The sequence below is a fragment of the Pseudomonas sp. Pme6b genome (assembly GCF_058129925.1).
The window spans coordinates 1717301-1774971 of record NZ_CM176704.1 but is presented as its reverse complement, the minus strand read 5'-3'; the positions used below and the strand labels follow the sequence as shown (position 1 = coordinate 1774971).

38 protein-coding genes, 7 pseudogenes and 2 other annotated features (2 of these 47 running past the window's edge) are annotated in these 57671 nt (G+C 57.7%); of the genes and pseudogenes, 27 read left to right on the top strand and 18 right to left on the bottom strand.

Going from position 1 to position 57671, the window contains the following annotated elements; genetic code table 11:
- Together AC4ANE_RS08020 and xopAF are read left to right on the top strand one after the other, a co-directional pair.
- Window positions 1–984, top strand: the 3' portion of a protein-coding gene (locus AC4ANE_RS08020; RefSeq protein WP_460408785.1) for an IS256-like element ISPsy17 family transposase. 276 nt of this gene lie to the left of the window's left edge; 984 of the gene's 1260 nt are visible here — the last part of the coding sequence; the start codon falls outside the window, past its left edge; the stop codon is at window positions 982–984.
- A 353-nt stretch (window positions 985–1337) separates the two neighbouring features.
- Window positions 1338–2192, top strand: coding sequence for a XopAF/AvrXv3 family type III secretion system effector (gene xopAF / locus AC4ANE_RS08015; protein WP_002552532.1), 855 nt, complete (start codon window positions 1338–1340; stop codon window positions 2190–2192).
- Here xopAF and AC4ANE_RS08010 read toward each other — a convergent pair.
- Window positions 2193–2585, bottom strand: a pseudogene (locus AC4ANE_RS08010) (transposase); the annotation flags it as partial.
- Window positions 2586–2660: 75 nt separating this feature from the next.
- On the bottom strand, window positions 2661–2804 hold the full coding sequence (locus tag AC4ANE_RS08005; RefSeq protein ID WP_155489992.1) for a DUF7079 family protein: 144 nt from the start codon (window positions 2802–2804) through the stop codon (window positions 2661–2663).
- A gap of 426 nt (window positions 2805–3230) precedes the next feature.
- Between AC4ANE_RS08005 and AC4ANE_RS08000 the strand changes: the two genes are divergently transcribed.
- The 3 genes from AC4ANE_RS08000 to AC4ANE_RS07990 all read left to right on the top strand — a co-directional run bounded on the left by AC4ANE_RS08000 (window position 3231) and on the right by AC4ANE_RS07990 (window position 6228).
- Window positions 3231–4453 (top strand): IS3-like element IS51 family transposase gene (locus AC4ANE_RS08000; RefSeq protein WP_095178853.1). Its coding sequence is split into 2 segments (ribosomal slippage): window positions 3231–3516 and window positions 3516–4453, totalling 1224 coding nucleotides; the frame shifts between segments, so codons are not numbered across the junction.
- Window positions 3509–3625, top strand: a sequence feature (AL1L pseudoknot). (Overlaps the previous gene by 117 nt.)
- 282 nt (window positions 4454–4735) lie before the next feature.
- On the top strand, window positions 4736–4969 hold the full coding sequence (locus AC4ANE_RS07995) for a hypothetical protein (RefSeq protein WP_223227284.1): 234 nt from the start codon (window positions 4736–4738) through the stop codon (window positions 4967–4969).
- Window positions 4970–5247: 278 nt separating this feature from the next.
- Window positions 5248–6228, top strand: a complete 981-nt coding sequence (locus tag AC4ANE_RS07990; RefSeq protein ID WP_044424202.1) for an IS5 family transposase — start codon at window positions 5248–5250, stop codon at window positions 6226–6228.
- Between the two features lie 351 nt (window positions 6229–6579).
- On the opposite strand, the gene AC4ANE_RS07985 is transcribed toward AC4ANE_RS07990, so the two are convergent.
- Window positions 6580–7086 carry a hypothetical protein gene (locus AC4ANE_RS07985; RefSeq protein ID WP_031598808.1) on the bottom strand — a complete coding sequence of 169 codons (507 nt, stop codon included), beginning with the start codon at window positions 7084–7086 and terminating at the stop codon, window positions 6580–6582.
- 249 nt (window positions 7087–7335) lie between these two features.
- Here AC4ANE_RS07985 and relB point away from each other — a divergent pair, with 249 nt between their 5' ends.
- The 3 genes and pseudogenes from relB to AC4ANE_RS07970 all read left to right on the top strand — a co-directional run bounded on the left by relB (window position 7336) and on the right by AC4ANE_RS07970 (window position 9031).
- Window positions 7336–7527: a type II toxin-antitoxin system RelB family antitoxin gene (gene relB / locus AC4ANE_RS07980; protein WP_031598806.1), complete on the top strand. Its 192-nt coding sequence runs from the start codon at window positions 7336–7338 to the stop codon at window positions 7525–7527.
- Between the two features lie 153 nt (window positions 7528–7680).
- A pseudogene (locus AC4ANE_RS07975) lies at window positions 7681–8001 on the top strand (TetR/AcrR family transcriptional regulator); the annotation flags it as partial.
- 592 nt (window positions 8002–8593) lie between these two features.
- A complete protein-coding gene (locus AC4ANE_RS07970) occupies window positions 8594–9031 on the top strand; it encodes a DUF3757 domain-containing protein (RefSeq protein ID WP_002554777.1) in 438 nt (145 codons plus the stop codon).
- Between the two features lie 56 nt (window positions 9032–9087).
- Here AC4ANE_RS07970 and AC4ANE_RS07965 read toward each other — a convergent pair whose 3' ends face one another.
- On the bottom strand, window positions 9088–9663 hold the full coding sequence (locus AC4ANE_RS07965) for a DUF1349 domain-containing protein (RefSeq protein ID WP_002554778.1): 576 nt from the start codon (window positions 9661–9663) through the stop codon (window positions 9088–9090).
- Window positions 9664–10117: 454 nt separating this feature from the next.
- Here AC4ANE_RS07965 and AC4ANE_RS07960 point away from each other — a divergent pair.
- Window positions 10118–10663: pseudogene (locus tag AC4ANE_RS07960) on the top strand (BRO-N domain-containing protein).
- Between the two features lie 75 nt (window positions 10664–10738).
- Window positions 10739–11473: an SDR family NAD(P)-dependent oxidoreductase gene (locus AC4ANE_RS07955; RefSeq protein WP_002554781.1), complete on the top strand. Its 735-nt coding sequence runs from the start codon at window positions 10739–10741 to the stop codon at window positions 11471–11473.
- Between the two features lies 1 nt (window position 11474).
- Here AC4ANE_RS07955 and AC4ANE_RS07950 read toward each other — a convergent pair whose 3' ends face one another.
- The gene (locus AC4ANE_RS07950; RefSeq protein ID WP_002554782.1) at window positions 11475–12353 is read right to left on the bottom strand and encodes a carboxylate/amino acid/amine transporter; all 879 of its coding nucleotides are present in this window, start codon (window positions 12351–12353) and stop codon (window positions 11475–11477) included.
- 265 nt (window positions 12354–12618) lie between these two features.
- Between AC4ANE_RS07950 and AC4ANE_RS07945 the strand changes: the two are divergent.
- A pseudogene (locus AC4ANE_RS07945) lies at window positions 12619–17428 on the top strand (M10 family metallopeptidase C-terminal domain-containing protein).
- Between the two features lie 303 nt (window positions 17429–17731).
- Here the strand turns inward: AC4ANE_RS07945 and AC4ANE_RS07940 are convergent.
- Window positions 17732–18046 carry a hypothetical protein gene (locus tag AC4ANE_RS07940; RefSeq protein WP_002554784.1) on the bottom strand — a complete coding sequence of 105 codons (315 nt, stop codon included), beginning with the start codon at window positions 18044–18046 and terminating at the stop codon, window positions 17732–17734.
- 67 nt (window positions 18047–18113) lie between these two features.
- Between AC4ANE_RS07940 and AC4ANE_RS07935 the strand changes: the two genes are divergently transcribed.
- The 4 genes from AC4ANE_RS07935 (at window position 18114) to AC4ANE_RS07920 (ending at window position 22477) form a co-directional block, all read left to right on the top strand.
- The gene (locus AC4ANE_RS07935; RefSeq protein WP_002554785.1) at window positions 18114–19037 is read left to right on the top strand and encodes a LysR family transcriptional regulator; all 924 of its coding nucleotides are present in this window, start codon (window positions 18114–18116) and stop codon (window positions 19035–19037) included.
- A 13-nt stretch (window positions 19038–19050) separates the two neighbouring features.
- Complete coding sequence (locus AC4ANE_RS07930; RefSeq protein ID WP_002554786.1) at window positions 19051–19839, top strand: alpha/beta fold hydrolase; 789 nt, start codon at window positions 19051–19053, stop codon at window positions 19837–19839.
- A gap of 139 nt (window positions 19840–19978) precedes the next feature.
- Window positions 19979–20542 (top strand): peptidylprolyl isomerase A, encoded by a 564-nt coding sequence (locus tag AC4ANE_RS07925; protein WP_002554787.1) that lies wholly within the window; start codon window positions 19979–19981, stop codon window positions 20540–20542.
- Between the two features lie 102 nt (window positions 20543–20644).
- Entirely contained in the window at window positions 20645–22477 is a 1833-nt protein-coding gene (locus tag AC4ANE_RS07920) for an ABC transporter ATP-binding protein (protein ID WP_005732280.1), read from the top strand.
- A gap of 187 nt (window positions 22478–22664) precedes the next feature.
- On the opposite strand, the gene AC4ANE_RS07915 is transcribed toward AC4ANE_RS07920, so the two are convergent.
- From AC4ANE_RS07915 to fadD2, 8 genes and pseudogenes are all read right to left on the bottom strand, one after another.
- A complete protein-coding gene (locus AC4ANE_RS07915; protein ID WP_002554789.1) occupies window positions 22665–23792 on the bottom strand; it encodes a GNAT family N-acetyltransferase in 1128 nt (375 codons plus the stop codon).
- A gap of 40 nt (window positions 23793–23832) precedes the next feature.
- Window positions 23833–25107, bottom strand: a pseudogene (locus tag AC4ANE_RS07910) (NEL-type E3 ubiquitin ligase domain-containing protein); the annotation flags it as partial.
- Between the two features lie 37 nt (window positions 25108–25144).
- A protein-coding gene (locus AC4ANE_RS07905) for an IS3-like element IS51 family transposase (protein WP_095178853.1) occupies window positions 25145–26367 on the bottom strand; the annotation gives its coding sequence in 2 pieces (ribosomal slippage) (window positions 25145–26082 and window positions 26082–26367; 1224 coding nt in all).
- Window positions 25973–26089: a sequence feature (AL1L pseudoknot), on the bottom strand. It overlaps the preceding gene by 117 nt.
- A 47-nt stretch (window positions 26368–26414) precedes the next feature.
- Window positions 26415–29936, bottom strand: coding sequence for a dermonecrotic toxin domain-containing protein (locus tag AC4ANE_RS07900; RefSeq protein ID WP_460408782.1), 3522 nt, complete (start codon window positions 29934–29936; stop codon window positions 26415–26417).
- 120 nt (window positions 29937–30056) lie between these two features.
- Complete coding sequence (locus AC4ANE_RS07895; RefSeq protein WP_002554792.1) at window positions 30057–31178, bottom strand: beta-ketoacyl-ACP synthase III; 1122 nt, start codon at window positions 31176–31178, stop codon at window positions 30057–30059.
- A 241-nt stretch (window positions 31179–31419) separates the two neighbouring features.
- Window positions 31420–35331 (bottom strand): ATP-dependent RNA helicase HrpA, encoded by a 3912-nt coding sequence (hrpA, locus tag AC4ANE_RS07890; RefSeq protein ID WP_002554793.1) that lies wholly within the window; start codon window positions 35329–35331, stop codon window positions 31420–31422.
- A 253-nt stretch (window positions 35332–35584) separates the two neighbouring features.
- Window positions 35585–37276, bottom strand: a complete 1692-nt coding sequence (fadD1, locus tag AC4ANE_RS07885; RefSeq protein ID WP_002554794.1) for a long-chain-fatty-acid--CoA ligase FadD1 — start codon at window positions 37274–37276, stop codon at window positions 35585–35587.
- 353 nt (window positions 37277–37629) lie between these two features.
- Window positions 37630–39318 (bottom strand): long-chain-fatty-acid--CoA ligase FadD2, encoded by a 1689-nt coding sequence (gene fadD2 / locus AC4ANE_RS07880; protein ID WP_002554795.1) that lies wholly within the window; start codon window positions 39316–39318, stop codon window positions 37630–37632.
- A gap of 368 nt (window positions 39319–39686) precedes the next feature.
- Here fadD2 and AC4ANE_RS07875 point away from each other — a divergent pair, with 368 nt between their 5' ends.
- Together AC4ANE_RS07875 and AC4ANE_RS07870 are read left to right on the top strand one after the other, a co-directional pair.
- Entirely contained in the window at window positions 39687–40157 is a 471-nt protein-coding gene (locus AC4ANE_RS07875; RefSeq protein ID WP_002554796.1) for a MaoC family dehydratase, read from the top strand.
- Between the two features lie 169 nt (window positions 40158–40326).
- On the top strand, window positions 40327–41901 hold the full coding sequence (locus AC4ANE_RS07870; protein ID WP_002554797.1) for a pectate lyase family protein: 1575 nt from the start codon (window positions 40327–40329) through the stop codon (window positions 41899–41901).
- Between the two features lie 218 nt (window positions 41902–42119).
- Here the strand turns inward: AC4ANE_RS07870 and AC4ANE_RS07865 are convergent, their stop codons facing one another.
- Window positions 42120–42275: a hypothetical protein gene (locus AC4ANE_RS07865; RefSeq protein WP_002554798.1), complete on the bottom strand. Its 156-nt coding sequence runs from the start codon at window positions 42273–42275 to the stop codon at window positions 42120–42122.
- A 100-nt stretch (window positions 42276–42375) separates the two neighbouring features.
- Entirely contained in the window at window positions 42376–42717 is a 342-nt protein-coding gene (locus AC4ANE_RS07860) for a hypothetical protein (protein ID WP_002554799.1), read from the bottom strand.
- 233 nt (window positions 42718–42950) lie between these two features.
- Between AC4ANE_RS07860 and rapA the strand changes: the two genes are divergently transcribed.
- On the top strand, window positions 42951–45797 hold the full coding sequence (gene rapA, locus AC4ANE_RS07855; protein WP_004667845.1) for an RNA polymerase-associated protein RapA: 2847 nt from the start codon (window positions 42951–42953) through the stop codon (window positions 45795–45797).
- A gap of 595 nt (window positions 45798–46392) precedes the next feature.
- Here rapA and AC4ANE_RS07850 read toward each other — a convergent pair.
- Window positions 46393–47767, bottom strand: a pseudogene (locus AC4ANE_RS07850) (spinster family MFS transporter).
- Between the two features lie 232 nt (window positions 47768–47999).
- On the opposite strand from AC4ANE_RS07850, the gene AC4ANE_RS07845 reads away from it, so the two are divergent.
- Window positions 48000–50291 (top strand): putative bifunctional diguanylate cyclase/phosphodiesterase, encoded by a 2292-nt coding sequence (locus tag AC4ANE_RS07845; protein WP_031595824.1) that lies wholly within the window; start codon window positions 48000–48002, stop codon window positions 50289–50291.
- Between the two features lie 114 nt (window positions 50292–50405).
- Here the strand turns inward: AC4ANE_RS07845 and AC4ANE_RS07840 are convergent, their stop codons facing one another.
- Window positions 50406–50711, bottom strand: a complete 306-nt coding sequence (locus AC4ANE_RS07840) for a DUF2288 domain-containing protein (RefSeq protein WP_002554802.1) — start codon at window positions 50709–50711, stop codon at window positions 50406–50408.
- Window positions 50712–50740: 29 nt separating this feature from the next.
- Here AC4ANE_RS07840 and AC4ANE_RS07835 point away from each other — a divergent pair.
- The 8 genes and pseudogenes from AC4ANE_RS07835 to AC4ANE_RS07800 all read left to right on the top strand — a co-directional run.
- Window positions 50741–50962, top strand: a pseudogene (locus tag AC4ANE_RS07835) (hypothetical protein); the annotation flags it as partial.
- A gap of 76 nt (window positions 50963–51038) precedes the next feature.
- Complete coding sequence (locus AC4ANE_RS07830) at window positions 51039–52163, top strand: branched-chain amino acid ABC transporter substrate-binding protein (RefSeq protein ID WP_002554803.1); 1125 nt, start codon at window positions 51039–51041, stop codon at window positions 52161–52163.
- Window positions 52164–52390: 227 nt separating this feature from the next.
- Window positions 52391–53314, top strand: coding sequence for a high-affinity branched-chain amino acid ABC transporter permease LivH (gene livH / locus AC4ANE_RS07825; RefSeq protein ID WP_002554804.1), 924 nt, complete (start codon window positions 52391–52393; stop codon window positions 53312–53314).
- Entirely contained in the window at window positions 53311–54576 is a 1266-nt protein-coding gene (locus tag AC4ANE_RS07820) for a high-affinity branched-chain amino acid ABC transporter permease LivM (RefSeq protein WP_002554805.1), read from the top strand. The genes livH and AC4ANE_RS07820 overlap by 4 nt, the downstream gene beginning before the upstream one ends.
- Window positions 54573–55340 carry a high-affinity branched-chain amino acid ABC transporter ATP-binding protein LivG gene (gene livG, locus AC4ANE_RS07815; RefSeq protein WP_002554806.1) on the top strand — a complete coding sequence of 256 codons (768 nt, stop codon included), beginning with the start codon at window positions 54573–54575 and terminating at the stop codon, window positions 55338–55340. The genes AC4ANE_RS07820 and livG overlap by 4 nt, the downstream gene beginning before the upstream one ends.
- Window positions 55341–56042, top strand: coding sequence for an ABC transporter ATP-binding protein (locus AC4ANE_RS07810; protein WP_002554807.1), 702 nt, complete (start codon window positions 55341–55343; stop codon window positions 56040–56042).
- Window positions 56043–56226: 184 nt separating this feature from the next.
- Complete coding sequence (locus tag AC4ANE_RS07805) at window positions 56227–56907, top strand: COG3650 family protein (RefSeq protein WP_002554808.1); 681 nt, start codon at window positions 56227–56229, stop codon at window positions 56905–56907.
- A gap of 96 nt (window positions 56908–57003) precedes the next feature.
- Window positions 57004–57671 carry the 5' portion of an NAD(P)/FAD-dependent oxidoreductase gene (locus AC4ANE_RS07800; protein WP_002554809.1) on the top strand. 946 nt of this gene lie beyond the right edge of the window, so 668 of the gene's 1614 nt are visible here — the first part of the coding sequence; the start codon lies at window positions 57004–57006; the stop codon falls past the right edge of the window.

Genomic DNA, 57671 nt, shown 5'->3' with positions numbered 1-57671 from the left:
CTGGATATCCCCAGAGACCGCGATGGTAGCTTCGCCCCGATCCTGATTCCCAAGCACGAACGACGTTTTACAGGCTTCGACGACAAGATAATTGCCATGTACGCCCGGGACATGACGGTGCGTGAGATCCGCGCTTTTCTATCTGAGCAGTATGGAACTAACGTGTCCCATGACTTCATCAGCTCAGTCACCGATGCGGTCATGGAAGAGGTGGGCACTTGGCAGCAACGACCCTTGGAACCGATGTATCCGGTGATCTTCTTCGATGCGTTACGGGTCAAAATCCGGGACGAGGGGTTAGTGTGCAACAAGGCTATTTATCTGGCGCTGGGGGTATTACCTGATGGCACGCGCGACATTCTGGGTATATGGATCGAGAGCACCGAGGGTGCCAAGTTTTGGATGAAGGTGTTCAACGACCTCAAGACTCGTGGCGTTGAAGATGTTCTGATCGCCGTCACGGATGGCCTCAAAGGAATACCGGAGGCGTTGGGGGCGGTTTTTCCTGCCACGACGCTGCAAACCTGCATCGTGCATCTGATCCGCAACAGCTTGGACTATGCCGCTTGGGATAAACGTCGGGCACTGGCCAAAGCACTCAAGCCGATCTACCAGGCGATCAATGCAGATGTGGCTGAGCAAGAGCTTAACGCCTTTGAAGCGGGCCCCTGGGGCAAGCAGTATCCGACTGTGGTTGCTGCATGGCGTCGCGCCTGGGATCGGGTTATACCGTTTTTTGTTTTCCCGGCGGGCATCCGCAAAGTGGTTTACACGACCAATGCCATCGAGAGCATCAATGCCCAGTTACGCAAGATCATCAAGACTCGAGGGCACTTCCCGACCGATGAGGCCGCGACGAAACTGATATGGCTTGGGTTGCGCAACATCACCGCCAACTGGGGTCATGCGGCACACGACTGGAAAGTGGCAATGAATCAATTTGCGATCCTGTACGGAGACCGATTTACCAGACCGAGCTGGTAAAACAAGGGCCTGCCTGACGGCAGGCCCTAACCAGCCCGAACACAAAAAAACTGATACTCCCGGATATGGAACCGCTGAAGAGTTTTAGCCACTCAGTAGCTTTCTTTTTTGAGCTACACGCATGCGCGTATCCAAATGTTCAGCACATACGATCAAACATACCATTCAAACGTGTGCCGCCCGCTCGACATTGAGCAGTGTCGCAATCGAAATCCAAGCATCACATAACCAACGGAAAGCAAACTAGCGAATTCTATATATTAGCCATGTGGAGCGTGGCAACGACCATATTAATTTTTCGGTCATGTCGCTGCGCGCCTATCGCTTAATCCTACATCGAAGAGAGAACCGTCATGGGACTATGTATTTCAAAACACTCTGGCAGCAGCTACAGCTACAGTGATAGAGACCGCTGGGAGGAGCCCGTAAACCCTTCAAACGTCAGAGCCGTATCCAGTCATCAAACGGCATCTGCGAGCGATAGAGCCTCAGACAAGGTGGACGAACGTCCTGCAACATTTTCTCATTTTCAACTCGCGCGGTGCGGCGAAGATTATACTCTTAGTATGGTTTCTTTAGCAGCTTATCAAGCAGAAAGACGGCATCGCGGTAATTTAATAAAAGATCGTAGTCAATCCGCACTTCCCTGGGTGCAGGTATATCACTCTGAAACAGGCCTGAATTACAGTTTCCAGATTGACAGAACCACGACTGTCAAAGTGGCCGGATTCAACTACAATGTCCCCAATGATGGAAAGACTCGGCATTTATACAGCGCCGGCACGAGCCAGGTAAATATGCCTGTCATCGCAGACAACATGAGTGCGTGCATTGCTGTCGCGTGTGCGGCGGAAAACGTAGATGCCGGCACGGGTGAACGTAGGCCGGGGGCGAAAGTTCGCGTATTCCATCTGCTCCCTTTTCGTCGCGAAGACCTTATGCCAAAACAAGTTTTAGCGTCTGTGCGCGATTATCTGCGGGATATTAAGGAACAGGGGCTAACAATGCGCGCAGCCCTGCATGGAGGAAATAGAGAGGGTGATTTCTCAGTCAGCACTGCGGAGGCATTGAAAAGCCTGTTTGCTGATGAAGGAATCCCGCTTGAATTCGACGAAACTTGTGCAAACCGAACATCTGAAACACTGCTTGGCGCCGTTATTCTTAATGACAACTCGACTCAATTCATAAAGCATTTGGTCGCTTTATGACACGATACTGCAGCTGTCGGCAGCGCTTCGATTTTGCCTGAACAGTTCGTAGACGAACCCGTGTTTTTTTGGGGGTGGGGGTGGAGCCCGACGTCGCAAGCAATGGTCGTAGTAGCAAGAGCGAGGTGTCCTTTTTAAAACGGATTTCTCCCGCTCAAGACGGGCAATCCGGGCTTCCAGTTCTTGGATTTTCTGCTGCTCTGGCGTCAGGGCTTTGCTCTGCGGGATTACGCCATTGCGCTCCTGCTAGAGCTGGCTCACCCAGCCACGCAGCGCAGACTCGACAACTCCCAGCGAACGTGAGGCCTCGATGTGGCTGTAGCCTTGATCAAGCACGAGGCCTGCTGCCTCACGCTTGAATTCAGTGGAAAGGTTACGGCGTTGTTTGGTCATCAGACACCTCTATCTGGCGATATTCTCGCCTAAATGAGTGCCCGGAATCTTTAGACCACTACACTACCGGGTACCTCATTGCACCTGCGCCGGGTTGTAATCGCTCTCCCCAATCGACTTGACCACCTGATCATAGGTCGCCTGATAGACCTCGGTGCCCAAGAAAAATTGTGATAGCGCTTGCCAGACTTTCAATCGGTTTGAGTCGACGGCGTTCATCAAACCTCTTGATCGGTAGCTGTCCAAAAGCCCTCCCCCGCATTACCCTTGATCAACTCGATGGGGCATCAGTGAGTGCGGTGATTATGAAAACCAGTGATGAAGCTAAAGCCCAAGCCAAGGTCTATGGCTTTAACAGTCTATTAGCGTAGAAATTATCTGGACGGGCTGACGGGAAAGACTTTGGTTCGGTTATCCTGGTCGAACCTGAGCGCTGCATACTCAGTCGCAGATGCCACAATCTGAATCGCCCCGGGTTTTGTAGACACCTCCATGCCTTAAACTGAGGCCAATCAGGAGGTGCCATGAGCAACCCACGTTATCCCGAAGAATTCAAAATCCAAGCGGTCAATCAAGTGACCGAAAAGAAGCATCATGAACCGCCCCGGGTTTCTCGGAGACTCCAACCTTTGAGAGGATGGAGCGATGAAAAAACTACCGAAGTATTCCCCAGAGGTCCGTGAGCGGGCCATCAGGATGGTTTTCGAACACCTTCCTGAGTACGAGTCGCAGTGGGCCACCATCAGTGCCATTGCCCCCAAGATCGGCTGCACGCCCGAGACATTACGGCTGTGGGTTCGCCAATCTGAGCGCAACAGCGGCCAGCGTGATGGGCTGAGCACAGTCGAACGTGAGCGAGTCAAGCTCTTGGAGCGTGAGAACCGTCAGTTGCGTCAAGCTAACGAGATCTTGCGTAAGGCCTCAGCCTATTTTGCCCAGGCGGAGCTCGACCGCCCATTCAAACGATGAAGACGTTTATTGATGAAAACCGCCAGTCTTACGGGGTCGAGCCGATTTGCAAGGTGTTGCCAATCGCCCCGTCGACGTACTACCGGTACGCTGCTCAGCAGGCTGACCCCAGCCAGCAGTCAGCGCGTGCGCAGCGTGACCAGGAACTGGGTGAGCACATCCAGCGAGTCTGGGATGAGCACTTTCAGGTATATGGCGTGCGCAAGGTCTGGCGACAATTGCTGCGTGACGGACTGCAAGTCGCCCGCTGTACGGTGCAACGTCTGATGGGAGAGCTGGGCCTGCAAGGCGTGGTACGCGGCAAGCCCGTCAAGACGACGGTCAGCGACCAAGCCAGGCCGTGCCCGCAGGATCATGTCAACCGTCAGTTTGTGGCTGAGTGCCCGAACGCCCTATGGGTATCGGACTTTACCTACGTCAGTACCTGGCAGGGTTTTGTTTACGTGGCCTTCATCATTGATGTCTTTGCCCGATTCATCGTCGGTTGGAAGGTGTCCAGTTCAGCGCGTACCGATTTTGTACTCGATGCACTGGAGCAAGCCCTTTACGCCCGTCGCCCAGTCAAGCAGGGTGGACTCATTCACCACAGTGACCGTGGCGTGCAGTACGTGTCCATTCGCTATACCGAGCGTCTTGTCGAAGCCGGTATTGAGCCATCGGTCGGGAGTGTCGGTGACTCTTACGACAATGCTTTGGCTGAGACCATCAATGGTCTTTACAAGGCTGAAGTGATTCATCGACGCTCTTGGCCCACACGGGGGGCGGTGGAGCTGGAAACCCTGAAATGGGTGGACTGGTTCAATCACCGCCGCCTGCTGGAGCCAATCGGTCATATTCCACCGGTCGAAGCAGAAGCAATCTATTATCAGCAACTCACCGAGTCTGCCCAGGTGGCATGACTCAAACAAAAGGGTCTCCGAGAAACCCGGGGCGGTTCATCAGGCGCTCGTTCGTACAGTGGGCACTCTGCGCCAAAACTTGAGTTTGCCTTTTTGCCACAGCCCGTCGAGCAGCATGCTGTGCACGGGACTACCCAACGCCGTGATGATATTTTCCAAAGCCTTCATAATCTGGGCTTAGCGAAGTTTAAGCAGGGCTATGAAGAATGGGATGACAGGTCGTTCACGGGTTTGAAGTAGGGAGAAACGTCCTGGCGTGTTTTCGACGACGGTCTCATCCTGTTGGAAACTGATGCAAGTGTGCCGGTGGAGGGGCGTACTGCTGGTCTCTATTTCGTTTCTCCGAACAGCCTGTCCAAGCTGATTATGTCCTGCTTCGAAATGGCCGCATTCAACAGTGGCTGGTATCGCATTACGTTGAAGAACTTAGAAATGGCGAAGATAGAAGAGCCACCAGCGACTGCCTCCAACAGCTATACAATGCCGATGCGTCGTGAAAAGTTTGTCAGCGAGTGACGACTTTTCATACCTGCCACACGTCCCATGGTGGAGCAATGGACACAGGAAAGCATCGTAAGAATGGCCAGAAGCTTGGCCTATTGATCTGTGTACCCCAAACACGCGCCTCGGTCACCATGAGCCGAGGGGATCCTGTTCAGCCTTCAATGTGCCATAGGCCCCCAACAGCGTTTCCGCATAACTCCAACTGCCGACAGTCATTAAGGTTACCTAGGGAATCTCCGAACAAGTCCCGGTTATGCGAAAATCGCCTGACCACCTGATCCGAGCCTCCCATGAGCCAGATGAGCTTTTCCGATTTCGAATATGCCAGCAAGCGCAAGCAGACACGCCGCGAACGCTTCCTCGCCGAGATGGATCAGGTCGTCCCCTGGACAGGTCTGCTGGGCCTGATCGAACCGTTCTACCCCAAGGCCGGCGGTGGCAGAAAACCTTATCCGCTGGAAACCATGCTGCGCATTCACCTGCTGCAGAACTGGTTCTCCCTGAGTGATCCGGCCATGGAAGAAGCGCTCTACGAAATCACCCCCATGCGCCAGTTTGCACGCCTGACGTTGAGTGCGCCGATACCGGAAGACACCACGATCATGAACTTCCGGCACCTGCTGGAGAAACATCAACTGGCTCCTGCAATCCTCGCGGTCATCAACGGTTATTTGCAGGAAAAAGGCCTGTCGCTGCGCCAGGGCACCATCGTCGATGCCACCATTATTCATGCCCCAAGCTCGACCAAGAACAAAGACGGCGAGCGTGATCCCGAGATGCATCAGACAAAGAAGGGTAACCAGTATTTCTTCGGTATGAAGGCCCACATCGGCGCTGACGTTGAGTCTGGACTGGTTCATCACGTCCATGGCACTGCGGCCAATGTGGCCGATGTCACTCAAGTCGCCGAACTGCTCCACGGGGAAGAAAACGCGGTCTATGCGGACGCTGGCTACACCGGTGTCGAGAAGCGTGAAGAGCACGAAAATCGTAACGTGATCTGGCAAATCGCGGCGCGGCGCAGCACGTATTCCAAGCTGAACAAACGCAGCCTGTTGTACAAAGCCAAGCGCAAGATCGAGTACTGCAAAGCGCAGACACGCGCCAAGGTCGAGCATCCGTTTCGGGTCATCAAGCGCCAGTTTGGTTACGTGAAAGTACGCTTTCGTGGGCTGATGAAAAACACGGCCCAACTGACCACGCTGTTCGCCCTGTCGAACCTGTGGATGGCTCGAAAGCGACTAATGGGTTTGGGTGAGTTGCGCGCTTAACACGGAAAACCGAGCGAAAAACGCGCTCGACTCACACTGCATCAGACCGTTTTCAGAAAAATAGCGCTATGTGCCTGGCAAATTACGGCTTGCCACCGCTGCGCGGCAAGTTGATCGGAGCATCCCTAGTGGTCCGCATTGACGCCATCTGGCTCTCCACCGAACCGATGGATACGCGTGCAGGTATGTCGAACGCGCTGGCTAGGTTGCCGACGTAGCGGCCAGTGAGATTGGCCAATTGCTATCGCATCGTCAGCGGATGCCTGCCTGAGTCACGTATGACTTTCGTGAGCGCTTAGCGCTAATGTCTTCTGGTCCCATAATCTCGGATCCAGCCTCAAAACGAGAACGCTATCGGCCAAGCACGCTCGCGAACCAGTTGCAGTCCTGAAACTGGGCAGTAAACTCAAGCAATTCCCGGTTGATCTGGTCCACTGTTCCAACTATCCCGCTCTCAGCCAATGAATAAGCATCCTCGAAATAGCCGCACAGGCTAAGAGCGTCAGGAAAGTCGTAATTCGATCGAAACCAGGATTGGTACATTCCCTCTGCTAAGACCTTTCCAAAATCAGGATCTACAAGTAGTTTTTCATGTGCCTTGGCGAGCACATAGGGCAACACCTCTGCGCGGCTCAAGGAGGGAGTCCCGACTCGAAGTAACTGATTTGCGGTGTCGTACCGATTCGAGTCACTCATCAGCGCGAGCTCTATCAGTTCATAGGTAGGATTTTCCCGTGCAGTGATCTGATCGTCCGCCCATTGCACAATGTCCGAAACCTCAAGAAGACGTAGCTCTAACGCTTCTCTTAGGTAAGAGATCTGGTCATCAACACTAGGGCTATGAATGTTGCTTGCCATGCGTTCTTTCCGACTTTCCTATAAATAACTGTATTCTAATTCAGTAGGAAAACATTGTCGTCTGCTCTCGAAAAAACGAAGGTAATGGAAACTCTAGAAATCGTGCCAATTGTAAGTTGCAGGGGGCGTCAGCGCTGCTCGGGGCTGATCCGGCGACAGAGCCGTTTCCTACAGAAAATCAGGCAGATAGGCGCAGATAATGCGCCGCTGAGCACCTAAGATGGATTCACAACCAATAGGAGCTGGATCATGAGCGTTCGAAGTTCTCCAATCGTGTCGGAATTTGAAACTGAGAAACAGGTCACCCGCTATGACAAGTGGTTTCGTACGCAGGTCCAAGCCTCAATCAACGATCCAACGCCCAATATTCCACACGATCAGGTCATGGCCGAGATGCATGTCTTTCTAGAGTCGAAGCAGACCCCGCCAGATGCTGGCTGAGTGGCTGTCGGCAGCGCGAATTAACCTGTAGCAAATCCTTTCCTACATTGCAGACAGAAACGTACGAGTAGCCAGCGAGCCGGGAATGGTAAAAGCAGTAGCCACTTCAGCTCTACTCCCTTACTTATAAAGCTATAAGCGAGTGCCTGGAAGCAGCTCTATCCGTCGATTTTCCGTAAATCCCTGGCGAACAGGAATAGGTTGTGCATCTCGAGCTTCATGGCCGCCGAGTTTGAAGACCTTCCTGATCAAGTGTCCAAGGAAGTGAAGGCGTTCGCAGACGTGAACATAAAGTGGCTTGCGGACGTTCTCGCTGACAGCAAATGGGGTGACACTAAAAGTTGTGAACGACGTGCTCGTGCGATCTAAACAGCCGTAGCAGGCGCTCAGCTCATCGCTAGAACGCGAGAGGATATCCAGCTGTTTGACGATTTGATTTTAAGCTATCAGGAAGCAGGATTGATTCCCGCTTGAGGATGAGGAGTAACGACTGCTCTTTGCTATTAAGCCGCGAGAGTAGTCAACACCTCTACAACCGCCCCAGTTAGGGGGCAAGCTATAACTCGCAAATTAGTGACTTCGCTTCCCGCGCAATATCACTACCCCGCAAACCAAATCCGCTGAGAACATCGCCAGGTAGAAATGTCCGATGATCAAATAATGTCGCAATTCTAAAGCCTACCGCGCTCATCCCTTCGAGCCGTCATCCCGTGCGTCGCTTGCAATACCTATGTGAACAGGGTTTCAGAAATAATAAGCCAGCCCATTATCCCCACACAAACCAACGCCATTTCCTACAAACAATTAAGGCCTGAAGGTGCAGACAATAAACACTCTAGCGCCTAAGATAAATTCATCCACACTGGATACGATCAAATATTTACTAAAATACGCACACCTTTAACAACGAAACAATAAGCAACAAAACCACTGCCACACACCAAACAGAAACATGCAACCAACTGGCGTACCTGACAACAAACACGCGCTGTGCAACTGCGTCAAATATCCGCACTAACGGCCATATAAACACATCAAGAATTAAATTCTCAATTAAAGGAATATCATGAAAAAAGTATTAATCAGCGCCGCAATTGCTACCTGCCTGCTGGGCATGTCCATGACCTCTCAAGCGGCGGAAAACTGCCCTGCCGTCGAGAAGATCGAGCAGGTCTCACCCGGTGTTTACCGGGCGAGCGGTAATGACGGCGAGTGGACCGGCGTGATGCAAGGCGTTGTGAAAAAGAAAATGCCTGCGCAGTCCTTTGACTTGGCCCTTATTATTCAAGAGGGCCCAGACACGCCTCAGATGCTGCAATACTGTACCTACAACATCGGTGGGCGCGAAGCGCTGGACATGCGCTTCATCGCTAATAAAAATAAGACTTTCACCGTAAAAACTGCAAGCGGTGCCTGGAAGAAAGAAAATGGGCCTTTTGGCCTTGTTTATAACGTGTGTGAGAAAACATCACCTGAAAACTGCAAGTTCACTGTCGTTCAGTAACACAAGATAACCCTGTCGTTCTTCAGCGGGCCTGCAATGGCTCGCTGAAGAGCAACTCACGTCAGATCATGCAAATCCTTGCCCAGTGCATGCATCACCTCGAAATGAGAGAACACCACTTCCAGCCCTCCCCGCTCCGGACTGCAGCACATCGGGCCTACTGCATAAACATCACTCGCTGGAAATGGCGCAAGGCGCAGCAGCGGCCAGCGCAGCGCGTCGCTGGAGTGCTGAATACGCATAACGCCATTGGCGACAGTGACTCGCAGCCAGAGGCCGGATGATGACCCATCAAAAGCACCCGTCGCCCAATCCGATTGCCCGCAGGTTAGAACGCTGCCCAGCATCAGGGCTCCGTCGCTGACTTCAACGCCGGTTTTGACCCAGTTGCGCTCGTCAATGCGGACCATCAAGCCCGCCTGATCGTAAAGCGTCTTGAAATCACCCTGCACATGCACTTGCGCAGTGAAATCACCTGTCACCGAAACACCCAGAAAATGACCAGTGTCGCGGCAAAAGCCATAGTGCGTCTGTTGCCAGAAATCGGTTTGCGGATCTGTGGTGACTGTCAGACGCCCTTCCGCCACGTTCCAGTGCCGGGGCTCGTTCAGCCAGATGCCTTTGTCGAACATGTTGCCTCCTGTGTGAGATTGTCGAGGGTGATGAAGGCGTTACCGGGTGGCGTGACCTCATCTAACCCATGCAGATGGGCACCCTCCAATAATAAACATCAACCGACAAGACGATATCTGAACACAACCTAAAAACTCACACATCGCAGCCGCCGCAAAAAATGCCGTTTCCTACACTTCAACCCCACACCCTTGCCACCCTACCCTCACCACGCGAACCTCCCCGCCGTTCGCTGCCAAATCAGCGGCCGGATTTGACGATCCGCTCTATCCAGGTGTGTCAGCGCCCCACCCACTGCATCAAGCCAGACTTGAGGCACGTGCTATGGCGGCTGTGCGTCGGAGACCCTCGGGTCTGCCGGTTTCCTGGATACCGGTTCGTCAACCTTCGCACAGCTGCCACCCATTCGTTTGACGACGTCTTGTGGCAGTCTCATATCCAGGAGCTGCACCCATGCTCACCGTCACCCCCTGTGCGCCACGCACACCCCACTTCGAAGCCACCCTCTTCCTCCGTCACAGCCGCATGCTGCGCGCCATTTTTACCGACGCCCAGGCATGGTTTTGCCTGGCCGACCTTGCCCGTCTGATGGGCAAGGCGTTGGACGAGCGCGCCACGCTCAAGCTTGATGCCGATCAGCGTCGCGAGGTCTGATTGCAGGCCAATGGCGAATGCCAGCGGCAGCTGATGATCAGCGAATCCGGCGTGCTGGCGTTGCTGGTTCATCATTACGTGCCGGAAAACCGCGCGCTGCGTCAGTAGCTGACGCATGAGGTGCTAACGGTGCTGCATGATCAGCAGAGCGTGACGCTGGATAACCCCAGAATGAGCCAGTTGCAGTGGCCGGGCACCTCGCTGAGCGTGCTGCACTGGCGCAGTGAAACCTGGATTCGCTTGCGAGATATGCCGACTGTGGTGAGCGAAGCAAAACCCCAGCCGAAGCGGGCAATATGGCACAGGGTCTTGAGGCGGATTAACCGCATACGTTCTGCGGCCTGACACCGGACAAACAGCGTTGACACCCCGCCCGCCAAAAAACATGATGCATCCACCCTCAAAAACCGGAACGCACTCATGGGCGACAAGAAAAAGCTGTTGCTGACTGGCGCAAGCCGGGGGATCGGTCATGCCACGGTCAAGCATTTCAATGCCGCAGGCTGGGAAGTTTTCACGGCGTCCAGGCAGAACTGGGTGGATGACTGTCCGTGGACTGAAGGTCTGCTCAATCATATCCATCTGGACTTGGAAGATATCGATAGCGTCAGCGCGAGCATGGCGGCGATCAAGGACAAGCTCGGCGGGCGTCTGGATGCGCTGGTGAACAATGCGGGGGTTTCGCCGAAGACGGCGGAAGGCGGTCGCATGGGCGTTCTGGAGTCTGATTACAGCACCTGGATCAAGGTGTTCAATGTCAACCTGTTCTCCACGGCGCTACTGGCTCGCGGGCTGTTTGACGAGTTGAAAGCGGCCAAGGGCAGCATCATCAATGTCACCTCGATTGCCGGCTCGAAGGTTCACCCTTTTGCCGGGGTCGCCTATGCCACGTCCAAGGCGGCACTGTCGGCGCTGACCCGGGAAATGGCCTTCGATTTCGGCCCGCACGGGATACGGGTCAATGCCATCGCACCGGGCGAGATCGATACGTCGATCCTGTCACCCGGCACGGCGGAAATTGTCGAGCGGCTGGTGCCGATGCACCGGCTGGGCAAGCCCGAGGAAGTCGCTTCGCTGATCTACTTCCTGTGTACGGCTGGCGCGTCCTACGTGAACGGTGCGGAGATTCACGTCAACGGCGGCCAGCACGTCTGACTCAACGTGTGCCGGAAACGCTCTCCGGCACGCGCCGCACGCCCAGGCGACTGATCCACACCGACGCCACAATCACCCCGCCGCCGATCAGCAGGCGGGTGAAGTCCTCATGCTGGTTCCAGATCAGCAGATTGATCAACAGCCCCAGCGGCAAATGCAGGTTATTCATGACTGCCAGTGTGCCGCCATTGACCATGCACGCGCCTTTATTCCACCAGTACATGCCCAGCGCCGTCGAACACAGGCCGAGGAATAGCAGTACGATCCACTGGGTCGGCGCTTCGGGCAGGTGTTGCGGGTTGCCGAACATCAGGAACGCGGGCAATACCACCGCCAGTGCACCCAGGTAGAAATAACCGAAACGTCGGTAATGCGGCAGATCGCTGGGGTGCCGCGCCACCAGATGTTTGTACAGCACTTGCCCGGCGGCGTAGGTGAAGTTGGCCAGTTGCAGTAGCAGGAAACCGCCGAGGAAGTCGCCGTCCAGACCGTCGTAACGAATCACACCCGCACCCAGCACAGCGACCATCGCCGCGAGCAAGGCCCAAGGGTTGAAGCGCCGGTTCAGCGCGTCTTCGATCAGCGTCACGTGCAGTGGCGTGAGGATGGTAAACAGCAACACTTCGGGCACGGTCAGCCCCCTGAAACTCAGGTACAGACAGACATACGTGACGCCGAATTGCAGCGCGCCGATCAGCAGCATGCCACGCATGAAGCGGGGTTCAACCTGACGCCAGCGGGTCAGCGGGATGAATACCAGACCGGCGAGCACCACGCGGATCAGCACCGCGAAATAGCTGTCGACGTGCCCGGCCAGATAGACACCGATCAGGCTGAACGAAAACGCCTGAATCAGTGTGACGATAAGTAGATAACCCATGCCTGCCCCCATTTTTGAAGGGCGCGACCATAGCGGCTGCGTCACTCACTGTCCACTCGAAGGCCGCCGCTTTTTGACGCCAACCCGTCGCCGCGCCCCGCGTTACCCGTCACAAATATGACAGTCGTATGTTTGACGCACATGTCGTCGGTTTCGGCGAAAATATAGCCTATATCACGCAACTTTTCCTTAATGGAGGGTCTTACTCCGGGGCGCTGCAATATTGACTTCATCACCTAAAATCCTCGTCGCCCGGAGTAACACCATGATATTCAACACAAAAGACTTTGGTGCAGTGGGCGACGGCGTCACGGACGATACAGCAGCCATTCAGGCCACTATTGATGCAGCTGCAGCGGCTGGCGGTGGAGAAGTTGTGCTGGCAGCCGGGACCTACATTGTGTCCGGTGGCGAGGAGCCTTCCGACGGCTGCCTGATGCTCAAAAGCAACGTGACCCTATCGGGCGCGGGCATGGGCGAGACAGTCATCAAGCTGGCGGATGGCTCGGACACCAAGGTCACCGGCATCGTGCGTTCCGCCTACGGCGAAGAAACCCACGACTTCGGCATGAAGAACCTGACGCTGGACGGTAACCGGGACGCCACCACCGGCAAGGTGGACGGCTGGTTCAACGGCTACATTCCAGGTTCTGACGGCAAGGATTCGAACGTTACGCTCGACAGCGTCGAGATCAAGGACTGCTCGGGCTACGGCTTCGACCCGCACGAGCAGACCGTCAACATGGTGATCAAAAACAGCGTATCCCATGGTAACGGCCTGGACGGCTTCGTGGCCGATTACCTGAGCGACAGCGTGTTTGAAAACAACGTTGCGTACGACAACGATCGTCACGGCTTCAACGTGGTCACCAGCACCCACGACTTCACCCTGAGCAACAACGTTGCCTATGGCAATGGCAGCACCGGCATCGTGGTGCAGCGCGGCAGTGAAAACATCCCCTCGCCTGCCAATATCACCATCACCGGCGGCGCGGTCTATGGCAACGGTGCTGAAGGCGTGCTGATCAAGCTGTCCAGTCAGGTCTCTGTCAGTGGCCTGGACATTCACGACAACGGCAGTGCCGGTGTGCGCATCTACGGCAGTTCCGGGGTGGATGTGTTTGATAACACCCTGAGCAACAACTCCCTCGGCGCCCCGGTGCCGGAGATTATCATCCAGTCTTACGACGACACTTCAGGCGTTTCCGGCAAGTATTTCAACGGCAGCGACAACCTGATCCGCGGCAACGTGATTACCGGCAGCGACAACTCCACCTACGGCGTTGCCGAGCGCAACGAAGATGGCACCGATCGCAACAGCATCGTGGGCAACACCATCAGCCACACCAGCAAAGGCCTGACGCTGGTTTATGGTGACGGCAGCTTTGCCGGTGATTCTTTTCCGCTGGTCACCGTGCAGGGTACCGACGCCAACGATGCGATCACCGGTGGCGCAGCCAATGAAATGATTCTCGGTCTGGCTGGCAAGGACACGCTCAACGGCGCTGCGGGCGACGATATTCTGGTCGGCGGTGCGGGAGCCGACAAGCTCACCGGTGGCGCGGGTGCCGACACGTTTCGCTTCGATCAGTTGACCGACAGCTACCGTACAGCGACCACCAGTTCCACCGATCTGGTCACCGACTTCGATATCAGCCAGGACCGCATCGACCTGAGCAACCTGGGCTTCACCGGGCTGGGCAGCGGCAAGGGCGGCACGCTGAACATCAGCTACAACGCCACGCTGGACCGCACTTACGTCAAATCACTCGACGCCGATGCCAGCGGCAACCGATTCGAGCTGGGCCTGAGCGGCAACCTGAAAGACACGCTCAATGCCAGCCATTTCATCTTCCAGCGGGTCATCGAAGGCACTGCGGGCGGCGATACCCTGACCGGCACCGACGGCAACGACGTGATGAACGGCAACGCCGGTACAGACCGCATCAATGGCGGTGCCGGTGCAGATCTCATCAATGGCGGGGCTGATGCCGATATTCTGACCGGTGGCGCGGGCGCGGACCTGTTCATCTACAACTCGCGCCTGGACAGCTACCGCAATTACAACGCCAGCGGCACCAAGCAGAGCGACACGATCACCGACTTCAACCCTGCCGAAGACCGCATCGATCTGTCCAGCATCGGCCTGCGCGGCCTGGGCGATGGCAGCGCCAACACCATTTACCTGTCCGTCAATGCCGACGGCAGCAAGACCTACATCAAGACCAATGCGGTCGACACCACCGGCAATCGCTTCGAGATTGCACTGGAAGGCAACCTGCTCGACAAACTGAGCGCGTCCAACTTCATCTTCTCTACAGCCTCAGCCGCCAATCAGGCCCCGGTACTTAATACACCGCTGATGGATCAGAACGTTACCGAGTTGAAGGCGTTTTCCTACGCGATACAACCGGGCAGTTTCAGTGATCCGGACAGCAACACGCTGACCTACAGCGCGACCCTGACCGATAACAGCGCCCTGCCCGACTGGTTGAAGTTCGACAGCAAGACCCTGACCTTCAGCGGCACGCCGGGCGGCACGGCATCCGGGCTTTATTCGGTATTGCTGACCGCGAGCGACGCCACCGGCGCTTCGGTGGCCGACAGTTTTGCCATCAATGTGGGCAACGTGACGCCGGGGACCCTCACCGGCACCGAAAATGCGGAAGCGCTGTATGGCACCGAAGGTGACGACACCATTCTCGGGCTGGGTGGCGACGATACGCTGCGTGGCGATACCGGTGCCGACATCATCAACGGTGGCGCTGGCCGCGACGCATTGTACGGTGGAGACGGTGCCGACACGTTCGTCTACAGCACACTCACCGACAGCTACCGCGATTACGATGCTGGCGGGCTGACGGCCACCGACACAATCTATGACTTCACCCCCGGCCAGGACAAAATAGACGTCTCTGCTCTGGGTTTCCTGGGGCTGGGCAACGGTGAAGATCACACCTTGTACATGACCCTCAACGAAGCCGGCGACAAGACCTATGTCAAATCCGCCACGCCGGATGCCGACGGCAATCGCTTCGAAATCGCCCTGAGCGGCAACCTGATCGACACCCTGACCGATGCGGACTTCGTGTTCGGCCAGCGCGAGGCTCAGGAGATTCTCTATCTGCCGATGCTTGGCCAGTCCAACGCACGCCTGCTGCGCATGACCGAAGACGACAATCAGTCCGGCACCTCGGAAATGGTCAAGGACCTGGCCCGTTACACCGATTATGACGTGCGCAGCCAGTTCACCGACGCCAACGGTGATGGCATCGACCTTGCGCAGCACCGTGGTCGGCTATTCGACCGGCACGCAGGAAGAACAGCGTGTTTCGTGGTGGCTGGTGGATACCGATCAGCCAGGCCCTGCGCTGCTGCGTGCAACCGAACTGCTCAAGTCGCAACTGACGTCACTAACGGCTATCGACAAAGTGACCACCGGGATTATCTGGGGTCAGGGTGAAGAAGCCGCGCAGGAAATAGCCCGCGCCACGGACAAGCAGGCTGCAGCCGACCTGTACAAAGCCTCGACCCTGAAGGTGTTCGATTACCTGCACGCGCAGATAGGCGACTTCACCGTGTACATGGCCGAAACCGGCCACTATCAGACCGAGGCGGCCAAGGCACGTGGCTACACCGAAGAAAAGATCAACGCTATTGTCGAGGGTGCCGGATACGTCAGAAACGCTCAGGAAGCCATCGCCAATGAGCGTGCCGACGTCAAGCTGGCAGTTGACTACACCGACCTGCCGTTGCGTTACGAGGTCAACCCGCTGGTCTACCCCGATGACGTCTGGCACCTGCACGAAGAGTCCGCCGAAATCGTCGGTCAGCGCCTGGCCGACTTCATTGCCGATGACCTGGGTTTTCGTGGCGATGCCAGCGACAACAACGACCCGACCGCCATTTTCGAGAGTGGCCAGAATGAAGGCGGCAACATCTTCGGCACCAGTGACGACGACACATTGGTGGGCAGCGCCGGCAATGACGTGCTGGATGGCGATCAGGGCGCAGATGACATGACCGGCGGGGACGGCAACGACATCTATGTAGTCGATAACGCACTCGATACCGTCACCGAGAGCAATGATTCGCCATCGCAGGTTGATACCGTGGTGTCTTCCGTCAGTTGGCAGTTGGGGGCGAACGTGGAAAACCTGCTGCTTACCGGCGTATCTGCCATCAACGGCACCGGCAATGCGCTGAAAAACGTCATCACCGGCAATGCCAGCAACAATGTTCTCGACGGCGCAGCGGGTGCCGACCTGCTGACCGGCGGCGACGGATCGGACAGTTATTACGTTGACGATGCAGCCGACCGAGTGGTCGAGACCAACGCAGATCAGCAGGTAGGCGGCATCGACACGGTGCTCAGTTCGCTGGCCAGCTACACGCTGGGGGCCAACCTGGAAAACATCGTCATCACCGGCACAGGGGCGGCGAACGCAACCGGCAATACCCTTGATAACCTGATCTACGCAGGCGCTGGCGACAACGTCATGGACGGTCGTGACGGCAATGACACGGTGTCTTATCTGTTTGCCACGGCAGGCGTTACGGTTGCGCTGAACACCAGCGCTCAACAGGCCACCGGCGGCTCCGGGTTGGACACGCTCAAGGGTACAGAGAACCTGACTGGCAGCCAGTTTGCCGACACGTTGACCGGCAACAAAAACGCCAACGTCCTGAACGGCGGCAGTGGCAATGACACCTTGTCCGGCGGCGCGGGTGAAGACGTACTGATCGGCGGGTCAGGCGCTGATACGCTGATTGGCGGCACCGGTGCAGACCGTTACGTGTTCAACAACAGCAACGAGACAGGCCTGGGCGGCCTGCGCGACATCATAAACGGCTTCAAGGCAGCCGAAGGCGACAAGCTGGACTTCACAGGCTTCGATGCCCGACCCGATGCGTTCGTGTTCATTGGCAACGCGGCGTTCAGCGCCAACAACACCGGCGAGCTTCGCTTCGCCGATGGGGTGCTGTACGGCAATCTCGATGACAACATCGGGGCGGACTTTGAAATCCAGCTGACTGGCGTGCAGAGTCTGCAAGCGGCCGATATCATCGTCTGATTGTGCCCAGCGTATTGCACAAGTCCTGAAAGCCCGGAACAAGGAGCTTTCAGGCTTCTGCCCCAAGGACGTGGGAGCGAAGCGGCGACGCTTCGCCTGTTCGCGAAGACGGTATTTCAGCCGATGCATTTTCGGCGATCATACCGGCCCTTTCGCAAACAAGTTCGCTCCCACAGTCTTCGGCCACAATTGCGTATAACGCAACGGGGGACCCCGTTATAAAATCGATTTATCGATTAAAAACTTCAAGCCCCTTGCCTAACCCATCCATAAATTTGTTTTATCCATAAGAGCGCTCTACTCTCAGGCTGGCTGGCAGGTGAGCCTGATTCGCAACTTGATGATGCTGCGATTGAACGTGGATGAAGCGTCGACACTCTGACCTGCGCCAACCTGCATACGCCGGGTTCGCGGCGCCTCTGGCCCGTTGACGAACACCACCGAACATTTGGCGTCTACATCCCCGTAGTTGCTGACGGTGATTGACCCGATGTTGTGATAAACGTCGTGCGTCACGTAATCGATCTTCACGCCCTGATACTGCTTTTCGACCTCGATGGGGTACGCAAAAGCCGTCACAGGCAACATGACCAGCAGTACACAGCACAGTCGATTCATTCGGCGATCTCCGAAGCGGGATTGTCAGAGTAGAACAAATAGCCAGCACATTAAGAGGAATTACAGCATGAAAGCGCCCCGCGTGACTCTCGACCAGTGGCGCACATTACAAGCCGTAGTCGACCACGGTGGCTTTGCTCAGGCCGCCGAGGCGCTGCACAGGTCGCAGTCATCGGTGAGTTACACCGTGGCGCGCATGCAGGAACAACTCGGCGTGCCGCTGTTACGCATTGACGGACGCAAGGCTGTGCTGACCGACGCCGGTGGCGTACTGCTGCGCCGTTCACGGCAACTGGTCAAACAGGCCAGCCAACTGGAAGACCTCGCCCACCATATGGAACAGGGCTGGGAGGCAGAAGTGCGGCTGGTGATTGATGCGGCCTATCCTTCGGCACGCCTGGTCAGGGCGTTGACCGCGTTCATGCCGCAAAGCCGAGGCTGCCGGGTGCGGTTGCGTGAAGAAGTGCTTTCGGGTGTCGAGGAGGTGTTGCTGGAAGGCGTCGCGGACCTGGCCATCAGCGGCTACAGCATTGCCGGGCATCTGGGCACCGAGATGAGCTCCGTCGAGTTCGTCGCCGTCGCTCATCCGGACCACGCCCTGCACCAGGCCAATCGCGAACTGACCTTTCAGGACCTGGAAAGTCAGCTGCAAGTGGTGATTCGCGACTCAGGCAGACAGCAACCACGGGATTTCGGCTGGCTGGGCGCGGAGCAGCGCTGGACGGTCGGCAGCCTCGGTACAGCCGCCACCTTCGTCAGCAATGGCCTGGGTTTCGCCTGGCTGCCTCGCCACATGATCGAGCGTGAACTGCGCGAGGGGCTGCTCAAGCCGCTGCGCCTGGACAAGGGCGGCAGCCGCAACCCGACCTTCTATCTTTACTCCAGCAAGGACAGGTCGCTGGGCCCGGCCACGCAAATTCTCATCGATCTGATCCGCACGTTCGACACCGCACCACTGACCACGGCACTCACTGCTCCCCAACACGCCTGACAGGAGTAGGCACATGGCTTTTTTCGAACACGACGACTGTTCGCTGCACTATGAAGAGTATGGTCTGGGCGACCCCGTCCTGTTGTTACATGGCCTGGGTTCCAGCTGTCAGGACTGGGAATATCAGATCCCGGCACTGGCCAGTCAATACCGCGTCATCGTCATGGACATGCGTGGCCATGGTCGCTCGGACAAACCCTACGGGCGCTACAGCATTCAGGCCATGAGCAATGACGTGGAGGCGTTGATCGAACACCTTCGTCTGGGTCCGGTACACCTGATCGGCCTGTCGATGGGCGGGATGATCGGCTTTCAGTTGGCGGTCGATCAACCGCACCTGCTCACGAGCCTGTGCATCGTCAACAGCGCGCCACAGGTCAAGGTCAGAAGCGCAGGCGACCTTTGGCAATTGGCCAGACGCTGGACCCTGTCACGCATCGTCAGCATGCGTACTCTGGGCGAGGCGCTGGGCAAGCTGTTGTTTCCAAAGCCGGAGCAGGCCGACCTGCGGCGCAAGATGGCCGAGCGTTGGGGCAAGAACGACAAGCGCGCCTATCTGGCCAGTTTCGATGCCATTGTCGGCTGGGGCGTGGAAAACAAACTGGGGCGCATTACCTGCCCGACGCTGATCATCGCAGCCGAACACGATTACACACCGGTCTCGCTCAAGGAGGCTTACGTCAAACGCCTGCCCAATGCGCGGCTGCTGGTCATCAAAGACTCCCGGCATGCCACGCCACTCGACCAGCCCGAGCAATTCAATCGCACGCTGCTGGAATTCATGGCCAGCATCGGAGTCTGAAAACCTTGTGCAGCCCAATAGGTGCGCTGGCTGATGGCATGAAGCCGCGCAAACCCTCTAACACGCTGGGCAAAGAACGCCAAACGTGGTTACCTTGCCGGCCACAGTCGATATCTCTTACCGAAGGACCTGTTGCCACATGCTGAAAAAAATCGCCCTCACCGCCTGCTCCGTATTGTTCGCCGCCAACCTGATGGCTGCCCCGGATAAAGCCACGCACGTGGTACTCGATACCAGCTTCGGCCAGATTGAAATCGAACTCGCAGACACCAAGGCACCGGTCAGCACCCAGAACTTTCTGGGTTACGTCGACAGCGGCTTCTACAGCAACACCATTTTTCACCGAGTGATTCCGGGCTTCATGGTGCAAGGTGGCGGTTTCACCCAGCAACTGGTTCAGAAGCCGACCAAGGACCCGATCAAGAACGAAGCACAGAACGGTTTGCACAACGTGCGTGGCACCATTGCCATGGCCCGTACTTCGGACGTTAACTCGGCTACCAGTCAATTCTTCATCAACACCAACGACAATGCCATGCTCGACAACGGCACACGTGACTTCGGTTACGCGGTGTTCGGTAAAGTCGTCAAGGGTATGGACGTGGTCGACAACATCGTCAACGCCCGCACCACTACTTCGAAAGGCATGCAAAACGTGCCAATCGACCCGATCCTGATCAAGTCCGCCAAACGCGTCGACTAAGCAGGAAACCTGCACCGCATAAAGCCTTCGGGCTTTGTGCGGGCTGGACGGGAGAGCCTCCACTTATCAAGGAGAACCCACGTCGCGTGGGTGTGATAGCCAATGCTTTATCGTCGTTTTGAAAAACTGATCGATATCTTCAAAGACGCCCCTACCCCTGCCCCTCCCAACACCGTCTTCGCGTTTTACATGTATTACCTGCGTCAGGTATGGCCGACGTTTCTCGCGCTTCTGGTCGTGGGACTGATCGGTGCGCTGATCGAGGTGTCGCTGTTCAACTACCTGAGCCGCATCATCGACCTGGCGCAAACCACGCCGCCCAAGGATTTTTTCAGCGTTCATGGCCCGGAACTGATCTGGATGGTGGTGGTGGCCCTGCTGCTGCGCCCGATCTTCGTCGGCCTGCACGACCTGCTGGTGCATCAGACCATCAGCCCCGGCATGACCAACCTGATTCGTTGGCAAAACCACAGCTACGTGCTCAAACAGAGCGTCAACTTCTTCCAGAACGATTTCGCCGGGCGTATCGCCCAGCGCATCATGCAGACCGGCAACTCGCTGCGCGACTCGGCGGTGCAATCGGTGGATGCGCTGTGGCACGTACTGATCTACGCGATCAGCGCCATGGTACTGTTCGCCGAGGCCGACTGGCGCCTGATGATCCCGCTGGGCACCTGGATCGTGGCGTTCATACTCTCGCTGATGTACTTCGTCCCCAGGGTCAAACAACGCTCGGTGGAGTCGTCCGATGCGCGCTCCAGACTCATGGGCCGGATAGTCGACGGCTACACCAACATCACCACATTAAAACTGTTCGCGCACACCAATCATGAGCAACAGTATGCGCGTGAAGCGATGCGTGACCAGACCGAGAAAAGCCAGCTGGCTGGCCGTGTCGTCACGTCGATGGACACCACCATAACCACCATGAACGGCGTGCTGATTGTTACCACCACCGGGCTGGCCCTGTGGTTGTGGACCCAGTCGATGATCTCGGTGGGTGCCATCGCGCTGGCCACAGGCCTGGTGATTCGTATCGTCAATATGTCCGGCTGGATCATGTGGGTGGTCAATGGCATTTTCGAGAACATCGGCACCGTGCAGGACGGCCTGGAGAGCATCTCGCAGCCTGTCACGGTGAATGACCAGCCCGGCGCCCTGCCGCTGAAGATCGAAAACGGCGGCGTCCGGTTCGATGGCGTTGATTTCCATTACGGCAATGGCAACGGGATCATTCATAACCTCAATCTGGACATCAAACCGGGCGAGAAAATAGGTTTGATCGGGCCTTCAGGCGCAGGTAAGTCGACGCTGGTGAACCTGCTGCTGCGCATGTATGACGTTCAAGGCGGCAGGATCCTGATCGACGGTCAGGATATTTCTGAAATCACCCAGGAAAGCCTGCGTGCGCAGATTGGCATGATCACCCAGGACACGTCGCTGCTGCACCGTTCGATTCGCGAAAACCTGCTGTATGGCAATCCTGACGCCACTGACGAACAGCTTTGGGAATCGATCCGCAAGGCCCGTGCCGAAGAGTTCATCCCGCAGTTGTCGGACTCCGAAGGCCGCACCGGTTTTGATGCCCATGTGGGAGAGCGCGGCGTCAAGCTGTCCGGCGGTCAGCGCCAGCGAATCGCGATCACCCGTGTACTGCTCAAGGACGCACCGATCCTGATCATGGACGAAGCCACCTCTGCACTTGATTCGGAAGTTGAAGCAGCCATTCAGGAAAGCCTGGAAACCTTGATGCAAGGCAAGACCGTCATCGCCATCGCGCACCGCTTGTCGACCATCGCCCGTATGGATCGTCTGGTGGTACTGGAAAAAGGCCAGATCGCCGAAACCGGCACCCACGCCGAACTGCTGGCCCGCGGCGGGCTGTATGCGCGGTTGTGGCAGCATCAGACGGGTGGGTTTGTAGGGGTGGATTGAGTATGGGGAGATTGCTGGCCTCTTCGCGAGCAAGCTCGCTCCCACAGGATCTTCAGAGGCCAGTGATCTACCCGCTGCCATGTATACCCATGACTATCGTGCCAATGCTCCGCGTTGGCATGCATTTCGTGACGCTCCGCGTCACAAGTCTCGCGCCGATGCTCCACGCGGGAAGGCATATCCTCCGCTACTCCGTCTGCCGGTACGGCAACGCACTCCTCGCCTCATCGGCATACGCCAGTACACCGACGCGTTCCTGCTCGAGAAACTCACTGACCGCGTCTTTCAACCCTGGGTGCATCAGGTAATGCCATGACCGGGTGATCTGCGGTTCGAAGCCACGAATCAATTTATGCTCACCTTGAGCGCCGGCATCGAATCGTTGCAGACCATGGGCGATGGCGTAGTCCATGCCCTGATAGAAACAGGTCTCGAAGTGCAGTCGGTCAAACTCGGCCAGGCAACCCCAGTAGCGCCCGTAGAAACTATCGTCACCGATCAGGCTGAAAGCCATCGCCACAGGCCGTGAGCCCTGCAAGGCGATGACCACGCGGATCGATTCGGGCATACGCTCGGCCAGCAGACTGAAAAATTCGCGTGTCAGGTATGGCGCCTGCCCGCGAATTTCGTAGGTATTGGAATAGCAGGCGTAGACGAAGTCCCACAGCACTTCGCTCATCTGCGCGCCTTCGAGCCATTCAAACTCGATGCCCTGCCCCGCCACCTGTTCACGCTCCTTGCGCATCTGCTTGCGCTTGCGCGAACTCAATGCGTCCAGAAAGTCCTGAAAGTCGCGGTAACCCCGGTTATGCCAATGAAACTGACAACCAAAGCGCTGCAACCAGCCCGGTTGCGATTCAAGCAAGGCATCGGCAGCCGGGTCGGTGAAATTCACATGGGCGCTCGACAGCCCCTCGCTCTGCAGATAGGCCGGCAGCTCGCTGAGCAACTCCATGCCGCCTTGAGGCGTTGCCGACAGGATGCGTGAGCCGCCAACCGGGCTGAACGGCACCGCGACCAACAGTTTGGGGTAATAGGCGATTCCGGCGCGACGGCAGGCGTCTGCCCAGGCGTGATCGAACACATATTCGCCGTACGAGTGCCACTTCCGGTAGGCCGGCAATGCCGCAACCAGTTGATCGTTTTCGTAGTGCAGCACATGTTCGGCACGCCAACCGGAGCGTGGCCCGAGGCTGCCGCTGTCTTCCAGCGCGCTGAGAAAGGCATGCCGCAGGAACGGCTGATTGCCCGGCACCAGTGCGTCCCATTGAGCAGGGGCAACGGTGCTTAGGTTGTCGATAACGTGAACGGGCATGCAGATTCCCCGGATTGTCAGGCGTTATGGAGAGTATCCCTTATTGAGGCCCTGCGTTCACAGCGTCCGAAAGCTGTATGGAAAGTTTGATCGCACACGCCTTGATCGCACGCATGCGTTGCTTGGTGATCTGTTTTACCCGGTCAAGGTATTGTTGATCGGATTGCATATCCGGCGACAGCTCATCCAGAACGGCGAGACGCTCAGCAAAAGGGCGCTTTACCGGCTCAAACTCGTGGGCGTAGCGGATTTCCAAATAATCCATCCAGAACTCCCTGGCAATCAGTGACTCGAAAAACGCAGGAGTACTTTCACGCGCAATTATCTCGCGGTAGGCGGAATCCAGATCGGCGTCACTCACCCCCGCCAAAGTCCTGAACAGCATGGATCTGGACCGGCTGGCCAATCCAAGCCGTACCTGCAAACCCGTTCGATAGGCCAGTCGTACTTCGGCTTCATCTACCGTTTTATTGCTTTTCATCCGAAGAGCAATATCGCGACGGGCAATTTTTTCCACCTCATCGAGACGGTCGAGACTGCGGGTCATCTTGAACAGCTCCAGTGGCCGTGCGGCTTCCGGCGTGGATGACGTAATCGCGAACACCCCAACGCGAACTTCCATGTCCCCGAATATTAACGCCAGACCATCGCCACAGGTTTGAGGATGGGCGGCAAGATCAAACAATTGCCGACGCAGCTCCCCATTTTCAGCAGCCGCTTCCATCATCGTCCAGACCCGTGTCGTGAGCGCTTTACGATCGTTGAAAAAGTCTGCTGAAGTGGTCAGGTCGCTCAGCACCTGAAAAAAATCCGTAGAACCGGAACAGTCCTGCACATTATGCCAAAGCTCTGTCCGTGCAGCCAGTTGCTCACCACTCGCACTGCCAAGCCAGGTCTTAAGGGCAGGCGTTTCCTGATGCAACAAGCGGTTATGGCTGATACCCAAACGGGACTGATACCGTTGCTCACGCAGCACTCTGATCCGTTCATGCGTCTGCACACTCAGCGGATTACCATTCAAATGTATATTCAGACGATTATCGCTGAGGGAGCGATCAATAAGGGCGAGCGCCTGGGTAGTTATGTCCGAGATATGGTTGTCACGAAGGTCGAGAAGCATCAGATCAGAACTGCGCCAGTTCCACTCTGGCACCCTTTCAATACCTGTAGAACGTAAAAAAAGCATGCGCAGTGCGTTGAGCGGACTCAGCCGCGTGCTCCGCCCAAGCGAGCAAAAACTGAGGTCCAGAACTTCCAGTCGGCTCAGATTGCGCAAACCGGCGTTGCACTGGTCGGTCCAGACCAACGGGTTGTGAACCGCCCCGGGTTTCTCGGAGACCCTTTTGTTTGAGTCATGCCACCTGGGCAGACTCGGTGAGTTGCTGATAATAGATTGCTTCTGCTTCGACCGGTGGAATATGACCGATTGGCTCCAGCAGGCGGCGGTGATTGAACCAGTCCACCCATTTCAGGGTTTCCAGCTCCACCGCCCCCCGTGTGGGCCAAGAGCGTCGATGAATCACTTCAGCCTTGTAAAGACCATTGATGGTCTCAGCCAAAGCATTGTCGTAAGAGTCACCGACACTCCCGACCGATGGCTCAATACCGGCTTCGACAAGACGCTCGGTATAGCGAATGGACACGTACTGCACGCCACGGTCACTGTGGTGAATGAGTCCACCCTGCTTGACTGGGCGACGGGCGTAAAGGGCTTGCTCCAGTGCATCGAGTACAAAATCGGTACGCGCTGAACTGGACACCTTCCAACCGACGATGAATCGGGCAAAGACATCAATGATGAAGGCCACGTAAACAAAACCCTGCCAGGTACTGACGTAGGTAAAGTCCGATACCCATAGGGCGTTCGGGCACTCAGCCACAAACTGACGGTTGACATGATCCTGCGGGCACGGCCTGGCTTGGTCGCTGACCGTCGTCTTGACGGGCTTGCCGCGTACCACGCCTTGCAGGCCCAGCTCTCCCATCAGACGTTGCACCGTACAGCGGGCGACTTGCAGTCCGTCACGCAGCAATTGTCGCCAGACCTTGCGCACGCCATATACCTGAAAGTGCTCATCCCAGACTCGCTGGATGTGCTCACCCAGTTCCTGGTCACGCTGCGCACGCGCTGACTGCTGGCTGGGGTCAGCCTGCTGAGCAGCGTACCGGTAGTACGTCGACGGGGCGATTGGCAACACCTTGCAAATCGGCTCGACCCCGTAAGACTGGCGGTTTTCATCAATAAACGTCTTCATCGTTTGAATGGGCGGTCGAGCTCCGCCTGGGCAAAATAGGCTGAGGCCTTACGCAAGATCTCGTTAGCTTGACGCAACTGACGGTTCTCACGCTCCAAGAGCTTGACTCGCTCACGTTCGACTGTGCTCAGCCCATCACGCTGGCCGCTGTTGCGCTCAGATTGGCGAACCCACAGCCGTAATGTCTCGGGCGTGCAGCCGATCTTGGGGGCAATGGCACTGATGGTGGCCCACTGCGACTCGTACTCAGGAAGGTGTTCGAAAACCATCCTGATGGCCCGCTCACGGACCTCTGGGGAATACTTCGGTAGTTTTTTCATCGCTCCATCCTCTCAAAGGTTGGAGTCTCCGAGAAACCCGGGGCGGTTCAATGCTTAAGTAATACATCAGCCTGTGAATGGGTAAGCCGCATGTTTCGAGCGTTTAAAACCGCCACATGACTGAAGTCAGCCAATACCTGCGGCATGTTTCCTATCCGTAGACCCTCCAGATCAAGCGAATACCCCAAAAACTCACCCTGATAGTTTCTGCAGTGAGCGCTCAGGCGCCTCCAGCAATTGCGAATTCGCAACGCCGCGATTGCCCTCGGTCTAAGCAGTGACGAGGGCTCAGCTTGCAGTACCCAATTGTCCAGGCCGGTTTGCAAAGTGCTCAGTTCCTGAGCGAGGCCTTGCAGCCTTTGTCGAACAAAGTTCGTCAATTGCGAGGCAGAACCTGTGTGCTCTGCACGCAGAGCCTGAAGAAACGTCGTAACCTGCTCTTCGGAAAAATCCGGATACAGGCTTTTTACCGCAAGCTCTGGCGAGTGGCTGGGCGCACCAATCCCAAGCCTGCGGAAGAGGCCACGCAAACGTCCGCTCAGGGGGTAACCCACACGGCCATCGTGCAGTCGTTGCGGCCATTTGATGCCAGGCTTGATCGGCTGCAACTGCAGGATTTCCGCTATCCGGTCACGTCTGTCAGATGCGATACGACACAAAAGACTGCGCAGGTGCTGCTCATCCGCATTCACTGGCAATTCGATGTTGACACGCACGTCATCAGGAAGCGCGTTCAGCAGAGCACTGAAAAAGCTCTGACCAGCCTCACCTATAGACTCACCCAACTGATTGAAGGGCTGAAATACCTCTTCGGTTCTGATCAGAACCCGATGCACGACAGTCGTCTGGTCACTTTCAAGGCTCGCGATCTCATCGCCCTCCAGCGTGTCTTTCAGCAGATCGATTGAAACGTCGCCACGCCAGCCCTGCGTGTACGGCAACATGCCAAGCCCAGTCGCACAGGTGTCCGGATTACCCGACGAGCGTCGGTAGAAGCCTTCGATGGCCCTGTTTATTCGCAGTTGCTGCTGATACTCACGAGCATGCTCGGCAAGCTCAAGAGGGATACGTTTTTCCGAGATCATCCGTGCGGTGTCTGCATCGCTCGCCATCTCGATGAGTTCCAAAGCGATGCTGTCCGACACACTGCTGAAATCGCGTTGAATCAGCTTGACCAGCGGCTCACTGCTGCGGTTGTGCAGTGCATAAACCTCGTCAAGCAACGGCCCCATGTGAAGTTGCGCACAGTCGGCCAGATAACGTTTGAAACCTTGAACCTGCGAAGTTTTATCTGCACCGCTGGTTCCCGTCAGATGACTGACTTCATCGGGTGTCAGCCCTTCCAGCAATTGGCCGAGCGCCTGCGTGAGGTCTTCTGTCACGCCCACGACACTCGATGAAAATGTCATATGCGCCCCCACGTTCCAGGCGTCGATCATGGTTCCGTCTGCGTCTAACACTAACAACCCTCGGCTCTTGTGCCAGTGCGGCGACGACACCAGCAGCTTCATCCATGGCTCGATATGAGTGACAGGCACTGGCGAGGACTCTTCTGCCTTGAGGGCGTCTATGCAGGCTTGCAAGCCCCGCTCGATTTCCATGCGCTGGATGGCATCTCTCAGAAGAGCTGGAAGCGGGTGACTTTCGACATGTATCTGACGCAACAACGCCTCGTTGCTGCCCGTAATGCTCAAGACCCGCGAGATCTCTTCTTCGGTGAACGCATCACACGTCACATTAAGCCGCCTGAACGCTGTGACTTCATCCCAGCCCATGGGGTTTTCCCACTCGTGACGCCAGGCACCGGCCCCGTTGTGCTCAAGCTTAGGCGAGTAGGCGTGCTGATCCTGCGGGTGCCTGATACGCCAGTTTTTTCCGGTTGCGTCTGCTTCAACGCGGTACAGCTTGCCGTTCATTGGCAGCCACGTCTTGCTGTCGAATTCGTAAAGCCCCAGCGGATTGGCACGCAAACCGTCAGGCACCGTAACCGTATCCGCATAACCGCCAACAGTCGGCTTTCCAAGACGAACCGATCCATCCACCCTCTTCTGCACCAGGCTTTCGATAAACATCGACGGTTCCAGCCGATCGAGCGCGCCAATGACGCTGCCCACCACCACTGTCTGAGCGACGTTTTCGGCGATGTTATAAACATGTTGCATGGCCTCTTCCACTTCCCCGTGCGTCCAGTCTTCGTAGGCAACGAACGCTTCGCGGACAATCTGATAGAGAGCAACCACGGCCATGACTTCACCCAGCACAGGCACAAAGAGCCCGGCCGCATTGAGTATGTCCATGCCACTGTTTTTCAGGTTGTCGATCAGCGCATCCCTGGCTAGCTGATCAGCCTGCGCAGACGGCACCGCTATGGTCCGTGAATCAACGTAGGTTTTGGCCAGCAGGTGGTCGTAAAGCAACTCGAACGGGGGCTTGGAAAATGGCTGCGCCTGCAACACCAGGTCGGCATTGACGTCCAGCGTGTGTTCCTGGACCGGGTAGAGCCGCGATTTCAGCTTCGCAAAAAACTCCGGACTTTGGCCAAGGCTGACGAAGCGGCTGAAATAGCGCCTGTAACTGTCACTGTCGAGCGCTGCCACGAGGCTGTCGTTGAAAGCCCGGAGTGACGCGAACTGTTTGAGCGGGTGTGACGGCTCTGAAGGCATATAGACAAGACAAGGCTCACTGTCAGGGTCAGCAATATCCTGCTGAATCAGCAAAGCCCCGTGTAACAGGCAGCCCGAAAAAGCGTAGGTATCGAGCATATGCAACTGACAATAGCGCAACCCCCTGCCCCCCCATTGCGCATGGACGTCGGGCTTCACTACGCTCAACAGCATCTGGTAAGCGGCTTCGCTGATATCGCCCTTCATCATGGCAATGTGCGCAAGCACCTCGACAGAATCGCGCTCACCGTCGATAAAAACAGTGGCAACCGCTTTCGCAGCGCCTGGCGTGGAAGGCTTGAATACACTGTCCAGATGCGCCTGATACTGGCCACCAAGATCCAGTTCATGACAAAAATCAGCGAATTGCTCAAGGTCGATATCAAGACGGTCCTTGTATTCCACCTTGTACCTGCGCTGAGCACTGTCGATAAGCCAGTAACGCAGGCCTCCAGTACGAAGTATTGCCGAGTACGGATCGAAGCGGCTTCGGTTACTGGAGGCGAAGTTCTGCAAGGCGGCCTGCAACAGCGTCTGTTCAAGGGGATTCGGCTTCCAGGAACCGTCATAACGCCAAGTCATCAGTTGAAAGGCTTCGACATCCAAGGGAAGTTCGAAGCGTTCGAAAAACGCTTGCGTCAGCAGAGGCGCTGCGAATGCTTGTGCTGATAAAAGACGATTGCGAACGGGCCCAAGCGCATGCGTGGAACGCAGGGTTTTCTGATGACTGGCGTGCAGTGCCTGGCGCAAGGTCGCCGGGGCGTTCAAATACCAGTCAGGCAGGCTGCCTCTGATGAATCCGGCATTTGGATGCTCAACGTCGAATGGCGCAGAGTCGAGTTGTCGTGAGGAAGGCAGGGAACCAGGCGAGGCTGGCGTTCCAGACGTGGTGTAGGCGGTAAACATGATCGATACCCGTGATGGCTTCGTAAAAAGCCAACACAATAAAGATCCGCCGGGGTGCAGGTTACATAACGGGATATGACAGGCAGCGTCTGATATGCAGACGCTGCCCATAAAGCGCTATCAGCGCTTGCGCAGAATCACGCTGCCAATCGAGTAACCGGCACCGAACGAGCTGAGCACGGCGAGCGCGCCCTCGGGCAAGTCATCCTGATAGGTATGAAACGCAATGACCGAGCCTGCCGAGCTGGTGTTACCGTACGTGTCGAGAATCACCGGCGCTTCCTCTACGGTGGCATCACGACCCAGCAGCTTCTTGACGATCAACTGGTTCATGCTCAGGTTGGCCTGATGCAGCCAGAATCGTTTGACGTCAGTGATGTTGATACCGTTGTCCTGCAAATGCGCCGCGACCAGCTCGGCGACCATCGGGCACACCTCGCGGAACACCTTGCGGCCTTCCTGCACGAACAGCTTGTCCGGCGCATTCTGGCCCTCGTCCGAGGTACGGTTGAGGAAACCGAAATTGTTGCGGATGTTGTTGGAGAATTTGGTCAACAAACGAGTACTGACGATATCGAATTGGTAAGGCGAGGTGGCGAGATCCGCGCGCTCGACCACAACGGCTGTGGCCCCGTCGCCAAAAATGAAATGGCTGTCACGGTCACGGAAATTAAGGTGCGCGGTGCAGATTTCCGGACTGATCACCAGCAAGGCGCGGGCCTGCCCCAATTGCACGCTGTTGCAGGCTGCCTGAATGCCGAAGGTGGCCGAAGAACAGGCCACGTTCATGTCGAAACCATAGCCCGCGACACCCAGCGCTTCCTGAATCTCAATGGAAATCGCCGGATAGGCGCGCTGCAAGTTGGAGCAGGCAACGATTACACCGTCGATATCGGCAGCGGTTTTGCCTGCACGTTGCAAAGCCTGCTCGGCCGCAGCAACCCCCATCTGGCAGAGGATCGACCATTCATCATTGCCGCGCTCCGGCAGGTTGGGCTTCATGCGCTGCGGGTCGAGAATGCCTTGCTTGTCCATGACAAAGCGGCTTTTGATGCCCGATGCTTTTTCGATGAACGCGGCGCTGGATTCACTGAGTGCTTCCACTTCACCACGTTCGATAGCCGCTGCGTTGTCGCTGTTGAACTGTGCGACATAGGCATTGAAAGACTGCACCAGCTCTTCGTTGGAGATGCTGTTGGCCGGGGTAAACAGGCCTGTGCCACTGATGACGAAGTTGTGCACGGTCGTTCCTCTCTTATTGAGTTGCAGGTAAACACCTGCTCAGGCACGGTGTTCGGAGGCCCTCTGTTTTTGGGACCAACGTACCAGTGCGACTGTAAAAGCTGCCCGCAACAGAGAGCAGCATTTCATGACACGGTGAAGACAGGCGCGGAGTGTGCCACAGAGCCCGGTTTTGGCGCTATCGGGCCAATGAATATAGGCCTGATAGCGACAATTGACTGTGCTGAAGGCCGACGCAGGATCAGCCCTCCACCTGACTCCACTGCTTGCTCAACCGTTTGTCCGACACCGGCATTTTGGTGCCTAACTGCTGAGCGAACAGCGACACGCGATACTCCTCCATCCACCAGCGATACAGCGCCAGTTCCGGGTCGCGCTTGCCTTCCTGGGCGTGCTTGTCGGCACGTGTCTGGTATTGCGTCCACAGGCCTGCCAGCTCGATGCTCCACACCCGGTCTTTCTGCACCTGACCTGGCAGTTTTTCCAGACGCATCTCGATAGCCTTCAGGTAGCGCGGCAGTTCCTTGAGCCACACCGCCGGGGTTTCACGCACGAAACCGGGGTACACCAGTTTGCTCAGTTGCGCCTTGATATCGTTGAGGGCAACCGCCTGCGACAGGTCAATCTTGCCTTTGAAGCGCTTTTGCAGTCCGTGCCACAGCTTGAGAATCTCCAGCGTCAGCTTCGCCAGCCGTTCGGCGTGTTCGGTCCAGTCGGCGCGCTTGCGCTCAGCCAGCGACAACAGGCCGGCACCGTCGCGCGGCAACTTGGCTTCACCTTCCAGCACGCAACTGTCGAGGCTGGCCAGCAGGATGTCCTCTATCAACGCATCGATGCGGCCAAGCTCGCGGTGCAACAAGGCCAGCTCGGTCTGCCCCGGCAGTTTGTTACGCAGGAACTTCGCCGGTTCAGCCAGCTGTTGCAGCAACAAACGCTGCAAAGCACGGCGATGCTGATATTCAGCTTCGGCCTGCGTGGAGAACCGGCCTTCCTTGACCGCTCCGCCCTCTTCGACCAACGCGGGATAAACCGTCATCGACAACCCGGCGATGTTCTGCTGAGTCTTTTGCGCCACCGCAGCAAAGGCCTTGGCCTGCACCGGCTGCTGGCTTTTCGCGGTTTGAGGTACGGCCAGTGCGGCCTGGCTCGCCTCGGCAAAGCGCGCCGTCAGCTCGGCCAGATCACGACCCTCACCGAGAAACTTGCCGCTGCCATCGACGATTTCCAGGTTCATCTTCAGGTGGCCTTCAAGCTGCTGCGCGGCTTCAGCCCAGCCCTCTTCGCTGACCCGCACGCCGGTCATGCGCAGAAGCTCACGCCCCAGCGCCTGGGGCAATGAGCCCTCGCCGAAGGTAATACGTTGCAACGCGGCCTTGATGAAATCCGGGACCGGCACGAAGTTCTTGCGCACCGCTTTGGGCAGGTTGCGCACCAGCGCAATGCTCTTGGTCTCGAGCAAGCCCGGCACCAGCCACTCCAGGCGCTCGGCAGGCAGCGACAGCAACAGGGGCGCAGGGACGCGCAAGGTCACGCCGTCACGTGGGTGGTTGGGCTCGAAGTGGTAACTCAGCGACAGACTGAGGTCGCCCAGGTGCAAGGTATCCGGATACTGCGCGGCGGTAACTTCACTGGCCTCGCGGGCCAGCACATCCTCTTCGCGCATGATCAGCAGTTGCGGGTTCTTCTGGCTTTCAGTCTTGTACCAACTGTCGAACGTGGCCGTCTGATGAATCTCGGCCGGGATTCGCGCTTCATAGAAGCTGAACAAGGTGTCTTCGTCAGCCAGAATATCGCGACGTCGAGCCTTGGCCTCCAGCTCATCGAGCTGCTCCAGCAGGCGGGTATTGGCACTCAGGCATTTGGCCCGCGACAGGATGTCACCGCGCACCAGACCTTCGCGAATGAACAGCTCGCGCGACACCACCGGGTCAATCGGCCCGTAATGCACCGGACGGCGACCAACCACGATCAGGCCGAACAGCGTAATCTGCTCGAACGCTACGACCTGCCCGCGCTTCTTCTCCCAGTGCGGCTCGAAATGATTTTTCTTGATCAGGTGGCCAGCCAGCGGCTCGATCCAGTCCGAATCGATCTTGGCCACCATGCGCGCGTACAGCTTGGTGGTTTCCACCAGCTCAGCGGTCATCAACCACTGCGGGCGCTTCTTGCCGAGCCCGGAAGACGGGTGAATCCAGAAGCGCCGCTGCCGTGCGCCAAGGTAGTCACCCTCGTCGGCCTTTTGCCCGATCTGACTCAGCAGACCAGAAAGAATGGCCTTGTGGAATTTCGGGTAATCGGCCGGTTCCTTGTTGACCGTCAGTTGCAGATCGCGGCAGATCAGGCTCAGCTGTCGATGGGAATCACGCCACTCGCGCAGGCGCAGGTAATTCAGGAAATTGCGCCTGCACCAGTTACGCAGCGGGCTGGCCGTCAGGGTCTGGCGCTGCTCTTCAAAACCGCGCCACAGATTGACCAGCCCGGCGAAGTCCGAGTCGGCGTCTTTCCATTGCGCATGGGCCTGATCAGCCGCCTGCTGACGCTCGGGTGGACGCTCACGCACATCCTGCACGGACATGGCACTGGCCACGATCAAGACTTCCTGCAGGCTGCCCTGCTTCGCAGCTTCCAGAAGCATGCGACCCATGCGCGGATCCACTGGCAGGCGCGCCAGTTGACGGCCCAGCGGGGTCAGCTGATTTTCGCGATTGACTGCCGACAGCTCCTGCAACAGGTTGAAGCCGTCGCTGATCGCCTTGCCATCCGGCGGCTCGATGAACGGGAAATCGGTGATCTCACCCAGACGCAGGTGCAGCATCTGCAGGATGACCGCTGCCAGGTTGGTGCGCAGTATCTCGGGGTCGGTGAATTCAGGTCGACCGTTGAAATCCTCTTCGCTGTACAGACGCACGCACAAACCGGGCTCGACGCGCCCGCAACGGCCTTTGCGCTGGTTGGCGCTGGCCTGCGACACGGCTTCGATCGGCAGGCGCTGGACCTTGGCGCGATAGCTATAGCGGCTGATGCGTGCAGTACCGGTATCGATCACATAGCGGATGCCCGGCACGGTCAGCGAGGTTTCGGCCACGTTGGTGGCCAGCACCACACGACGACCCGGATGGGACTGAAAGATACGCTGCTGTTCGGCAGGCGAAAGGCGTGCGTACAGCGGCAGAATTTCGGTGTGCCTGAGCTGCGCCTTGCGCAGTACCTCGGCGGCATCGCGAATCTCGCGTTCGCCGGGCAGAAACACCAGCACGTCGCCCGGGCTCTTGCGCTCGCTACGCTCAAAGGACGCCAGCTCATCCAGCGTGGCCAGAATGGCCTGATCGACTGTCAGGTCTTCTTCGACGCTGTTGCCTTCCTCGTCCTGCTCGCTGGTCAGCGGGCGGTACCAGAGGTCGACAGGGAAGGTACGCCCGGACACTTCGATCACCGGCGCATCGTTGAAGTGCTCGGAAAAGCGCTGCAGGTCGATGGTCGCGGAGGTGATGATGACTTTCAGGTCCGGACGACGCGGCAGCAGGGTTTTCAGGTAACCCAGCAGGAAGTCGATGTTCAGGCTGCGTTCGTGGGCTTCGTCGACGATGATCGTGTCGTAGCGCTCAAGAAAGCGATCATGCTGGGTTTCGGCCAGCAGAATACCGTCGGTCATCAGTTTGATCAGCGTGTTGCTGTCGCTCTGATCTTCAAAGCGCACCTGATAACCGACCAGCGCGCCCAGCGGTGTGCCCAGCTCATCGGCCACCCGGCTGGCCACGCTGCGTGCGGCGATCCGGCGCGGCTGGGTATGGCCGATCAGACCGTGCTGGCCGCGACCGATTTCCAGGCAGATTTTCGGCAATTGGGTGGTCTTGCCGGAGCCGGTTTCACCGGCAATGATCAGCACCTGATGCTTGAGCAAGGCCTCCTTGATCTCATCGCGTTTGGCGGCGATGGGCAGGTTGTCGTCATAACGGATCGTCGGCACGCTCTCACGCCGCGCCGTCACCTGCGCACAGGAGGCTTGAACCCGCGCTACCCACTGCGCCAGCTTCGCCTCGTCAGGCTTTTTGCGCAGGTCATGCAACTGACGGCGCAGGCGATGACGTTCGCTGATCATCGCTTGGTCGAGGTTTTTCAGAAGTTGGTCGATAGAGGGCGATTCGTCGGTCATCAGGCGCGCAGGGTCTTTTTTCAAATGGCAGGTGCGGATTGTCGCAGATTGTGGCGGGTCGTGACGAATGGCCTGAATGCCAGGCTATCCATCGCGGTCATGGTTTGCCGGCAGCACTGCTCAATTACAACAAAGTATGAGGTACGAAATACCGGACGCTCCGCGTCCTTTTTGCGACGCAGAGCGTCGAGACCTGCATTCCCACGCTGGAGCGTGCGGAACGATAATCTCAACTATCGTGCGGCGCTCCGCCCTACTTCTTCACGCCCAGCTTCTTCAATTCCTCATCACGCAGCTCGCGACGCAGGATCTTGCCGACGTTGGTAGTGGGCAGAACCTCTCGGAATTCCACGCTACGCGGCACCTTGTAGCCGGTCAGGTTGGCGCGCATGTGCTCCATGACCTGTTCCTTGGTGAGGGTAACGCCCGGTTTGGCCACGACGAAAACCTTGATGGTTTCGCCTGACTTCTCGTCCGGCACGCCGATCGCCGCGCATTGCAACACGCCCGGGAGCGTGGCCAGCACGTCTTCCAGTTCGTTGGGGTATACGTTGAAACCGGAGATCAGAATCATGTCTTTCTTGCGATCGACAATCCGGATGTAGCCATCGGGCTGGATGATTGCGATGTCACCGGTCTTGAGCCAGCCATCACTGTCGAGCATTTCATCGGTGGCTTCCTGGCGCTTCCAGTAGCCTTTCATGACCTGAGGGCCCTTGATGCACAACTCGCCGGTTTCACCGAACGCCAGCTCGTTGCCAGCATCGTCGATAACCTTGCACAGCGTCGACGGCACAGGAATACCGATAGTGCCCATCTGCACGTCTTTAGCGGGATTGACCGTAGCCACCGGGCTGGTCTCGGTCATGCCATAGCCTTCGCAGACCTGGCAGCCAGTGACCTGCTTCCAGCGTTCGGCAGCGGACTGCTGCAGGGCCATGCCGCCGGACAGGGTAACTTTCAACGCCGAAAAGTCGAGGTTGCGGAAACCCTCGTTATTGCACAGGGCCACAAACAGCGTGTTAAGGCCGACAAAGCCGCTGAACTTCCATTTCGAAAGCTCCTTGACCATGGCCGGCAGGTCACGAGGGTTGCTGATCAGGATGTTGTGATTGCCAAGCAGCATCATCGCCATGCAATGAAAGGTGAAGGCATAGATGTGATACAGCGGCAGCGGCGTGATGATGATTTCACAGCCTTCGCCCAGATTTGACGCCATCAGCGCGCGGCATTGCAGCATGTTGGCGATCAGGTTGCGGTGCGTCAGCATTGCCCCCTTGGCCACCCCGGTGGTGCCGCCGGTGTACTGCAGCACGGCAACATCGGCGCTGCCGGGCGACACGTCGGTCACTGGCTGACCACGGCCCTTGCCAAGCACATCGTTGAATTTGATGGCCTTGGGCAAGTGATAGGCCGGGACCATCTTCTTCACGTACTTGATGACGCTATTGATCAGCAAGCGCTTGAACGGCGACAGCATGTCGGCCACTTCGGTGACAATCACCTGCCTGATCTGCGTCTTGGGTACGACCTTCTCGGCCAGATGGGCCATGTTTGCCAGACACACCAGCGCCTTGGCACCGGAGTCGTTGAACTGGTGTTCCATTTCACGCGCGGTGTACAGCGGGTTGGTGTTGACCACGATCAGCCCGGCGCGAATCGCACCGAAGACGGCAATCGGGTACTGCAATACGTTGGGTAGCTGCACGGCGATACGGTCACCCGGCTGCAGGTCGGTATGTTGCTGAATCCAGGCGGCAAACGCGCCGGACAGCTCATACAGCTCGCCGTAGGTGATGGTCTTGCCCAGGTTGCTGAACGCCGGCTTGTCGGCGAAGCGCTGGCAGGACTGCTTCAGGACCGCCTGGACGTTAGGGTACTCGTCGGGGTTGATATCGGCAGGGATACCGGACGGGTACTTGTCCTTCCAGAAGTTATCAATCATTCAGTCGGCTCCGTAGCGATAGCGAATTCTTCACATCGCCTGAAGCGATGATTTTCTTGTGCTTGGAATTATGCAGTAGACGCTTTTTCGCTTTATGACTGATCAAAAAGCGCGCCGAGAGTAGCAGCTTTGCCAAAGGCCGACTAGAGGCAGAAGCAGGCCACACAGTCACGAATACGACCAGAAACCAACAAACAGTCACTTTAAATTCATTTAATAAATTTTCATCATCACGCCGAAAGTACCGAAACAGAGCGGCCAATCAATATAATCGCCTGTTTCCGAAAAAAACTGACCCCGTTTACAGCGTTCTGCAAACGGGGCCAGGTACACACATGGAGACGATTAAAGGGTCAGGCGATGTCCCGAAGCTCGCGTCGCAGAATCTTGCCCACCGGAGTCATCGGCAATGAATCACGCAGAACGATCTGTCTGGGCACCTTGTAGCCGGTGAAATTCTCTTTGCAGAAGGCCTTGAGCTCTTCAATGCTCAGCTGCGGGTCTCGCGCCACCACGAACAGCTTCACGGCCTCCCCCGAGCGCTCGTCCGGCACGCCGATACAGGCGCAGTTGGCGACTTTCGGATGGGCCATGACCACGTCTTCGATTTCATTGGGGTAGACGTTGAAGCCGGACACGATGATCAAGTCTTTCTTGCGGTCGACGATACTGACGAACCCGTCAGCGCCAATCACGGCAATGTCACCGGTCTTGAACCAGCCTGCGGCGTCCAGGCATTCGGCCGTGGCATCAGGCTGGTTCCAGTAGCCTTTCATGACCTGCGGCCCCTTGATACACAGCTCGCCACGCTCGCCGAAAGGCAACTCGATGCCATCGTCATTAATGACTTTCATCGCGGTGCCGGGCACGGGCATGCCCACGGTTCCCAGGCGTGCCAGGGCGCCATAGGGATTGGCGCTGGCGACAGGCGACGTCTCGGTCAGGCCGTAACCTTCGACGATCGTGCAGCCGGTGATCTGCGCCCAGCGCTCGGCCGTGGCCTTGACCAGTGCAGTGCCACCGGAGTTGGTGCTTTTCAGCGCCGAGAAATCCAGATTCTTGAATTCCGGGTGGTTCATGAGCGCCACGAACAGCGTGTTGAGGCCGATCATGGCAGTGAAGCGCCACTTGCCCAGCTCCTTGATGAAGCCGCCGATATCGCGAGGGTTGGTGATCAGGATGTTGTGATTGCCGCTGATCATCATGCACATGCAGTTCGCCGTGAACGCATAGATGTGATAGAGCGGCAACGGCGCAATCATCACCTCCTTGCCCTCTTCAAACAGCGATCCGCCTTGCGGTCCTTGCTGGCGCATGCAGGCATAGACTTGCTGCATGTTGGCGACCAGATTGCCATGGGTGAGCATCGCGCCTTTGGCCAGCCCCGTGGTGCCACCGGTGTATTGCAGAACGGCAACATCCTGCAGACCTCGCGGTACGACCTGCATGCGGCTCTCGCGCCCCAGGCGCAGCGCGCGCTTGAAGCCGACGGCCTGAGGCAGATGGAATTCGGGGACCATCTTCTTGACCTTGTCGACAAGGGTATTGACCAGCCAGCCCTTGGCCGCCGACTGCATGTCGCCCATTTTTACTTCGATCAGGTATTCGATGGCCGTGTCCGGCAGCACTTCCTGCACCAGCTTGCCGAACAGGTTGAGGTAAACCAGCGCTCTGGCACCAGAGTCCTTGAATTGATGGCGCATCTCGCGTGCGGTGTACAACGGGTTGGTGTTGACCACCGTCAGACCGGCGCGCATCGCACCGAATACGGCGATCGGATATTGCAGGATATTGGGCATCTGTACGGCAATGCGATCACCCGGCACCAGTTGAGTATGCTGCTGTAGATACGCGGCGAAGGCGGCGGAGTGACGCTCGAGTTCCGCGTAAGTCAGCGTCACGCCCATGTTGCTGAACGCAGGCCGGTCGGCGAATTTCCTGCAGCAGCGCTCGAACACCTCGACGACCGATTGGTAGGTTTGCAGATCCACCTCGGCGTCGACACCCGCCGGACGCTTGTCATCCCAGAAGTCAGCTTGCATTATTTTTATCCTTTTTCCCTGCATGGGTCTGGGCGGACGTTAGCAGTTAAAGTGTCTCAGGCAAATGATCGTCCGGGCCTCATCAGCAGCATGAATCTTGTCTCTGTTCAGACTGAAATCTGTCGTCGGCGATACACTGCTCACGGCAATCGGGCTGGTAAAGATACTTGCCCGATCGCTCAGTAGCCGTATTCACATGGCGTTTGCTTATTATTTGCCTTGAATGTGATCCGGGGAGCGCCAGCAAGCGTCTGAATGATCTTGTCCGCGCATTGGCGGCGACAGGTCATCAAGTGTTACAAATCAAGGCCAGGTCGGATTGCACGAACCGGCACGCTTCAATTCATTTTTATTGTCAGGACAGCCACATGACTCAAGTCACCAACACGCCTTACGAAGCTCTTGAAGTCGGTCAGACCGCCAGCTACAGCAAGACAGTGGAAGAGCGTGACATTCAACTGTTCGCCGCCATGTCCGGAGACCACAACCCGGTCCACCTGGACGCCGAATACGCCTCCAAGACCATGTTCAAGGAGCGTATTGCCCACGGCATGTTCAGCGGCGCACTGATCAGTGCGGCGGTTGCATGCAAGTTGCCTGGCCCTGGCACCATCTATATCGGTCAGCAGATGACCTTCCAGAAGCCGGTGAAACTGGGCGATACCCTGACTGTGCGCCTGGAAATCCTGGAAAAACTGCCGAAATTCCGCGTGCGCATCGCCACCCGTGTTTTCAATCAGAACGATGAGCTGGTTGTAGACGGCGAAGCCGAGATTCTCGCCCCGCGCAAGCAGCAGACCGTCGACCTGACCGTATTGCCCGAGATCACTTTCGGCTGATACCCGGAACCGGCGCGCGCACCTGCGGCCGCGCCCGGGCTCCACTGCTGACCTGAACACAAATTCATGATGCCCTCGGAACTGTTTTGGCTGCGCTTTCCACTCAGGAAACCAGCGCTACCTTATCCGGATCACGAATCGTTCATTCCTGCAGGCAGGGCAATCACCCATGAATATGATCACCCGAAATTATTATCCCGTCTCCGGGCAGCCAACCCAGGGCATAAACCCGCAAGCCGATAACAGTCCGCCACCTCAGGTCACGTCCGGCAATGGCAGCAAGCTGGTCGACTTCGCACCGCCGCAGCAGGCAACAAGGTTGCAGTCGTCGTTCAATGGCCTTGGCTCCAGGGCGCAAACGCCCGCTACAAACGCAGCCTCGGGTGCAACTGAAAACCCCGTCGAGTTGTTGCTGAACAAGCTGGTGGAAGCCATTCGCACCATCCTCAAGGATCTGTTTTCCAGATCACAAGGGCATCAGCAGGACGGCTCGACACCGGCACCTGCGCCGTCTGAACGGGAACAGGCGCCGACCTCCCTTCAGTCTTCATCAGCCCCCTCTTCAGGGTCGCCGTCATCGTCCGGCAACACAGAAAAGCCGTTCGTGGTGAAAAACGATTATCCGACCGACAAACCGGTCTCGCTGCAAAAGAGCGCCACAGCAGCGCCGTCTGATACGGCGCGCACTTCGGCGTCAGCCCAAGGCAATACGCCAGCCGCCAATCAGTCTGCGCCCGCCAAAACGTTGCCAACCGCCACAGACAGATCTGAGACCACAGAAAAAGTGGCGCAACCCGCGCACCGAGCGGGCAACGGTCCTGGGGCCGACATGTCCGGAATGGTCGGCTTCGCCAAACAGGCGAACACCACCGGCGGTAATGGTGGCGAAGTCGTCACGGTCAATACCGTAGCGGACCTCAAGAAGTACATGGAGGACGACAAAGCCCGTACCGTCAAACTGGGGGCCAACCTGTCTGCCGACAGCAAGGTGACCATCAACTTTGGCGCCAACAAGACCCTGCTGGGTACCGACAAGGGCAACAGCCTGCACAACATCTACCTGGCCAGCGGCAAGACCGCCAGCAATGACATCTTCCAGAATCTGAACTTCGACCACGACAGCCGTTATCGCGAAAACGGTGACATGCAGATGTTCATCAGCAGCGGTCAGAAATACTGGATCGATCACAACACCTATTCAGGCACCAAGGATCAGAACGCCAAAGGCCTGGACAAACTGCTTTATGTCGGCGGGACGGCAGACAACGTCAGTCTGACCAACTCGAAACTCCAGAACAACGAATATGGCGTGATTCTCGGTCAGCCGGACGACTCCGCTCAAGCCAAGGCCGAGTACAAGGGTTACCCGCGCATGACCATCGCCAACAATGTGTTCAGCAACCTGGATGTTCGGGCACCCGGCCTGATGCGGCATGGCGACTTTGACGTTTACAACAACTCGATCGACAACTTCCATCTTGGCTTCACCGCGACGGGGGATGCGACCATCCTCTCGCAGGCCAACTATTTCGCAAAAGGCGTGGATGTTTCCAACAAGGCCAGCAACTCCGGCGCGCTGGATGACTATGGCGATGCGCACTTCAAGGACATCGGCAGCAATGTCAGCTTCACCCAGAAGTCACCGGTGACCGCCTGGACGCCCAGCTATCAGCGCGACATCAAGACCGCCGAAGCCGCCAGAGCCTATGACTTGGCCAATGCCGGCGCCAAAACCGTGAGCTGATAGCGCCCGGCGTCCGATGCAGGGCGTGGCATGCAGACGAAAAAAAGGGCGACCGAAGTCGCCCCAAGTGCCTTGCGTGCTCATTGAATGCATGCAGGCGCGTGTCCGCCCACAACGCATTCGATGGAGCAAGATTAAGGCAGCGAACATAACGGCGAGTTGATCCAGATCAGCTGTTGCTGAACCAGACTGATCAGATCAAGGGTGTGGCGGCTGGATCAGCGTTTTTTGGGCTTTTTCTTCGGTTTTTTGCTGCTCAATGGCATCGCCTGTTCGAAGGCGTTACGCACTTCATTGAGGCGCTTGTCATTCAGATCGTGGATACGCTTGGCGCGCTCGGCACCCAGGTCGATCAGTTGTGCATCGTCGCTCATGGCTTGCGGTTCTCGAACACGGGAAATCAGGGCCAATAATGCTCAATCGCAGCAGCCCTGACCAGTCCCGTGATCAGTACAGCCCTGGGCGGTGCAGCAATCAGATCTGAATATCCACCCAAAGCCCCTGGCGCGGCTCGTCGTCGATGAGCGGTACAACGGGTACGGTGTTGTCGGCGTTCAGCGAATCACCCGGGACCACCAGTCCCACGTATTCCTCGGCTTCTCCGCCGCCATGAGCCTGCTGCTGTTGCTGCTGGCGCTGTTGCTCTTCACGCAACGGCAACGCGCTGCGTTCAGTATCTTCATTGCGCAGGTCGATGGAGGTCTCGCTGGAGCTCTCCTGCACCGGCGCTACAGGTGGAATGTCCGGCATGCGTTTGGCCGGATCCAGCTGTGATGTCACAGGCACCACACTTAACGGAAGCATAGGTTGCAGCATGGTTTTACCTCCTCTTACCGGGGTTTCGGCCGTGCACGAGGCAACTTGAACCGGGCTGAAAGAGCCAGTGGTGGTTTATAAGATCTTTTTTGACCCCTCTCAGTGAAATAAGTGTCATGGAACCAAAAATTCGATAGGTTCCGGCGCTGACCATGAGTTTTTTCACGCTGCCTTTGGCCTTCGGGGCGTGTTCCGTTAACATACTCAGCTTTTTCAAGCGGGAGACAGGCAGCATGGCGCAGCAGTATCAACCGGGGCAACGCTGGATTAGTGACAGCGAAGCCGAGCTGGGTTTGGGCACCGTTCTGGCACAGGACGGCCGCTTGTTGACCGTGCTCTATCCGGCCACTGGCGAAACACGTCAGTACGCACTGCGTAATGCGCCGCTGACCCGCGTGCGTTTCTCCCCTGGCGACGTGATCACGCACTTCGAAAACTGGAAAATGACCGTTCGCGAAGTCGACGATGTCGATGGCCTGCTGGTCTACCACGGCCTGAACGCGCAGAACGAAGTGGTGACACTGCCGGAAACCCAACTGTCGAACTTCATCCAGTTCCGTCTGGCTACCGACCGTCTGTTCGCTGGCCAGATCGACCAGTTGTCCTGGTTTTCGTTGCGCTACAACACGCTGGAGCACACCAGCCGCCAATTGCAGTCCTCGCTGTGGGGCCTGGGTGGCGTGCGGGCACAGCCTATCGCCCACCAGTTGCACATCGCTCGCGAAGTCGCGGACCGTATCGCGCCGCGCGTTCTGCTGGCCGACGAAGTGGGTCTGGGCAAAACCATCGAAGCCGGTCTGGTGATCCATCGCCAACTGCTGTCGGGCCGCGCCAGCCGCGTGCTGATTCTGGTCCCGGAAAACCTCCAGCACCAGTGGCTGGTGGAAATGCGTCGCCGCTTCAACCTGCAGGTCGCGCTGTTCGACGCCGAGCGCTTCATGGAAAGCGATGCAGGCAACCCGTTCGAAGACACCCAGCTTGCACTGGTTGCCCTGGAATGGCTGGTCGAAGACGAAAAAGCCCAGGACGCCCTGTTTGCGGCAGGCTGGGACCTGATGGTAGTCGACGAAGCCCACCATCTGGTCTGGCACGAAGACAAGGCCAGCCGCGAATACTCGCTGGTCGAACAACTGGCCGAAGTCATTGCCGGCGTACTGCTGCTGACCGCGACCCCGGAACAGCTGGGTCAGGACAGCCACTTCGCCCGCCTGCGCCTGCTGGACCCGAACCGTTTCCACGACCTCAAGGCCTTCCGCGCCGAAAGCGAGAACTACCGTCCGGTGGCTCAGGCCGTTCAGGAGTTGCTCGATAAGGGCAAGCTGTCTGCCGAGGCGCAGGAAACCATTCACGGCTTCCTGGGTGCCGAGGGCGATTCCCTTCTGGCGGCCGTGAATACCGGCGACGACGAAGCCAAGGCGCGCCTGATTCGCGAACTGCTGGACCGTCACGGCACCGGCCGCGTGCTGTTCCGCAACACCCGTGCCGCCGTGCAGGGCTTCCCGGAGCGCAAGCTGCATCAATACCCGCTGCCCTGCCCTGTGGAATACCTTGAGTTGCCGGTTGGCGAACACGCCGATCTATACCCGGAAGTCAGCTTCCAGTCGCAGCCGGAAGTCAGCGAAGAAGAGCGCTGGTGGCGCTTCGACCCACGCGTCGACTGGCTGATCGACACGCTTAAAATGCTCAAGCGCGTCAAGGTGCTGGTCATCTGTGCCCACGCCGAAACCGCCATGGACCTGGAAGACGCGCTGCGCGTACGTTCCGGCATTCCGGCCACGGTCTTCCACGAGGGTATGAACATCCTTGAGCGCGACCGCGCGGCTGCTTATTTTGCGGACGAAGAATTCGGCGCTCAGGTCTTGATCTGCTCGGAAATCGGCAGCGAAGGCCGCAACTTCCAGTTCTCTCACCATCTGGTGCTGTTCGATCTGCCATCGCACCCGGACCTGCTGGAGCAGCGTATCGGACGTCTGGACCGGATCGGCCAGAAGCACACCATCGAGCTGCACGTACCTTTCCTGGAAACCAGCCCGCAGGCACGCCTGTTCCAGTGGTATCACGAGGCGCTCAATGCGTTCCTCAATACCTGCCCGACCGGCAACGCCCTGCAGCATCAGTTCGGCCCGCGCCTGCTGCCGCTGCTGGAAAGCGGTGACGACGACGAGTGGCAAAGTCTGATCGACGAAGCGCGCACCGAGCGCGAACGCCTGGAAAGCGAACTGCACACCGGTCGCGACCGCTTGTTGGAACTCAATTCCGGCGGCGCCGGCGAAGGCGAAGCGCTGGTTGAAGCCATTCTGGAACAGGACGATCAGTTCAGCCTGCCGATCTACATGGAAACCCTGTTCGACGCCTTTGGCATCGACAGCGAAGACCATTCGGAAAACGCCCTGATCCTCAAGCCAAGCGAGAAAATGCTCGACGCCAGCTTTCCGCTCGGCGACGACGAAGGCGTGACCATCACCTACGATCGCAATCAGGCGCTGTCTCGCGAAGACATGCAGTTCATCACCTGGGAGCACCCGATGGTTCAGGGCGGCATGGACCTCGTGCTGTCCGGCTCGATGGGCAACACCGCCGTGGCACTGATCAAGAACAAGGCGCTCAAGCCGGGCACTGTCCTGCTGGAACTGATCTACGTCAGCGAAGTGGTTGCTCCTCGCTCGTTGCAGCTGGGGCGCTACCTGCCTCCTGCCGCGCTGCGTTGCCTGCTCGACGCCAATGGCAACGATCTGTCGAGCCGTGTGTCGTTCAACACCCTCAATGATCAGCTCGAAAGCGTGCCTCGTGCCAGCGCCAACAAGTTCATCCAGGCGCAACGTGACCAGTTGACCCCGAGAATCAATGCAGGCGAAGAGAAAATCACCCCAAGACACGCAGAACGTGTGGCCGAAGCACAGCGTCGTCTGGCAGCCGACACTGAAGAGGAACTGGCTCGCCTGACGGCATTGCAAGCGGTCAACCCGACCGTGCGCGACAGTGAACTGGTCGCCCTGCGCAGCCAGCGCGAACAAGGCTTGGCCATGCTTGAAAAAGCAGCCCTGCGCCTGGAAGCGATCCGGGTACTGGTTGCGGGTTGAAGCCTTGATACGCTCCGCGTCCGGTCTTGAGTGTGCGGCGCGGCGCAGATTTGTGACGCGGAGCGTCACGCACGGCATTCCCACGCGGGAGCGTGCGGAACGATAATCCAACTATCGTGCGACGCTCTGCGTCGCATGCCGTTCTGGACGCTCTGCGTCCGATCTTGCGTGTGCAGTGCGGCGCAGATTTGTGACGCAGAACGTCACGCACGGCCTTCCCACGCTGGAGCGTGCGGAACGATGACCTTAACTATCGTGCGACGCTCCGCGTCGCATGCCTTTCTGGACGCTCCGCGTCCGATCTTGAGTGTGCGGCGCGGCGCAGATTTGTGACGCAGAGCGTCACGCACGGCCTTCCCACGCTGGAGCGTGCGGAACGATGACCTTAACTATCGTGCGACGCTCTGCGTCGCATGCCGTTCTGGACGCTCTGCGTCCGATCTTGCGTGTGCAGTGCGGCGCAGATTTGTGACGTAGAGCGTCACGCACGGCATTCCCACGCTGGAGCGTGCGGAACGATGACCTTAACTATCGTGCGACGCTCTGCGTCGCATGCCGTTCTGGACGCTCTACGTCCGATCTTGCATCTGCGCGATCACTGCCTGGCCACCACAATTCCCTGCGCCAACTCCTCCACCGGCTCGTCAGCCGCCATTCTCGCCTTCATCCGCTCGGCATCCCGGCTGAAACAGCGCGAAGCCTGATACAGGAACAGCAAGGTCAGAAACAGCGCTGCCGGGATCAGGTACATGGCATCGTGCAAACCGATGGCTTTAAAGCTTTCGCTCATCACCTCGACACCTGCAACGCCCATCGCAGCATGGGCAAAGTGATCAGACAGCAAACCGACCACCACCGGCCCCAGCCCTCCACCCAGCAAATAAAGCCCGGCAAAGAACAGCGCCATGGCCGTGGCCCGCAGGCGCGGTTCGATTACGTCCTGAATAGCGGTGTAAACGCAGGTATAGAAGTTGTAAGCGAACAGCCAGACTGAATACCCCCACGAACACACCGATCCCGATCTGCCCTGCATGCAGCGCATAGCCTGTGGCCAGTGCGGCGATCAACATGCTGATGGTCGCAAACAACAGCCGTCCATTGGAAAAGCGCTGGTGCAGTTTGTCGGCTATCCAGCCCCCAAGCGTCAGACCGATCAGCCCGGTTACGCCGACAATAACCCCGGTCGCCACTGCAGCTTCCTGCAAGGGCAGCAGAAAATAGCGCTGCAGCATCGGCACCATGAATGAATTGCAGGCGTAAGTCGCAAAGTTGAAGGTCAGACCGCCCAGCACCAGCCAACGAAAGGTCGGAATCGACAGCACACGGCGGATCGGCTTTTCAATCTTCGCCTCTGACATCCGCACGCTTTCAGCCGCGCCGCGCCTGGGCTCCTTGATGAAAAAGATGAACACGACCAGCAACAGACCAGGAACCGCAGCGATAAAGAACGGTGCGCGCCAGCTGTCAAACGCCTTGACCATAGCGCCGATGGTAAAGAACGCCAGTAGTAGACCCAAAGGCAGACCCAGCATGAAAAGCCCCATGGCCCGCGCACGCCGATGGGCTGGAAACAGATCACCGATCAGTGAGTTGGCAGCAGGCGCGTAGCTGGCCTCACCTATGCCGACGCCCATTCGCACCAGCAGGAAGGTCCAGAAACTGCCCACCATGCCATTGACCGCAGTCAACCCGCTCCAGACCGCCAGCCCGCAGCCCATGAGTTTCTTGCGCGACCCGTTATCGGCCATGCGCCCCAATGGCAGACCGGCGAAAGCGTAGACCAGCGTGAATGCGGTCCCCAGCAACCCCAGTTGAAAGTCACTCAAATGCCATTCCAGACGAATGGGCTCGACGATAATCGCCGGGATGGTGCGATCAAAGAAGTTGAACAGATTGGCCAGAAAAAGCAGGAACAGCACGCGCCAGGCATTGGCAGCCTGAGTAGCGTTTTCAGCCTGGAGCGTGTTCATAAGGCATCCATCCCTTGACTCTCAGTCACTTCAATCTAGAAGCAGAAGCGCTATCTGTCTGTAAACATTCGTAACTACGCACGGAACATGATGGCCTTTTATAACTATTCGTTATTGAGTCAATATCAAAATGGCCGCTCGCAGGGGTGGCAGGTTGTAAACAGCTTCTATACTCAGCTCAAATCGCCAGGTCCTGAGGCTTGGCGCTCTTGTAGTGAGAATAGGGCGCGCTATGGAGTGGCTGGGTTTGAACGTATTCGCTGGCCTCCCAGCGGACGGGCAATTATTGATCGACTGCAGTCATAACCTGTTTCTGGTAGCGCTGGCTTACGGTGTGGCTTGCGCCGCATCCTTCGCCACGCTGGATATTGCCGACCGTGTCATTCAGGTCGACGCCATCAAGAGCCGTCGCCTGTGGAAAGCACTGGGCGCGTTATGCCTGGCGGGCGGCGTGTGGGCAATGCATTTCATCAGCATGCTGGCGTTTCAGGCCCCACTGAAAATCTCTTACGACCTGACCGTCACGCTGGCTTCCCTGCTGATCGTGCTGATCACTGCACTGGTGGCCATGAGAGCCCTGACCATCCCTGAGCTGACGCTCAGGCGCTGTCTGATCAGTTCGCTGGTCATGGGGACCGGCATCAGTGTCATGCACTATCTGGGTATGTCGGCGATGCGCTCCGCTGCCACGCAGTACTACGAACCGCGGATGTTCGCGCTGTCGATCGTGGTTGCCGTCCTTTCCAGCATTGCTCTGCTGACACTGTCCCGGCATCTGCGTCAGTACAACGGCATGTTTCATCAGATGTTCCGCTACGGGGTGAGTCTTCTGCTGGGTGCGGGTTTGCTGACCATGCACCTGATGGGCATGAGGGCATTGCGACTGGTCATGCCCGAAGGCGCCACGCTGCACATCCCCGGCACCGAAAACAGCCAGCAGCTTGGGCTTACCATTGCCGCCATCACCCTGCTTATCATCGCCGGCAGCATCAGCGCGGCAATGGCCGACAAGAAACTGCAAGGCAAGGAGCATGACCTGCAACGCGTCAACGCGCTGCTCAGCCAGCTGGATCAGGCCCGCGTCTCGCTTCAGCAGGTGGCCCATTACGACCCGTTGACCAACCTGATCAACCGCCGGGGCTTCAATCAGATATTTGCCGAAAAGCTGCAGGAGCACACCTACAACAACGGCATGCTTGTAGTGATGTTTCTGGACATCGACCACTTCAAGCGCATCAACGACAGCCTGGGCCATGACGCCGGTGACGAACTGCTCAAGGTGATTGCCGAACGCATCCGCAGCGCCACCCGTGTGCAAGACGTGGTCTCCCGTTTCGGGGGCGATGAATTCTGCATACTGCTGAGCATTCCGGACTACGAGGAGGCACGACACCTGGCCTATCGGGTCATGCAAAAAATGAAGGAAACCATCGCGCTGGCAGGAAGGCGCATGGTCATGACGACCAGTATCGGTATCGCCGTGTTCCCGCGTGACGGTTCAACCTGTGATGAACTGCTCAAACACGCAGACCTCGCGCTTTACCAGTCCAAGGACAACGGGCGCAACAGGGTCAATTTCTTCAGCCCCGCGCTCAAGACCAGGGCCAGCCTGGAGCTGCATCTGGAGGAGGAACTGCGCAATGCCCTGCGCGAAGAGACCGGCCTGCAGGTCTACTATCAGCCTATCGTCGACATGCATACTGGCCACGTTGCCAAGCTGGAGGCACTGGTGCGCTGGAATCACCCGCAACACGGTTTGCTGGCTCCCGGGCGCTTCATCGGCATTGCCGAGGCCAACGGTCTGATCGCCGAGCTGGATAACTGGGTGCTGCGCCGCGCCTGTCACGACCTGCGCACACTGCGTCAGGAAGGGCTGGAACAGCTGATCATCACGGTCAACTGCTCGGCACTCACGCTGGGCCGCGACGAACTGGTCGAAGAGGTCGAGCAGGCACTGGCCGACGCCGACGTTGCACCTGGCCGACTGGAACTGGAGGTGACCGAAAATGCGTTGATGGGCAATATCAGCAATACCATTCTGATGCTCAAGCACATTCGCAGCCTGGGGGTCTCCCTGTCGATTGACGACTTCGGCACCGGCTACTCATCACTTGCCTATCTCAAGCGGCTGCCACTGGACACGCTGAAGATCGATCGATCATTCATCATTGATATTCCCCAATCCCCACAGGATATGGAAATCGTCCAGGCGATTCTCGTCATGGCTCATACCCTGCACCTGAAAGTCGTCACGGAAGGCGTGGAAACCCCGGCTCAACTTGAGTTTCTCAGCCGATTCGGCAGTGATTACGTACAAGGCTATCTGTTCAGCAAGCCTCAGCCACTGGAGCGAATCCTGCCCCTTGCCAGACAGATGAACGAGCGCGAACCGACAACCCGTTGGTCTGCCCTGCCACCACCGCACATGCACGGCCCGGACATCGACGTTTCAGAACCTGCCGATGTGTTTGCCGACCTGACCGACAATGACGAATTTGCCAGTCACAGGCCCGTCCGTACCTGACGCTACGCTTTGTAGTCACTGGTGGGCAGGTGTGGTTTTACGCTACGTCGACGCTGGGACAGTTACCTTCCAACTCACTCCAGCAAATCGTCAGACACCTAAATGGTGCGCAAATCAATCCTGCGCTCTGTTTTGAATCAGAACCCAAGGTGCCACCACTACAGCCCAGAGCGAAGGATCGGTCTCCACCAGCTCAAGCGCCTTGCTTTCCGAGACCTTTCCGACCTGTCCTTCAGCCAGCCATGCAGACACCCTCACTGCATCATTTTCGGCCACGGCCTCGGCAACTTCGATCAAATCCAGGGGCAGCTCGACCCACAACAGGGCACCCTTGGCAAAGAATGGTTGCAATTCAGTCCAGGTGATTGATGCGGTTTCGCCAAGCAGTTTGGCATAGAGGGTGCTAGGTTCTTGCGTCATGGGTTTTCACCAGAAAGAAAATCGGCGCAATGATAGCGCCGACTTTCCCATCGGCAAGCCCAGAAGCAGGTGATTTATCGCGGGAAAGTGCAGATAACCTTATGGATCTGAAGCGATTTCAGGGCCTCAGGCGGTTTGATTCTGTAACTTTCTTTCGATTAAGCGACACGCATCGGTTTGTCCCCAAACGCCCGGCTTTCCAAGCCAACGAGCGGCACTCTAAACTGTTCCGGTACAGTTGGCGGCGTGGGAGAACCGGTGATCGAATCCGGTCCTGGAGCCTTGGCCATCAGGATTATAAAAACTACAACGCAAGAGTGGAGCATCATGACTAAGGGTACCAATAAGCTTTCAAGGCTGTTTGCCGCACTGGTTATGGCGGGGGTTGCCAGCCATTCGTTCGCAGCTGACACCATCAAGATCGGCATCGCCGGCCCCAAGACCGGCCCGGTTGCCGAATACGGCACCATGCAGTTCAACGGTGCCAAAATGGCCATCGAGCAGATCAACGCCAAAGGCGGCGTGGATGGCAAAAAGCTTGAAGCCGTCGAATACGATGACGCCTGCGATCCGAAACAGGCCGTTGCGGTCGCCAACAAGGTGGTCAACGATGGCGTGAAATACGTGGTCGGTCACCTGTGCTCCAGCTCCGCCCAGCCAGCGTCCGACGTTTACGAAGACGAAGGTATCATCATGGTGACCCCGGCGGCCACCAGCCCGGAAATCACCGCACGCGGCTACAAACTGGTATTCCGCACCATCGGTCTCGACAGCGCCCAGGGCCCGGCCGCAGGCAACTACATTGCCGACGTCGCCAAGCCGAAAATCGTTGCTGTGATTCACGACAAGCAGCAGTACGGCGAAGGTATCGCGACAGCAGTCAAGCAGACGCTGGAGAAAAAAGGCGTCAAGGTTGCTCTGTTCGAAGGTATCAACGCAGGTGACAAGGACTTCTCGTCGCTGATCGCCAAGCTCAAGCAAGCCAACGTCGACTTCGTCTACTACGGCGGCTACCACCCGGAGCTGGGTCAGATCCTGCGCCAGTCCAAGGAAAAGGGCCTGAACGCGAAGTTCATGGGACCTGAAGGCGTGGGCAACGAGTCCATCTCGCAGATCGCCGGCGATGCTTCGGAAGGCCTGCTGGTCACCCTGCCAAAATCCTTCGACCAGGACCCGGCCAACCAGGCTCTGACCGAAGCCTTCAAGGCCAAGAAAGAAGACCCGAGCGGCCCGTTCGTCTACCCGTCCTACTCCGCCGTTCAGGTCATTGCTGATGGCATCGCCGCCGCCAAGTCCGAAGACACCGCCAAGGTGGCTGCTGCCATCCATGCTGGCACCTTCAAGACCCCGATGGGCGAGCTGAGCTACGACGACAAAGGCGATCTGAAGAACTTCCAGTTCGTGGTTTACGAGTGGCACTTCGGCAAACCGAAGACCGAAGCCGCCAAATAAGCTGCTTGCGTTAACCCTCAAAGCCCACTGCCAGCGCAGTGGGCTTTGTTTTACGAATCCAGGCCCGTACGCACATTTCGGCGACCCGAACTGCATGCACGAGGCCCCCTGAAAATCTTAAAACCGTCAACAGCGGTTCCCTGACAGCGCGACAGGCTACGCATCGACAGAATGCCACCCCGGCGCAGGTCAGAGAAATGCAGATCAGGTTTTTAGGAGCGCGGTAAATGCCCGAGTTATTCCACTACATGCAGCAGCTGGTCAATGGCCTGACCATTGGCAGTACGTATGCATTGATCGCCATCGGCTACACGATGGTGTACGGCATCATCGGAATGATCAACTTCGCCCATGGCGAGGTGTACATGATCGGTTCCTATGTAGCTTTCATGGCGCTCGCCGGTCTGGCGATGCTGGGTATTCACAGCCTGCCGTTGCTGATGATTGCCGGTTTCGCCGCAGCCATCGTCGTAACCAGTGCCTACGGATACAGCATCGAGCGTGTGGCCTACCGTCCGTTGCGCAACAGCAACCGTCTGATTCCACTGATTTCTGCAATCGGCATGTCGATCTTCCTGCAGAACTCGGTTCAGCTTTCTCAGGGCTCCGGCAACTTCGCCATCCCCAACCTGCTGCCCGGCAGCCTGTCGTTCGGGCCCGGTGGCGCTCAGGAAGTGCTGATCTCCTACATGCAGATCGTGGTCTTTGTCGTCACCCTGCTGGCGATGACCGGCCTGACCCTGTTCATCTCCCGCTCACGCATGGGCCGCGCCTGCCGCGCCTGTGCCGAGGACATGAAAATGGCCAACCTGCTGGGGATCAACACCAACAACATCATTGCCCTGACCTTCGTGGTCGGTGCTGCACTGGCTGCCGTCGCGGCGATGCTGCTGAGCATGCAGTACGGCGTGATCAACCCGAGCGCCGGCTTTCTGGTCGGCCTGAAAGCCTTCACTGCTGCCGTACTGGGCGGTATCGGTTCGATCCCGGGCGCTGTGCTCGGTGGCCTGGTACTGGGCGTCGCCGAAGCCTTCGGTGCCGACATTTTTGGTGATCAGTACAAGGACGTCGTGGCCTTCGGCCTGCTGGTTCTGGTGCTGCTGTTCCGACCGACCGGCATCCTGGGTCGTCCGGAGGTTGAGAAAGTATGAGCAAGTCTTTCAAACAGGCGCTGTTCAGCGCCGCACTGGTCTGGGCCGTGGCCTACCCGGTGTTCGGCCTGAAACTGGCCTTTTCCGGCGTCACCCTTCAAGTGCAGAACGCCAGCCCGCTGACCCTGACCATCATTGCCTTCTGTTCGGTCATGCTGTTCTTGCGCGTACTGTTCGCAGAACAGATCGGCAGCATGCGCCGCGGTACCGAAAAGCCGTTGATCTCGCAGAAGACCAGCGATTTCCTGACTCAGCCGAAAACCCAACGCTGGGGCCTGGCCGCATTGATCGTGCTCGCGTTCATCTGGCCATTCTTCGGGTCGCGCGGTGCGGTGGACATCGCCACGCTGATCCTGATCTACGTCATGCTCGGCCTGGGCCTGAACATCGTGGTCGGTCTGGCCGGTCTGCTGGACCTGGGCTATGTCGGTTTCTATGCAGTCGGTGCCTACAGCTACGCCTTGCTGTCCCACTACTATGGGCTCGGCTTCTGGATCTGCCTGCCGATTGCGGGCCTGATGGCGGCGCTGTTCGGGTTCTTGCTGGGGTTCCCGGTGCTACGCCTGCGCGGTGACTATCTGGCCATCGTGACGCTGGGGTTCGGCGAGATCATCCGCATCTTCCTGCGCAACCTCACCGAGCTGACCGGTGGCCCGAACGGCATCAGCAACATCGACAAGCCGACCTTCTTCGGCCTGACGTTCGAGCGCAAGGCCGCCGAGGGCATGCAGACCTTCCACGAGTTCTTCGGCCTGCCTTACAACTCGATCAACAAGGTCGTCTTCCTTTACCTGATCGCCCTGCTGCTGGCGCTGGCGGCACTGTTCGTCATCAACCGCCTGCTGCGCATGCCGATCGGCCGGGCCTGGGAGGCGCTGCGTGAAGACGAGATCGCCTGTCGTGCGCTGGGGCTGAATCCGACCGTGATCAAGCTCTCGGCGTTCACCCTTGGCGCTGCGTTCGCCGGTTTCGCAGGCAGCTTCTTTGCCGCACGTCAGGGTCTGATCACCCCGGAATCGTTCACCTTCATCGAATCGGCAATCATCCTCGCCATCGTCGTGCTCGGTGGTATGGGCTCGCAGCTTGGCGTGATCCTGGCCGCCATCGTGATGATTCTGCTGCCTGAGCTGATGCGCGAGTTCAGCGACTACCGCATGTTGATGTTTGGCGCGCTGATGGTGCTGATGATGATCTGGCGTCCTCAAGGCTTCCTGCCCATGCAACGGCCTGAAATGAAATTGAAAACGGAGCTGCCGAAATGAGCCGCCCATTACTGCAAGCCACCGGCTTGAGCATGCGTTTTGGCGGCCTGTTGGCGGTCAATGGCGTTGCCCTGACCGTCAATCAAGGGCAGGTCGTGTCGATGATCGGCCCCAACGGCGCGGGCAAGACCACCGTTTTCAATTGCCTGACCGGTTTCTACCGGCCAAGCGCAGGCACTATTCTGCTGGACGGCGAGCCCATCCAAGGCCTGGCCGGTCACCAGATTGCTCGCAAGGGCGTGGTGCGTACGTTCCAGAACGTGCGCCTGTTCAAGGAAATGACCGCTGTAGAGAACCTGCTGGTTGCCCAGCATCGGCATTTGAATACCAACTTCCTGGCCGGTTTGTTCAAAACCCCGGCGTTCCGTCGCAGCGAACGCGAAGCCATGGATTACGCCGAGCACTGGCTGGAAGCCGTCAACCTCAAGGAATTCGCTAACCGCCCTGCCGGTACACTGGCCTACGGTCAGCAACGCCGTCTGGAAATCGCCCGCTGCATGATGACGCGCCCGCGCATTCTGATGCTCGACGAACCGGCAGCCGGGCTGAACCCCAGAGAAACCGACGACCTGAAAGCCCTGATCGGCGTGTTGCGCAGCGAGCACAACGCTACGGTCCTGTTGATCGAGCACGACATGAAACTGGTGATGAGCATTTCCGACCACATTGTGGTGATCAATCAGGGCACGCCTCTGGCAGACGGAACGCCGGAACAGATTCGTGACAATCCTGATGTGATCAAAGCCTATCTGGGGGAAGCGTAAATGCTGCAGTTCGAAAACGTTTCCACTTTCTACGGCAAGATCCAGGCGCTGCACAGCGTCAACGTGGAAGTGCGTCAGGGCGAAATCGTCACCCTGATCGGCGCCAACGGCGCAGGCAAGTCCACGCTGCTGATGACCCTGTGCGGCTCACCACGCGCGCACAGCGGCAGTATTCGCTACATGGGCGAAGAGCTGGTCGGCCTGGAGTCGTCGATCATCATGCGCAAGAGTATCGCCGTAGTACCGGAAGGCCGTCGCGTGTTTGCGCGTCTGACCGTTGAAGAGAACCTGGCGATGGGCGGTTTCTTCACGGAAAAGGCTGATTATCAGGAGCAGATGGACAAGGTCCTGCAGCTCTTTCCGCGCCTCAAGGAACGCTTCAATCAACGCGGCGGCACCATGTCCGGTGGCGAACAGCAGATGCTGGCCATCGGTCGTGCGTTGATGAGCAAGCCCAAGCTGCTGTTGCTCGACGAGCCTTCGCTGGGCTTGGCTCCGATCATCATCCAGCAGATTTTCGAGATCGTTGAACAGTTGCGTCGCGATGGTGTGACGGTGTTTCTGGTCGAACAGAACGCCAATCAGGCGCTGAAAGTCGCCGACCGCGCTTATGTACTGGAAAACGGTCGTGTGGTGATGCAAGGCACCGGTGAAGAACTGCTGGTCGATCCGAAAGTGCGAGATGCGTATCTGGGCGGGTAAGCGCTGCGAAGCGCATTAACGTTCAGAACCAGGATGGGCCACGATGATTCTCATTACCACGCTCTGCGTGGTAATGCCTTTCGTGATGCTCCCCGCGTCACACTGCGGCGCAGGTCTGGCCGTTCCCCCTTGTGATGCACCTCCAGTCTGAGTAACGTGGCGACACTTGTCTGGAGACCACACCATGTTTGCTGCCCGTTCCGTCCTCGTATTTGCCCTTCTGCCACTGTTCGCCGGGTGCCAACTGCTCGGCAAACAGACCGAGGAACCCAAGGTTTCCACTGCAGGCATGCTCCGTATGCAGGGCGACCTGACGGGCAGCAATGGCCAGTTGCTGTTCAAACCGTGCAACGAGCAGCGGCGCTATGTGGTCAAGGATCGCGGCAATACCGGCATCTTGCAGGAAGCTGCTTCACTGGCAGACAGCAAGGGCACGGTATTCGCCGATCTGCGCGGTAACTTTGCTGCGAGCAAAGCGGCCAACAGCGATGGTCAGCTGGACCTGCATCAGCTGTACCGCGTCGAGCGTCCCGGCCAGGCCTGTGAAGACGCCAATTTCAAACGTCTGACCTTGCACGTCAATGGCAATAAACCCGCCTGGAACGTCAACGTCAGTGGCAAGGGCATGGTGCTGGAGCGCGAAGGTCTTGCACCGCTTGCCTTGCCTTACGTGGAAGAGAAACTGCCCGACGGCAGCTTCAGCGTCAGCAGCGAAGCCAACAACCAGCGCATCGAGATCTGGGTGGCGCCACAACGCTGCGTTGACAGCGTCAATGGCTCGGTACAACACCTGACGGCCGAACTGCGTATCAACGGCCAGGCCCAGCGTGGCTGCGGTTATTATGGCGGTTCGCGCGACGAGTGATCAGGCAGGCTCGCCGCCAAAGGGGTTCAGCGCTTATAATCGCCGGTCTTGTAGTGCTGTCGGGCTGAACCTGCGGCCCGAAAACTGGACCCCTTAATGTTACGAATCACCGAACTCAAGCTGCCGATCGATCACCCGGAAGAAGACCTGCGCGTTGCACTCTTGCAGCGCCTGGGCATCGACAGCAGCGAACTGCTGGACTTTACCCTCTTCAAACGCAGTTACGACGCGCGCAAAAAGTCATCCGAGCTGTGCTTTATCTACACCATCGACTTTCAGGTCAGTGATGAACAGGCACTGCTGCGCAAACTGGGCGATGACCGCCACGTCGGCCCTGCACCTGATGTCAGCTATAAAGTGGTCGGTCACGCTCCCGAGGGGCTTACAGAGCGCCCGATCGTCGTGGGTTTCGGCCCATGCGGTATCTTTGCCGGGCTGCTGCTGGCGCAGATGGGCTTCAAGCCGATCATCCTTGAGCGTGGTACCGAGGTGCGCCAGCGCACCAAGGATACCTGGGCGCTGTGGCGCAAAAACGTGCTCAACCCCGAGTCCAACGTGCAGTTCGGTGAAGGCGGTGCCGGGACCTTTTCTGACGGCAAGCTTTACAGCCAGATCAAGGACCCGAAGTTTATTGGCCGCAAGGTGCTGCACGAGTTCGTGAAAGCCGGTGCGCCGGAAGAAATCCTCTACGTCAGCAAGCCGCATATCGGCACGTTCCGCCTGACCGGCGTGGTCGAGAACATGCGCCATCAGATAGAAGCGCT

Coding starts and splice junctions, on each gene's coding strand:
- AC4ANE_RS07925 (WP_002554787.1), top strand. CDS start 19,979: ATGCTGAAAAAAATCGCCCTCACCGCCTGCTCCGTATTGTTCGCCGCC.
- AC4ANE_RS07870 (WP_002554797.1), top strand. CDS start 40,327: ATGAATATGATCACCCGAAATTATTATCCCGTCTCCGGGCAGCCAACC.
- hrpA (WP_002554793.1), bottom strand. CDS start 35,331: ATGACCGACGAATCGCCCTCTATCGACCAACTTCTGAAAAACCTCGAC.
- AC4ANE_RS07840 (WP_002554802.1), bottom strand. CDS start 50,711: ATGACGCAAGAACCTAGCACCCTCTATGCCAAACTGCTTGGCGAAACC.
- AC4ANE_RS07845 (WP_031595824.1), top strand. CDS start 48,000: ATGGAGTGGCTGGGTTTGAACGTATTCGCTGGCCTCCCAGCGGACGGG.
- AC4ANE_RS07865 (WP_002554798.1), bottom strand. CDS start 42,275: ATGAGCGACGATGCACAACTGATCGACCTGGGTGCCGAGCGCGCCAAG.
- AC4ANE_RS07810 (WP_002554807.1), top strand. CDS start 55,341: ATGCTGCAGTTCGAAAACGTTTCCACTTTCTACGGCAAGATCCAGGCG.
- AC4ANE_RS07860 (WP_002554799.1), bottom strand. CDS start 42,717: ATGCTGCAACCTATGCTTCCGTTAAGTGTGGTGCCTGTGACATCACAG.
- AC4ANE_RS07965 (WP_002554778.1), bottom strand. CDS start 9,663: ATGTTCGACAAAGGCATCTGGCTGAACGAGCCCCGGCACTGGAACGTG.
- AC4ANE_RS07970 (WP_002554777.1), top strand. CDS start 8,594: ATGAAAAAAGTATTAATCAGCGCCGCAATTGCTACCTGCCTGCTGGGC.
- rapA (WP_004667845.1), top strand. CDS start 42,951: ATGGCGCAGCAGTATCAACCGGGGCAACGCTGGATTAGTGACAGCGAA.
- AC4ANE_RS07985 (WP_031598808.1), bottom strand. CDS start 7,086: ATGGCAAGCAACATTCATAGCCCTAGTGTTGATGACCAGATCTCTTAC.
- AC4ANE_RS07875 (WP_002554796.1), top strand. CDS start 39,687: ATGACTCAAGTCACCAACACGCCTTACGAAGCTCTTGAAGTCGGTCAG.
- AC4ANE_RS07990 (WP_044424202.1), top strand. CDS start 5,248: ATGAGCCAGATGAGCTTTTCCGATTTCGAATATGCCAGCAAGCGCAAG.
- livH (WP_002554804.1), top strand. CDS start 52,391: ATGCCCGAGTTATTCCACTACATGCAGCAGCTGGTCAATGGCCTGACC.
- fadD2 (WP_002554795.1), bottom strand. CDS start 39,318: ATGCAAGCTGACTTCTGGGATGACAAGCGTCCGGCGGGTGTCGACGCC.
- AC4ANE_RS07920 (WP_005732280.1), top strand. CDS start 20,645: ATGCTTTATCGTCGTTTTGAAAAACTGATCGATATCTTCAAAGACGCC.
- AC4ANE_RS07820 (WP_002554805.1), top strand. CDS start 53,311: ATGAGCAAGTCTTTCAAACAGGCGCTGTTCAGCGCCGCACTGGTCTGG.
- AC4ANE_RS07830 (WP_002554803.1), top strand. CDS start 51,039: ATGACTAAGGGTACCAATAAGCTTTCAAGGCTGTTTGCCGCACTGGTT.
- xopAF (WP_002552532.1), top strand. CDS start 1,338: ATGGGACTATGTATTTCAAAACACTCTGGCAGCAGCTACAGCTACAGT.
- AC4ANE_RS07935 (WP_002554785.1), top strand. CDS start 18,114: ATGAAAGCGCCCCGCGTGACTCTCGACCAGTGGCGCACATTACAAGCC.
- AC4ANE_RS08005 (WP_155489992.1), bottom strand. CDS start 2,804: ATGAACGCCGTCGACTCAAACCGATTGAAAGTCTGGCAAGCGCTATCA.
- fadD1 (WP_002554794.1), bottom strand. CDS start 37,276: ATGATTGATAACTTCTGGAAGGACAAGTACCCGTCCGGTATCCCTGCC.
- AC4ANE_RS07930 (WP_002554786.1), top strand. CDS start 19,051: ATGGCTTTTTTCGAACACGACGACTGTTCGCTGCACTATGAAGAGTAT.
- AC4ANE_RS07900 (WP_460408782.1), bottom strand. CDS start 29,936: ATGTTTACCGCCTACACCACGTCTGGAACGCCAGCCTCGCCTGGTTCC.
- relB (WP_031598806.1), top strand. CDS start 7,336: ATGAGCGTTCGAAGTTCTCCAATCGTGTCGGAATTTGAAACTGAGAAA.
- AC4ANE_RS07950 (WP_002554782.1), bottom strand. CDS start 12,353: ATGGGTTATCTACTTATCGTCACACTGATTCAGGCGTTTTCGTTCAGC.
- AC4ANE_RS07955 (WP_002554781.1), top strand. CDS start 10,739: ATGGGCGACAAGAAAAAGCTGTTGCTGACTGGCGCAAGCCGGGGGATC.
- AC4ANE_RS07805 (WP_002554808.1), top strand. CDS start 56,227: ATGTTTGCTGCCCGTTCCGTCCTCGTATTTGCCCTTCTGCCACTGTTC.
- livG (WP_002554806.1), top strand. CDS start 54,573: ATGAGCCGCCCATTACTGCAAGCCACCGGCTTGAGCATGCGTTTTGGC.
- AC4ANE_RS07915 (WP_002554789.1), bottom strand. CDS start 23,792: ATGCCCGTTCACGTTATCGACAACCTAAGCACCGTTGCCCCTGCTCAA.
- AC4ANE_RS07940 (WP_002554784.1), bottom strand. CDS start 18,046: ATGAATCGACTGTGCTGTGTACTGCTGGTCATGTTGCCTGTGACGGCT.